This window comes from Actinomadura sp. ATCC 39365, assembly GCF_054392275.1.
In genome coordinates this window covers 7,011,734-7,067,456 of record NZ_CP184335.1, presented here as the reverse complement: position 1 = coordinate 7,067,456, position 55,723 = coordinate 7,011,734, and the positions used below count along the sequence as shown (strand labels likewise).

At 73.6% G+C, this 55,723-nt stretch carries 53 protein-coding genes (2 of these 53 cut by a window edge); 29 read left to right on the top strand and 24 right to left on the bottom strand.

The genetic code is table 11. The features are described from left to right. The 3 genes from ACNF49_RS34540 to ACNF49_RS34530 form a co-directional block, all read left to right on the top strand. Positions 1 to 31: the 3' end of a hypothetical protein gene (locus ACNF49_RS34540; protein WP_482940183.1), read on the top strand. The gene continues 647 nt to the left of window position 1, outside the view; the window shows 31 of its 678 coding nt (coding positions 648-678); its start codon lies off the left edge, out of view; it ends in the stop codon at positions 29 to 31. Between the two features lie 127 nt (positions 32 to 158). Beyond that, a complete protein-coding gene (locus ACNF49_RS34535; protein WP_482940182.1) occupies positions 159 to 923 on the top strand; it encodes a GNAT family N-acetyltransferase in 765 nt (254 codons plus the stop codon). A 30-nt stretch (positions 924 to 953) separates the two neighbouring features. Continuing rightward, positions 954 to 1,181, top strand: a complete 228-nt coding sequence (locus ACNF49_RS34530; protein ID WP_482940181.1) for an agmatine deiminase family protein — start codon at positions 954 to 956, stop codon at positions 1,179 to 1,181. A gap of 73 nt (positions 1,182 to 1,254) precedes the next feature. Here ACNF49_RS34530 and ACNF49_RS34525 read toward each other — a convergent pair whose 3' ends face one another. Both ACNF49_RS34525 and ACNF49_RS34520 read right to left on the bottom strand, forming a co-directional pair. Then, on the bottom strand, positions 1,255 to 2,079 hold the full coding sequence (locus tag ACNF49_RS34525; RefSeq protein WP_482940180.1) for a PIG-L family deacetylase: 825 nt from the start codon (positions 2,077 to 2,079) through the stop codon (positions 1,255 to 1,257). 109 nt (positions 2,080 to 2,188) lie between these two features. Next, positions 2,189 to 3,580 (bottom strand): tetratricopeptide repeat protein, encoded by a 1,392-nt coding sequence (locus tag ACNF49_RS34520; protein ID WP_482940179.1) that lies wholly within the window; start codon positions 3,578 to 3,580, stop codon positions 2,189 to 2,191. 165 nt (positions 3,581 to 3,745) lie between these two features. Between ACNF49_RS34520 and ACNF49_RS34515 the strand changes: the two genes are divergently transcribed. Next, a complete protein-coding gene (locus ACNF49_RS34515; protein WP_482940178.1) occupies positions 3,746 to 4,975 on the top strand; it encodes a cytochrome P450 in 1,230 nt (409 codons plus the stop codon). Here the strand turns inward: ACNF49_RS34515 and ACNF49_RS34510 are convergent. From ACNF49_RS34510 to ACNF49_RS34485, 6 genes are read right to left on the bottom strand one after another with little or no spacing between them, the layout of a single operon-like run. Further along, on the bottom strand, positions 4,950 to 5,447 hold the full coding sequence (locus tag ACNF49_RS34510; RefSeq protein ID WP_357976992.1) for a MarR family winged helix-turn-helix transcriptional regulator: 498 nt from the start codon (positions 5,445 to 5,447) through the stop codon (positions 4,950 to 4,952). The genes ACNF49_RS34515 and ACNF49_RS34510 overlap by 26 nt on opposite strands. 45 nt (positions 5,448 to 5,492) lie before the next feature. Then, positions 5,493 to 7,073 carry an amidohydrolase gene (locus ACNF49_RS34505; protein ID WP_482940177.1) on the bottom strand — a complete coding sequence of 527 codons (1,581 nt, stop codon included), beginning with the start codon at positions 7,071 to 7,073 and terminating at the stop codon, positions 5,493 to 5,495. After that, complete coding sequence (locus ACNF49_RS34500; protein WP_357976986.1) at positions 7,070 to 7,780, bottom strand: ABC transporter ATP-binding protein; 711 nt, start codon at positions 7,778 to 7,780, stop codon at positions 7,070 to 7,072. The genes ACNF49_RS34505 and ACNF49_RS34500 overlap by 4 nt, the downstream gene beginning before the upstream one ends. Continuing rightward, positions 7,777 to 9,534: a branched-chain amino acid ABC transporter ATP-binding protein/permease gene (locus ACNF49_RS34495; protein ID WP_482940176.1), complete on the bottom strand. Its 1,758-nt coding sequence runs from the start codon at positions 9,532 to 9,534 to the stop codon at positions 7,777 to 7,779. Before ACNF49_RS34495 ends, ACNF49_RS34500 begins: the two co-directional genes overlap by 4 nt. Beyond that, positions 9,521 to 10,378 (bottom strand): ABC transporter permease subunit, encoded by an 858-nt coding sequence (locus tag ACNF49_RS34490; protein WP_482940175.1) that lies wholly within the window; start codon positions 10,376 to 10,378, stop codon positions 9,521 to 9,523. The genes ACNF49_RS34495 and ACNF49_RS34490 overlap by 14 nt, the downstream gene beginning before the upstream one ends. Then, positions 10,378 to 11,571 carry an ABC transporter substrate-binding protein gene (locus ACNF49_RS34485; RefSeq protein ID WP_482940174.1) on the bottom strand — a complete coding sequence of 398 codons (1,194 nt, stop codon included), beginning with the start codon at positions 11,569 to 11,571 and terminating at the stop codon, positions 10,378 to 10,380. The genes ACNF49_RS34490 and ACNF49_RS34485 overlap by 1 nt, the downstream gene beginning before the upstream one ends. A gap of 96 nt (positions 11,572 to 11,667) precedes the next feature. Between ACNF49_RS34485 and ACNF49_RS34480 the strand changes: the two genes are divergently transcribed. Next, positions 11,668 to 12,603 carry a TIGR03619 family F420-dependent LLM class oxidoreductase gene (locus ACNF49_RS34480; RefSeq protein WP_357976974.1) on the top strand — a complete coding sequence of 312 codons (936 nt, stop codon included), beginning with the start codon at positions 11,668 to 11,670 and terminating at the stop codon, positions 12,601 to 12,603. A 41-nt stretch (positions 12,604 to 12,644) separates the two neighbouring features. Here the strand turns inward: ACNF49_RS34480 and ACNF49_RS34475 are convergent, their stop codons facing one another. After that, on the bottom strand, positions 12,645 to 13,037 hold the full coding sequence (locus tag ACNF49_RS34475) for a nuclear transport factor 2 family protein (RefSeq protein WP_357976971.1): 393 nt from the start codon (positions 13,035 to 13,037) through the stop codon (positions 12,645 to 12,647). Positions 13,038 to 13,049: 12 nt separating this feature from the next. After that, on the bottom strand, positions 13,050 to 13,820 hold the full coding sequence (locus tag ACNF49_RS34470) for a MoaF C-terminal domain-containing protein (RefSeq protein ID WP_482940173.1): 771 nt from the start codon (positions 13,818 to 13,820) through the stop codon (positions 13,050 to 13,052). Positions 13,821 to 13,886: 66 nt separating this feature from the next. On the opposite strand from ACNF49_RS34470, the gene ACNF49_RS34465 reads away from it, so the two are divergent. Further along, positions 13,887 to 14,675, top strand: coding sequence for an SDR family NAD(P)-dependent oxidoreductase (locus ACNF49_RS34465; protein WP_357976965.1), 789 nt, complete (start codon positions 13,887 to 13,889; stop codon positions 14,673 to 14,675). A gap of 67 nt (positions 14,676 to 14,742) precedes the next feature. Continuing rightward, the gene (locus tag ACNF49_RS34460; RefSeq protein WP_357976962.1) at positions 14,743 to 15,582 is read left to right on the top strand and encodes a DUF1206 domain-containing protein; all 840 of its coding nucleotides are present in this window, start codon (positions 14,743 to 14,745) and stop codon (positions 15,580 to 15,582) included. Positions 15,583 to 15,685: 103 nt separating this feature from the next. Here the strand turns inward: ACNF49_RS34460 and ACNF49_RS34455 are convergent, their stop codons facing one another. Beyond that, positions 15,686 to 16,780 (bottom strand): glycerophosphodiester phosphodiesterase, encoded by a 1,095-nt coding sequence (locus ACNF49_RS34455; RefSeq protein WP_482940172.1) that lies wholly within the window; start codon positions 16,778 to 16,780, stop codon positions 15,686 to 15,688. Positions 16,781 to 16,854: 74 nt separating this feature from the next. Next, a complete protein-coding gene (hpaE, locus tag ACNF49_RS34450) occupies positions 16,855 to 18,321 on the bottom strand; it encodes a 5-carboxymethyl-2-hydroxymuconate semialdehyde dehydrogenase (protein WP_482940171.1) in 1,467 nt (488 codons plus the stop codon). Positions 18,322 to 18,596: 275 nt separating this feature from the next. On the opposite strand from hpaE, the gene ACNF49_RS34445 reads away from it, so the two are divergent. The 8 genes from ACNF49_RS34445 to ACNF49_RS34410 all read left to right on the top strand — a co-directional run bounded on the left by ACNF49_RS34445 (position 18,597) and on the right by ACNF49_RS34410 (position 27,854). Beyond that, positions 18,597 to 19,856 carry an ABC transporter substrate-binding protein gene (locus ACNF49_RS34445; RefSeq protein ID WP_357976953.1) on the top strand — a complete coding sequence of 420 codons (1,260 nt, stop codon included), beginning with the start codon at positions 18,597 to 18,599 and terminating at the stop codon, positions 19,854 to 19,856. After that, entirely contained in the window at positions 19,856 to 21,742 is a 1,887-nt protein-coding gene (locus ACNF49_RS34440) for an ABC transporter permease subunit (protein ID WP_482940170.1), read from the top strand. Before ACNF49_RS34445 ends, ACNF49_RS34440 begins: the two co-directional genes overlap by 1 nt. Continuing rightward, positions 21,739 to 22,428: an ABC transporter ATP-binding protein gene (locus ACNF49_RS34435; protein WP_357976946.1), complete on the top strand. Its 690-nt coding sequence runs from the start codon at positions 21,739 to 21,741 to the stop codon at positions 22,426 to 22,428. The genes ACNF49_RS34440 and ACNF49_RS34435 overlap by 4 nt, the downstream gene beginning before the upstream one ends. Beyond that, complete coding sequence (locus tag ACNF49_RS34430; protein WP_482940169.1) at positions 22,425 to 23,111, top strand: ABC transporter ATP-binding protein; 687 nt, start codon at positions 22,425 to 22,427, stop codon at positions 23,109 to 23,111. The genes ACNF49_RS34435 and ACNF49_RS34430 overlap by 4 nt, the downstream gene beginning before the upstream one ends. Further along, positions 23,098 to 24,585 (top strand): GMC family oxidoreductase, encoded by a 1,488-nt coding sequence (locus ACNF49_RS34425; RefSeq protein WP_482940168.1) that lies wholly within the window; start codon positions 23,098 to 23,100, stop codon positions 24,583 to 24,585. Before ACNF49_RS34430 ends, ACNF49_RS34425 begins: the two co-directional genes overlap by 14 nt. Continuing rightward, a complete protein-coding gene (locus ACNF49_RS34420; protein ID WP_482940167.1) occupies positions 24,582 to 26,018 on the top strand; it encodes an aldehyde dehydrogenase family protein in 1,437 nt (478 codons plus the stop codon). Before ACNF49_RS34425 ends, ACNF49_RS34420 begins: the two co-directional genes overlap by 4 nt. Continuing rightward, positions 26,018 to 26,878, top strand: a complete 861-nt coding sequence (gene hpaD / locus ACNF49_RS34415) for a 3,4-dihydroxyphenylacetate 2,3-dioxygenase (protein ID WP_357976934.1) — start codon at positions 26,018 to 26,020, stop codon at positions 26,876 to 26,878. The genes ACNF49_RS34420 and hpaD overlap by 1 nt, the downstream gene beginning before the upstream one ends. A gap of 286 nt (positions 26,879 to 27,164) precedes the next feature. Then, positions 27,165 to 27,854, top strand: coding sequence for a GntR family transcriptional regulator (locus ACNF49_RS34410; RefSeq protein ID WP_498703276.1), 690 nt, complete (start codon positions 27,165 to 27,167; stop codon positions 27,852 to 27,854). Positions 27,855 to 27,921: 67 nt separating this feature from the next. Here the strand turns inward: ACNF49_RS34410 and ACNF49_RS34405 are convergent, their stop codons facing one another. Continuing rightward, positions 27,922 to 29,088, bottom strand: coding sequence for an acyl-CoA dehydrogenase family protein (locus ACNF49_RS34405; protein ID WP_357976928.1), 1,167 nt, complete (start codon positions 29,086 to 29,088; stop codon positions 27,922 to 27,924). Positions 29,089 to 29,241: 153 nt separating this feature from the next. Between ACNF49_RS34405 and argG the strand changes: the two genes are divergently transcribed. Both argG and ACNF49_RS34395 read left to right on the top strand, forming a co-directional pair. Then, complete coding sequence (gene argG / locus ACNF49_RS34400) at positions 29,242 to 30,690, top strand: argininosuccinate synthase (protein WP_482940166.1); 1,449 nt, start codon at positions 29,242 to 29,244, stop codon at positions 30,688 to 30,690. A 160-nt stretch (positions 30,691 to 30,850) separates the two neighbouring features. Continuing rightward, complete coding sequence (locus ACNF49_RS34395; RefSeq protein WP_482940165.1) at positions 30,851 to 31,903, top strand: cupin domain-containing protein; 1,053 nt, start codon at positions 30,851 to 30,853, stop codon at positions 31,901 to 31,903. 16 nt (positions 31,904 to 31,919) lie between these two features. Here the strand turns inward: ACNF49_RS34395 and ACNF49_RS34390 are convergent, their stop codons facing one another. The 3 genes from ACNF49_RS34390 to ACNF49_RS34380 form a co-directional block, all read right to left on the bottom strand. Next, on the bottom strand, positions 31,920 to 32,393 hold the full coding sequence (locus ACNF49_RS34390; protein ID WP_482940164.1) for a class I SAM-dependent methyltransferase: 474 nt from the start codon (positions 32,391 to 32,393) through the stop codon (positions 31,920 to 31,922). Between the two features lie 7 nt (positions 32,394 to 32,400). Further along, positions 32,401 to 32,817 (bottom strand): hypothetical protein, encoded by a 417-nt coding sequence (locus tag ACNF49_RS34385; RefSeq protein ID WP_482940163.1) that lies wholly within the window; start codon positions 32,815 to 32,817, stop codon positions 32,401 to 32,403. A gap of 100 nt (positions 32,818 to 32,917) precedes the next feature. Beyond that, positions 32,918 to 33,094 carry a hypothetical protein gene (locus ACNF49_RS34380; protein ID WP_482940162.1) on the bottom strand — a complete coding sequence of 59 codons (177 nt, stop codon included), beginning with the start codon at positions 33,092 to 33,094 and terminating at the stop codon, positions 32,918 to 32,920. Between the two features lie 174 nt (positions 33,095 to 33,268). Between ACNF49_RS34380 and ACNF49_RS34375 the strand changes: the two genes are divergently transcribed. The 4 genes from ACNF49_RS34375 to ACNF49_RS34360 are packed head-to-tail and all read left to right on the top strand — an operon-like array spanning position 33,269 to position 36,808. Next, the gene (locus ACNF49_RS34375) at positions 33,269 to 34,183 is read left to right on the top strand and encodes an ATP-binding cassette domain-containing protein (protein ID WP_482940161.1); all 915 of its coding nucleotides are present in this window, start codon (positions 33,269 to 33,271) and stop codon (positions 34,181 to 34,183) included. Further along, positions 34,180 to 34,974, top strand: coding sequence for an ABC transporter permease subunit (locus ACNF49_RS34370; protein ID WP_357976908.1), 795 nt, complete (start codon positions 34,180 to 34,182; stop codon positions 34,972 to 34,974). Before ACNF49_RS34375 ends, ACNF49_RS34370 begins: the two co-directional genes overlap by 4 nt. A gap of 11 nt (positions 34,975 to 34,985) precedes the next feature. Further along, entirely contained in the window at positions 34,986 to 36,173 is a 1,188-nt protein-coding gene (locus ACNF49_RS34365) for a sensor histidine kinase (protein ID WP_482940160.1), read from the top strand. After that, on the top strand, positions 36,164 to 36,808 hold the full coding sequence (locus ACNF49_RS34360; protein ID WP_357976902.1) for a response regulator: 645 nt from the start codon (positions 36,164 to 36,166) through the stop codon (positions 36,806 to 36,808). Before ACNF49_RS34365 ends, ACNF49_RS34360 begins: the two co-directional genes overlap by 10 nt. Before the next feature lie 20 nt (positions 36,809 to 36,828). Here the strand turns inward: ACNF49_RS34360 and ACNF49_RS34355 are convergent, their stop codons facing one another. Beyond that, on the bottom strand, positions 36,829 to 37,656 hold the full coding sequence (locus ACNF49_RS34355) for a metallophosphoesterase family protein (protein WP_482945625.1): 828 nt from the start codon (positions 37,654 to 37,656) through the stop codon (positions 36,829 to 36,831). A 127-nt stretch (positions 37,657 to 37,783) separates the two neighbouring features. Here ACNF49_RS34355 and ACNF49_RS34350 point away from each other — a divergent pair, with 127 nt between their 5' ends. Further along, on the top strand, positions 37,784 to 38,620 hold the full coding sequence (locus ACNF49_RS34350) for an aldo/keto reductase (protein ID WP_482940159.1): 837 nt from the start codon (positions 37,784 to 37,786) through the stop codon (positions 38,618 to 38,620). Between the two features lie 20 nt (positions 38,621 to 38,640). On the opposite strand, the gene ACNF49_RS34345 is transcribed toward ACNF49_RS34350, so the two are convergent. Then, positions 38,641 to 39,990 (bottom strand): amidohydrolase, encoded by a 1,350-nt coding sequence (locus tag ACNF49_RS34345; RefSeq protein WP_482940158.1) that lies wholly within the window; start codon positions 39,988 to 39,990, stop codon positions 38,641 to 38,643. Positions 39,991 to 40,175: 185 nt separating this feature from the next. Here ACNF49_RS34345 and ACNF49_RS34340 point away from each other — a divergent pair, with 185 nt between their 5' ends. From ACNF49_RS34340 to ACNF49_RS34320, 5 genes are read left to right on the top strand one after another with little or no spacing between them, the layout of a single operon-like run. Further along, positions 40,176 to 40,925, top strand: a complete 750-nt coding sequence (locus ACNF49_RS34340; protein ID WP_482940157.1) for an ABC transporter ATP-binding protein — start codon at positions 40,176 to 40,178, stop codon at positions 40,923 to 40,925. Next, positions 40,925 to 42,643 carry a branched-chain amino acid ABC transporter ATP-binding protein/permease gene (locus ACNF49_RS34335; protein WP_482940156.1) on the top strand — a complete coding sequence of 573 codons (1,719 nt, stop codon included), beginning with the start codon at positions 40,925 to 40,927 and terminating at the stop codon, positions 42,641 to 42,643. Before ACNF49_RS34340 ends, ACNF49_RS34335 begins: the two co-directional genes overlap by 1 nt. Beyond that, entirely contained in the window at positions 42,640 to 43,791 is a 1,152-nt protein-coding gene (locus ACNF49_RS34330; protein ID WP_357976886.1) for an ABC transporter substrate-binding protein, read from the top strand. The genes ACNF49_RS34335 and ACNF49_RS34330 overlap by 4 nt, the downstream gene beginning before the upstream one ends. After that, positions 43,791 to 44,663: a branched-chain amino acid ABC transporter permease gene (locus tag ACNF49_RS34325; protein ID WP_357707625.1), complete on the top strand. Its 873-nt coding sequence runs from the start codon at positions 43,791 to 43,793 to the stop codon at positions 44,661 to 44,663. Before ACNF49_RS34330 ends, ACNF49_RS34325 begins: the two co-directional genes overlap by 1 nt. Then, a complete protein-coding gene (locus ACNF49_RS34320; protein WP_357976883.1) occupies positions 44,660 to 45,619 on the top strand; it encodes an aldo/keto reductase in 960 nt (319 codons plus the stop codon). Before ACNF49_RS34325 ends, ACNF49_RS34320 begins: the two co-directional genes overlap by 4 nt. 38 nt (positions 45,620 to 45,657) lie before the next feature. Here the strand turns inward: ACNF49_RS34320 and ACNF49_RS34315 are convergent, their stop codons facing one another. Further along, complete coding sequence (locus tag ACNF49_RS34315) at positions 45,658 to 46,851, bottom strand: S8 family peptidase (RefSeq protein WP_357976881.1); 1,194 nt, start codon at positions 46,849 to 46,851, stop codon at positions 45,658 to 45,660. A gap of 37 nt (positions 46,852 to 46,888) precedes the next feature. Continuing rightward, on the bottom strand, positions 46,889 to 48,085 hold the full coding sequence (locus tag ACNF49_RS34310; RefSeq protein ID WP_482940155.1) for an MFS transporter: 1,197 nt from the start codon (positions 48,083 to 48,085) through the stop codon (positions 46,889 to 46,891). A 67-nt stretch (positions 48,086 to 48,152) separates the two neighbouring features. Here ACNF49_RS34310 and ACNF49_RS34305 point away from each other — a divergent pair, with 67 nt between their 5' ends. Together ACNF49_RS34305 and ACNF49_RS34300 are read left to right on the top strand one after the other, a co-directional pair. Continuing rightward, positions 48,153 to 49,109 carry a LysR family transcriptional regulator gene (locus ACNF49_RS34305; protein WP_357976876.1) on the top strand — a complete coding sequence of 319 codons (957 nt, stop codon included), beginning with the start codon at positions 48,153 to 48,155 and terminating at the stop codon, positions 49,107 to 49,109. 66 nt (positions 49,110 to 49,175) lie between these two features. Beyond that, complete coding sequence (locus tag ACNF49_RS34300; RefSeq protein WP_482940153.1) at positions 49,176 to 50,792, top strand: benzoate-CoA ligase family protein; 1,617 nt, start codon at positions 49,176 to 49,178, stop codon at positions 50,790 to 50,792. A gap of 13 nt (positions 50,793 to 50,805) precedes the next feature. Here the strand turns inward: ACNF49_RS34300 and ACNF49_RS34295 are convergent, their stop codons facing one another. The 4 genes from ACNF49_RS34295 to ACNF49_RS34280 form a co-directional block, all read right to left on the bottom strand. After that, the gene (locus ACNF49_RS34295; RefSeq protein WP_357976870.1) at positions 50,806 to 52,317 is read right to left on the bottom strand and encodes an acyl-CoA synthetase; all 1,512 of its coding nucleotides are present in this window, start codon (positions 52,315 to 52,317) and stop codon (positions 50,806 to 50,808) included. Between the two features lie 87 nt (positions 52,318 to 52,404). Further along, positions 52,405 to 54,561, bottom strand: coding sequence for a choice-of-anchor J domain-containing protein (locus tag ACNF49_RS34290; protein ID WP_482940152.1), 2,157 nt, complete (start codon positions 54,559 to 54,561; stop codon positions 52,405 to 52,407). 119 nt (positions 54,562 to 54,680) lie between these two features. Continuing rightward, positions 54,681 to 55,652, bottom strand: coding sequence for an LLM class flavin-dependent oxidoreductase (locus ACNF49_RS34285; protein WP_482940151.1), 972 nt, complete (start codon positions 55,650 to 55,652; stop codon positions 54,681 to 54,683). 29 nt (positions 55,653 to 55,681) lie between these two features. Further along, positions 55,682 to 55,723 carry the 3' portion of an aminotransferase class IV gene (locus ACNF49_RS34280; protein WP_482940150.1) on the bottom strand. 717 nt of this gene lie beyond the right edge of the window, so 42 of the gene's 759 nt are visible here — the last part of the coding sequence; its start codon lies off the right edge, out of view; its stop codon occupies positions 55,682 to 55,684.

Sequence of the window (55,723 nt, the reverse complement as noted above, 5' to 3'; positions counted from 1 at the left end):
CGACCGGGCGATGGACATCGCGGGCCTTTAGCCCCCGGCCCGTACGTCGAATCCGCCACCGACGGACGACTCGACATCCAGGCAATCCTCACCCGGTCATGCTGGAATCGATCCCTATGAATGATCATTTCCTCGTTGCGGCCGACTTGCTGGACCGGATGGAAAGAAACCTGGCCGAACACGCCTGTCACCTGCACCGGAGCATGGACGGCGCGACCGTCACGGAGACCGGTGACCTCCTGGTCGCCGACAGCGGCCTGGACGACGACACCTTCAACATCGTCGCCGCGGCCCGCTTCACCGCCGCCGACGCCACGGCACGGATCAGCGAGGCCGCTCGGACGCTGGCGCGCACCGGCCGCCGTTTCTCCTGGTGGGTGGGGCCCGCCTCGACCCCGCCGGACCTCGGTGCCCGCCTGACGGCGGCCGGTCTGCCGGCGTCCGAACGCGAGACGGCGATGTGGGCCGAGCTGGACGGCACCCCGCCGCCGCCCGCCGTCCGAGGGCTGGACATCAAGAGGGTCGCCACGCCCGGACAGCTCGCCGATTACGCCACGGTTCTCGCCGCGAACTGGGACCCGCCCGCTGACACCGTCCGCAGCTTCTTCGCCCGGGCCGCCCCGTGGGCACTGGCCGCGCACTGTCCGGCCCGGTATCTGGTCGGCTACGTGGACAGCCGTCCGGTCTGTTCCGCTGAAGTGTTCCGGCACGCGGGGGTCGCCGGCATCTACAACATCTCCACCCTGGCCGCCCACCGCCGACGGGGCTACGGCGGTGCCATCACGCTCGCGGCACTTCGCACGGCCCACGACCGGGACCATCGCATCGCGGTCCTGCAGGCGTCAGCCGACGGAGAGCCCGTCTACCGCCGCCTGGGCTTCCGCCCCTGCGGCCACTTCACCGAACATCCCGTCACCCCCTGAACCCGGAGCACTGATCACAACCACTCGTCGTTGTCCCCTGGCCCGGCACGCTTCCTGGCCACGTACGTGAACTACTACGTGGTCAACGACGGCGTCATCCTGCCCCGCTTCGGCGACAAGAAGGCCGACAAGGACGCCGCCGCCGTCGTCGGCGACCTCTATCCGGGCCGCGAGATCGTCCAGGTGTCCGTCGACACCCTGGGCGAGGGCGGCGGCGGCATCCACTGCGCCACCCAGCAGATGCCCAAGAGGAACTGAACCTCCGCTCCGGCCCGGTCGGGCCGGCTGCCGCGCCAGGCTGAGGAGGGAGGCGGGGTGTGGCGGGGGAGGGTCAGGGGCGGAGGCCGGTGAAGAGGTCTTCCTCGTGGTCGGGGGCGTTGACCTTGTTCAGCTTCCGTTCGAAGGCCTCGTGGGAGAACGCCTGGTGCTGGGCCTCGTCGGGCATGCGGAGGAGGAAGATGTTCTCGCCCTGGCTCTCGTGGGCCTTGAGGGCCTTGAGCTTGCGCTCGACGTAGGGGGTGACGTCGACGACGGCGGTGACCCGCTCGTCGGGGGTGCCGAAGTCGTCGGACGGCTCGAAGCCACCCAGGTCGACGCCGCTGTCGCGCATCAGCTCGAACATGCGCTTGATCGCCGCCCGGGGGATCGCCGTGTAGTAGAACTTGTCGGGGATGCCGGTCGCCTCGACGGCGGCCACCGTGATGCGGTGGGCCTGCACGTGGTCGGGGTGGCCGTAACCGCCGCCGCCGGTCTCGTCGTAGGTGATGACCACCTGCGGGCGGTAGCGCTCCATCAGCTCGCCCAGCCTGGCGGCGGCCACCTCGACCGGCACGTTGGCGAACGCGTCGGGGTGATGGTTGGTGTCCCAGCCGTCCATGCCGGAGTCGCGGTAGCCGAGCAGCTCCAGGTGGTCGAGGCCCAGGTGCGCGACGGACTCGCGCAGCTCGGCCAGCCGCCGCTCGGCCACCCCGGCGGCGTCGTGACCCTCCTCGCCCGGTTTGACGCCGCCCGTGTCGTCACCCTGCTCGCCGTTGGTGCAGGTGACCAGCACGGTGCGGATGCCCTCGTCGGTGTAGCGGGCGAGGACGCCGCCGGTGCTCAGGCACTCGTCGTCGGGGTGGGCGTGGACGACCATCAAGGTGAGTTCCCGATCCATGAAGGGAACCCTACTCGGCGCGTGCGACACTTCCGCCCGCGCGTTCGCGGCGACCGCGGAGGAGCGGCGACCGCGGAGGAGCGGCCGGGTGGGCGGAACGACCGGCGGGTCAGGCGCCGGCGATCAACGTCGTGGCCTTCCCGCGGGCGACGGCGGCGGCCGCGCGGTCGCCCAGCCCGTCGGCCACCGCCGCCTGCTTGAGCCAGTTGAACGGGCTGCACGGCCGCACGCTGATCCGCTCGCTCACCAGCGTCCGCGCCAGCTCGTGCCGCCCGTCCCGCAGCGCCGCCTCCAGCAGCGTCTTCTGCACGGCGTCCCGCTGTGCGTGGCTGCCGCCGAGCTCGTTGACCCGGTGCCTGATCGGGTGCAGCAGGTCGACCACCGCCGCGAAGTCGCCCCGCCCGTACGCCACCAGGGCCCGGCACACCGGCAACCCCACCCGCAGCGTCATCGCGACGTTGGTGACCTCCGGACGGGACTCCCGCGTGTACGCCTCCCGCGAGGCCACCAGCCGCTCCGCCTCCTCGAACCGGCCGGCCCCCACGTACGACATCACCGCGTGCACGTCGTTGAAGGCGTAGAACGGCTCGGCCACCAGCGGCGGCCACGCGTCGGCCAGGGCCTGCCAGCGTTCGTGCCGGCCGGAGCCCTCCAGCAGGAGCCGCCAGAGCAGCGCGGCGGCGTCCAGCAGCTCCATGGACGTGCGCCCGCCGGCCAGCACCGCGTCGTGCACCTCCAGCGCCCGGCGCGTGTCGCCGCTCTCCAGGGCGTAGAGGGCGTAGTGCCACCAGGTGTGGACGTTGAAGAACGTGCCGGTGGACCAGTCGTCCAGGCGGGCGTCGAGGTAGCGCACGCCCTCGCCGAAGCGGCCCTGCATCTCGTAGGTGTGCACGACCGCGTGGATGCCCCACACGTCGCGCGGGTTCAGCTCGACTGCGCGCAGGCCGACCTGCTCCGAGCGGTCGTAGTGGCCGGCCTCCTCCAGGCCGAAGGCGTACATGCCGAGCAGGTGGCCGAAGTGCCGGTCGTCCTCGTGCCAGGCGGTGAGCGCGCCGCCGATCCGGTCGCGCAGCGAGCGGGCGTCGCCGGTGAAGAAGTCGAGCTGGTGCCCGACGGCCAGGGCCAGCGCGTCACGCGGGTGGGCGACGGAGATCTCGGCGAGCAGCGCGCCGCAGGTGGTCAGGTCGCCGTCGAGCAGCGCCCGGACGGCCGCGACGTGGGCGCGCTCGCGCGGCAGCAGCGACGACTCGTCGGCCTGGCGGCGGAAGGACTCGAACCGGGCCCGCGCGGCACGGGCGCCGGCCGCCTCGGTGGTCAGCAGGTCGAGGTAGGCGGCCAGCACGTGGCCCATCGGGAAGCCGGGGGAGTCGGCCAGCGCGGCGGCCGCCTCGGCGTCGACCTCGGCCCGGAAGTGCAGCAGCTCGTCGATCGCCTGGTCGTAGTGGCGCGCGGCGGCGCCGCTCGCGCCGGACATGGCCAGGCCGTGCTGGTCGGTGGTCACCCGGTCACTGTAACCGCGCGACCGGTCGCGGCTCAGGGCGACGGCGCGCCCCGAGCGCCGACGTCGAGGCTCATTCGGTCCCGTACGACCCAAGAAGAACCTTGTCCGGATAAGTCGTCAGACGTAATGTTTGTGACCAAATAAGCCTCCCGGTGAAGGAGAGCCATGCGCCTGGCAGACGTCGACCTCGCCGACCCCGGCAGGTTCACCGACGGAGTGACCCCGTGGCGCATGTTCGACGTGCTGCGCGCGCAGTCACCCGTCCACTGGCAGGACGAGCACGGGCACGGCAGGGGCTTCTGGGCGGTCACCAGGCACGCCGACATCGTGGCCGTCGGCCGCGACCCGGAGACGTTCACCTCGGAAGGCTTCACCAACCTGGAGGAGGTGGACGAGCGGCAGGCCGCGATCCGGCGTTCCCTGCTGGAGACCGACGGCCCCCGCCACCACGCGCTGCGGCGGCTGCTGCTGCGCGACTTCTCGGCCAGGGCGGTGGCCGGCTACGAGGTGTTCCTGCGCGGCCTGACCGCCGCTACCCTGGACGCCGCACTGCCCAAGGGCGAGTTCGACTTCGTCAAGGAGGTCGCCGCCGACTTCCCGATCAACGTGCTGGCCCGCATGCTCGACGTGCCCGACACCCAGCGGCTCATCGACTGGGGCAACCAGATCATCGAGAACACCGATCCGGCACGGCTGCGCGAGAGCGAGGAGTTCAAGGACCTGCCCTTCCGCAGCCCGGCCTCCCTGGAGGTCTTCGAGTACGGCCGCGAGCTGGCCGCCCGCCGCCGCGGCGGCGACGGCACGGACCTGGTCAGCAGGCTGGTCAACCAGGAGCCCGTGGACGGCCTGCCGCTGTCGGAGCGCGACTTCGACAACTACTTCCTGCTGCTGGTCGTGGCCGGGAACGAGACCACCAGGCACGCCGTCTCGCACGCCATGCTGGCCCTCATGGAGCACCCCGCCCAGCTCGACCGGCTGCGCGCCGACCCGGCGCTGATGCCGCGGGCCGTGGACGAGTTCCTGCGCTGGGCCTCACCCGTCTACCACTTCCGCCGCACCGCCACCCGCGACGTCACCCTGCACGGCCGCCGCGTCGCCGCCGGCGACAAGGTCGTCATGTGGTACGCCTCCGGCAACAGGGACGAGCGCGTCTTCCCCGACCCGTACCGGTTCGACGTGGGCAGGGACGCCGACGAGCACCTGACGTTCGGCAGGGGAGGCCCGCACTACTGCCTCGGCGGCGCGCTGGCCAGGCTGGAGATCCGGGTGCTGTTCGAGGAGCTGCTGCCGCGCCTGTCGTCGATCGAGCTCGCCGGCGAGGTGCGCAGGATCCGCTCCAACTTCGTCAACGGCATCAAGGAGCTGCCGGTCAGATGCTCTCCAGGTGCTCCATGACGCGCTTGAGCGAGCCGGCCAGCTCGCGCCGCTGATCGCTGTCGAGCTCCTTGACCACGAACGCCTCCTGCCGGTTGAACTCCGGGAACAGCTCCCGCATCAGCCGCTCGCCGGTCGCGGTGAGCGCCAGCATGACCCGGCGGCCGTCCGTGGGATGCGGGAAGCGCCGCAGGTGACGGTAGGACTCCAGCGTCTTGACCACGCCCGTGAGCGTGCCCTTGGAGATGCCCGCCTCGGCGGCGACGTGGCGGGTCTCGCTCTCGCCCCAGATCCACACCACCCACATCACCACGAATCCCGTCCAGGTCAGGCCGGTGTCGCGCAGGACGGTCTGCTCCAGATGGTTGCGGATGGCCGAGGAGGCGCGGTAGACGTTCGACACCGCCCACATGGCCTCGAAGTCGATGTTGAGGTCGCCCAGCCGCTGGCCGATGGCCTCCTCGGTCTGGCGCAGGGTGTGGTGTCCCGTCATGGCACGAAAGTATATTCGGTACCTAACAATCTTCACGTTCGCCGCTCACGAACGGGACCAAACGACCCGGCCGCCGAACACCGTCAGGTCCACCGGCGCGGTCACGACGTCCTCGTCCGCCGTCGCCGCGCTGACGCACAGGTCGGCGACCTTGCCCGGGGTGAGCGTGCCCTTCCAGCCCTCGGCGAAGTCCTGCCGCGCTCCGGCGATCGTATAGGTGGCCAGCGCCTCGGTGAGCGAGACCCCCTCGCCGTCGCGGGCGACCAGCGCCGCCACGCCCGCCCGCCAGTCCGGCGCGGTCACCGGCGCGTCGGAGCTGCACGCGGTCAGCACGCCCGCGTCGATCGCCGAGCGGGCCGGCCACTCCTGCTCGGCCGCCCGCGCGCCGAACAGCTCGCGCGTGGTGCCCGACTCGACGCGCTGCAGCACCGGCTGGAGGTTGATCCCGTAGCCCAGCTCGCCGAGCGTGGCCAGCGCCTGCTTCGAGGCGAACTGGCCGTGGATCACGTAGTGGCGGGGATCGGCCCTCGGGTGCTCGCGGGAGATGGCGGCCAGCGCGTCCACGACGGCGTCCACGCCCCGGCTGCCCACCACGTGCACGCCCGCCTGCAGGCCGGCCACGTGCACCAGGCGCAGGATCTCGTCCAGCTCGGCGACCCGCTCGGCGTCCGTGCCGCCGTGCGTGCACAACGAGCCGTGCCCGCCCGACGGGTACGCCTCCCGCATCCAGGCCGTCTCCGACGGCGGGATCCCGTCGGCGAACACCTTCACGCCCAGCAGCCGGACCAGCCGCTCGTCCACGCCGTCCAGGTCGTCCGGCAGGCGGTCGAGGTAGGCGGCGGTGTCGGCGACCGAGGCGCCCGACATCGGGCTCGGCAGGCCCAGCACGCTCACCCGCGCGGTCAGCTCACCGGCCCGCGCCAGCTCCGCGTACGCGCCCAGCACCCCCGGCCCCATGCCGCCCGCGAACGCCTCCCCGCCGCCCGGCCCGAGGCCCGGCTCGGTGAAGCTGGTGATCCCGGCCCGGTTCAGCTCGGCCACCACCTCGCGCAGCACCCGCCTCAGCCCGCCGGGCGGCGGCGGCACCAGGCGCTGGACCAGGCCCTGGTCCCCGTGGTGCAGCAGGCCGTCGCCGTCGTCATCGCCGCCACCGGGCAACCCGGCCAGCCGCAGCGCGGCGGAGTTCGCCCACGTCGTGTGGCCGGAGAAGTCCTGGAGGAGGACGGGATGGTGGGGGGCGACGTCGTCCAGGTCCGTCCTCGACGGCGAGCGGCCCTCGGCCAGCCGGCCGGGGTTCCAGCCGATCCCGCGCACCCACTCGCCGGGCCCGGCGGCGCGTACCGCGGCGGCGACCCGCTCCCGCACCTCGGCGATCGACCCCACCGCCACGTCCACGCAGAACGGCGGGCGGGTCAGGCCGTAGCCGCAGGCGTGCAGGTGGGAGTCGTTGATCCCGGGCAGCAGGACGCGGCCCCGCAGGTCCACCACCTCGGCCGCGCTCCAGCCGGCGGCGTCGCCGACGTGCGTGATCACGCCGTCGCGCACCGCCACGCCCGTCGCGTAAGGCCGCGCCGGGTCCATGGTGAGCACCCGCCCGTTGACCAGCAGAAGATCCGCGTTCGTCATGAATCAGCTCCCAAATAGGCGCGCCTGAGCGCGGCATCCGACTCGCGCAGCGGCGCGGGGTCGCCGCCGTAGGTGATCGCGCCGTGGGCCAGCACGTACGCGCTGTCGGCCAGGGCCAGGGCCGCGTGCGCGAACTGCTCGACCAGCAGCACCGCGCAGCCCTCGTCGGCCAGCCGCCGGATCACCGGCAGCAGCCGGCGCACGACGCCCGGGGCCAGGCCGAGCGACATCTCGTCGAGCAGCAGGGCCACGGGACCGGTCCCGATGGCCCTGGCCAGGACCAGCATCTGCTGCTCGCCGCCGGACAGCAGCCCGGCCCGCACGTCCAGCCGCCGTTCCAGCTCGGGGAACAGCTCCAGCGCGCGCCGGGGGTCGCCGGCCAGGGCCAGGTTCTCCCGGGTGGTGAGCGTGGCGAACACGGCCCGGCCCTGCTCCACGTGCGCCAGGCCGTGCCGGGCCCGGTGGGTGCGCGGCCGCCCGGTCAGCGTGGTCCCGCCGAGGACGATCTCGCCCCCGGCGGCGGGCAGCACGCCCGAGACCGCTTCGAGCAGCGTGGTCTTGCCCGCGCCGTTCGGGCCGAGCAGGACGGTGACCTGCCCGCGCGCGGCGGTCAGCGTCACGTCCCTGACCACCGGCTGGCCGCCCCTGGCCACGGTCACGTCCCGCAGCACGAGGTCCATGGGGTCGCCTCCCGTCCGCCCGCTCACGCGGCGGGCTCCTGGCCCAGGTAGGCCCGCAGGACGCCGGGCTCGGCGAACACCTCGGCGGGCGGGCCCTGGGCGATGACGCGGCCGAAGTCCAGCACGGTCACGCCCGTGCACGCCGCCCTGACCAGGTCCAGGTCGTGCTCGATGAGCAGGACGGCGGCGCCGTACCGGGCGGGGACCCGCCGCAGCCAGGCGCCCAGCCGTTCGCTCTCGGCGTGGCCGAGGCCGGCGGCGGGCTCGTCCAGCACCGCGACCGCGGGACGGGCCAGCAGCGTCCCGGCCACCTCCAGCAGCCGCCTGCTGCCCACGTCGAGCGCGGCGATCGGGTCGCCGGGCGCCGCCGCCACCAGCCCGGCCAGGCCCTCCGCCAGCTCGGCGTCGCTGAGGGAGCGGCGCGCGGCGAAGCGCAGGTACTCGCGCACCGACAGGCCCACCGGCACCCGGTCCTGCTGGAACGTGCGGCGCAACCCGGCCCTGGCGCGCCGGTGGACCGCCGTGCCGCCCCGGGCGCCGGCGACGGTCACGCCGCCGACCTCGACCAGGCCGCCGCCGGCGGGCACGAACCCGCTGATCGCGTCGACCAGGGACGACTTGCCCGCGCCGTTCGGGCCGACCAGCCCGTGCACCTCGCCGGCGCGCACGGTGAGGCCGACGCCGTCCACGGCCACGACCTGGCCGTACCGCACGCTGACGCCCTCGATCCGCAACGCCGGCGGCCGTCCGGCCGGACCGGGCGCGGGAAGCTCGGGCGCGGGCGCCGCGGCGGGCACGCCGAGCCCGGCGCCGGACCGGCCGGACCGGCGGGCGCGGCGGGCGCGGCGGGCGCGCAGGGCGGCGCGCAGGCCGTCGCTCATGCCCGAGCCCTGCGTCATCGCCTGCACCGCGCCCACCGCGAACACGACGTTCGCCCACTGCTGCGGCACGCCGAACCGCCGCAGCAGCTCGCTCACCAGCACGCCCAGCGCCCCGCCGATCAGGGCGCCCTCCGCGTGGTGGGCGCCCGCCATCACGGCCACCGCGTAGGCGACCAGCGACTGTCCCGGGTCGAAGTTGCGCGAGACCACCATGGCGAGCTGCCCGGCCAGCAGCGCCCCCGACAGGCCCGCGATGAAGGCGCTCACCGCGAAGGCGCTCAGCTTGGCCCCCGGCACGCTGGTCCCGGCCGCCGCCGTGGCCCGTTCGGACTCCTTGAGCGCCCGCCACGACGCCCCGAGCCGGGTCCGCCGCACCACCGCCAGCGCCACCGCCACCAGCGCGAAGACGCCGCAGCAGAACAGGAAGAACTGGCGGTCGGAGGTCAGCCCCGCCGGACGGCCCACCACCACGCCCTGGCTCACGCCGGGGAAGGAGTTGGCGGCCATCACGACGTCCACGGTCGCGGCGAAGCCCAGCGTGACGATCGCCAGGTGCACGCCGCGCAGCCGCAGCGCAGGCAGGCCGATGAGCAGCCCGAACGGCACGGCGGCCAGGCCCGCGAGGGGCAGCCAGACGTACAGGCCGCCGGGGACGCCCCAGACGTTGAGCTGGGCGGTGGTCCAGGCGCCGATGGCGGCGAAGGCCATCTGGCACAGCGACACCATCCCGGCCTGCCCGGCCACCACGCCGAGGCTCTGCAGCAGCACCCCGGAGATGACCGCCGACATCGCCAGGAACACCCAGTACGCCGGCAGTCCGGCGGCCAGTCCGTAGGCCGCCGCCGCCATCAGGACGCCCGCGACCGCCCACCGCACCACCGGCCGGTCAGCGGGACGCATCCCACACCTCCCGGCGCCGGCTCCACACGAGGATCAGCAGGATGGCCGCGAACGGCACCACGTCCCGGTACTGCTGCACCACCGCAGACCCCGCGAGCACCCCTTCGAGCAGCCCGAGCGCCAGGCCGCCGGCCAGCGCCCCGGCCAGCCGCCGCAGCCCGCCGAGCAGCGCCGCCGCGCAGGCGGGCACGATGAGCATGCTCAACGACAGGATGTCGCTCGACCGGACGGGCGCCACCACCAGCAGCACCAGCGACGACAGCGCGCCGGCCAGGGCCCACACGGTCACGGTGAGCGCCCGGGTGCCGATGCCCAGCAGCTCCGTGGTCACCGGCCGCTCGGCCATGGCGCGCAGGCGCAGGCCCAGCGGCGTCCGGGTGAGCAGCAGCCAGGTGCCCGCGCCGATCACCACGGCCAGGGCGAGCAGCACGGCCGCGCCCTGCGTCACCACGACGCCGGCCAGCGTGGCGACGCGGCCCGCGGCCGGGTTCGGCAGCACCCGCGGCTCGTCGCCGAAGGCGATGTAGGCCAGCGCGATGATCCCGATGAGCTGCGCGATCGACACCGCGGTACGGGTCTGCGGCCCGCTCTCGGCGAACCAGCGCGTCATCACGAACCCGCACCCGGCCGACACCAGCGCCCCCGCCGCCACCCCGGCCAGGGCCGCCGCCCAGTACGGCCATCCCGTCCCGGTGAGCGCGGCCATCACGTACAGCCCGGCCACGCCGGTCGCCGCGACGGCCAGGTTCACCGTCGCGGTCAGCCGGTACATGGCGGTGAGCAGGAGGCCGAGGGCGGCGAACGTGCCGCCCGCGGCCAGCCCCGAGACCAGGCCCTGGAACATCAGCCGAGCGTCCCCGGGTAGCGCACCCACTCGCGGGTGACCACGTGCCACGCGCCGCCCCTGAGCTGGACGATCTTGCCGGCCCGGTTGGAGAAGTGCCTGGCGGCCCGCCCGAACTCGTACGGGGTGCCGGTCAGCGGGGTCTGGACGGGCTTGAGCGCCTGGAACGCCGCCGTCACCGACTCCCGGGTGATCGGCCCCTTGATCGTCTTCAGCGTGTCCACGAAGTACGTGGCGGCCAGGTAGCCGCCCTGCCCGAAGGAGGTCAGCGGCACGTTCTTCGAGGTCATGAGCGTGCGCCAGTCCTTCAGTGCGGGCGAGTCGGCCTCGGTGAACGGCTCGAACTCGGCGTTGGCGTACATGCCGTCCCCGTCGGCGCCCAGGGCCTTGGCGACGGCCTCGGTGTAGGGGGCGGTGGTCATCAGCCAGTCGATGCCGCTGACGCCCTGCTGCTTGACGACCTTCATCCAGGAGATCGCCATCGGCTCGGTGCCGTTGTACAGGACCGCCTGGCAGCCCTCCCGCCGGGCCCGCAGCACGAACGGCGTCGGGTCGGAGTCCGGCTTGACCGTGCGGTCGTCCAGGGTGAGCTTCTTGCCGGTGAGCGCGGTCCAGCTCTTCACGGCCCCGCCGTAGGCGTCGTTGGTGTTGCCGAGGATCGCCAGGAACATGCAGACCTTGTCCCGTTTGAGCACCTCGGAGGCGTAGTAGAGGTTGATCGCCATGTTGAGGTACGGGCCGGTGTTCACCGGGGAGATCGCAGGGGACTCGAAGCAGGTCGGGTCCACCCCGGTGCCCTGGACGGAGACGATCCGCGACTGCTGGTAGAAGGGGGCGTTCACGGCGCAGTCGAGCAGGCTGGCCGAGCCGACCAGCGCCACCACGCCCTGGTTGGTGACGACGTCCCGGGCGGCCTGGACGGCGGCGGCCGGGTCGCCCTTGTCGTCGGCGCTGACGTACTCGATCTTGTGGCCGTTGACGCCGCCCTGCTCGTTGACCCGGTCGAAGACGGCCTTGGCGGCGGCCGAGGAGTCGGGGAAGGTGACCGCGCCGCTCAGCGAGCTGACGCCGCCCACCTTGATGACGTCGCCGGCGGCGCCGGACGAGGCGGCCGGCGGGTCGTCGGACAGGCCGCACCCGGCGACCAGGAGCAGGGCGGCGAGCGGGACGGCGAGTGCCCTCATGGGGATCATGGGCGACCTCTCTGCGGATTTTGGAGGGATCGTAAGGGGCCAAACGAGTTGGTTCAAGAGCTAGCTTGCTGAAGATCGTTCGGGTATGAATGCAAGATGAAGCAACCGCGCATGCAACTCGTGCTGTCCGAGAACTGGACGATGACCTCGGCCCGCGACCTGCCGGTGCTGGTCCGGTGGGCGCGTGAGGCCGAGGACGCCGGGTTCGACTCGGTCATGATCAGCGAACACATGGTGCTCGGCCCCGACGCCGGCGCCCGGGGCCGCATGGCCAACCCCCGCGAGTACGCGCTGCCCGGCAACCAGGACCCGTTCACGCCGTGGCCGTACTCGCTGGGCCTGCTGGCGGCCGTCGCCTCGGTCACCACCCGGCTGCGCCTGGCCGCCGCCGCGGTGCTCGCCCCGCTGCGCCACCCGCTGGCGCTGGCCCGCGAGCTCGGCACGCTCGACCTGCTGTCGCAGGGCCGGCTCGTCGTGCTGCCCACCGTGAGCTGGAGCCGCGACGAGTACGCCGCGCTCGGCGTGCCCTTCGAACGGCGCGGTGAGCTCCTCGACGAGCACCTGGAGATCTGGGAGCTGCTCTGGCGGGACTCGCCGGTCACCTACCACGGCCGGCACTACCGGTTCGACGAGGTGTACTTCGAGCCGAAGGCCTACCGGGAGAGCGGGCCGGCGCTCTGGTTCGGCGGCGCGCGGACGAGCGGCCACCTGCTGCGCCGGATGGCCCGCTGGGGCAGCGGGTTCAACCCGCTCGGCTACCCGCCCGCCGAGGACATGAAGGCACTGGCCGACGGCATGAAGGCGGCCGGCCGTGACATCGGCGAGCTGGAGCTGGCCGGCGGCACGCGGGCCGTCTTCCCCGACGCCGTCTCCTGCGCGCCGCTCGGCCCCGCCCTGGAGCACATCCCGGCCCGGATGGCCGAGGGCTACACCACGTTCTGCATCAAGCCGTCGCAGTTCATCGACGACCCGGACGGCGTGGGCGCCTTCTGCCGCGAGGTCATGCGGCGCGTGGGCGAGCTGACCGGCTGAGGACGTCGCGCGGCCGGCCCTCATCCGGCCGCGCGACGGGATCATGGGACGAGCGCCTCCCGGACCAGGGCCGTGTCGGTGAACTGCTCGAACCTGGTGGCCACGCCGTCCGCCAGGTGCCAGACGTGGGTGAAGCGCACCTTCATCGACTTGCCGGTGGCGCGGTAGGTGCCGCTGTAGTGGCCGATCACGACGACCACGTCGCCGCCGTCCACGAACTCCTCCGGCTCGGCCTGGTAGCCGTCCCACTCGCTGCCCAGCTTGGCGAACACCTCCGACAGCACCTGCTGCGGCCCCACGTACGTGCCCGCGTACGGGAAGCCGGCCATCTCCGTCCACCGGGCCTGCGGGCCCAGCAGGGACACGATGCCGTTCACGTCGCCGGCCGCCGAGGCCGCGTAGGAGGCGCGTACGGCGTCGAGATTGTCGCTCATCTGTGTTTCTCCTCAGACCGGTTCCTCACCGGCCGGATAGGTGACCTGACCCAGCGGCTCGATGTGCGCGCCGCCGGGGGAGTGGTGGATCTCGCCCTCGCCCGACAGACCGAAGAAGGTGCCGACCGTGCGCAGGGCGGTCCAGTCGTAGAGCCAGGTGGCCGCGACCGGGATGCGGAACTCGCGGAAGGTGAACACGTACAGGCCGTCGGCGATCTTCCAGGCGGCGGCGAGATCGACGTCGCCGTGGCCGCGCTGCGCGCCGGCCAGGCACTGCCAGGCGTAGCGCTCGGAGCTGAGGTAGACGTGCTCGTAGAGGTGCTCCGGGCTGTAGCGGTACAGGGCCCGGCGGCCGATCAGCTCGCGGGTCGGCGCGGGCGGCTCGCCGGTGACCTCCCGGCCCTCGATCACGCCGGGCGTGAACGTCTGCGACACCCGCGGCTGCCCCGGCACCGGCTCGGGCGCGATGACCGAGGCCACGCGCAGCGCCCGGCCCGTGCTGGTGTGCAGGACGGTGACCGTGTACTCGCGGGGCCGCTCGGCGTGCGCGCGGCCGACGTAGAACAGGTCCTCGCGCATGGCCACGGCCTCGTACGGCTCGGCGGGGCCGCCGTCGGCGTGCACCTTGTAACGACCGGCGAAGGCCAGGGACGTCTTGCTGCCGTCGTCGAAGGTCAGGTCCACCTCGGTGCCCGCGAGCGCGTAGGTGGCCGGAAGGCGGTTCGTGGCGATCCCGGGCGCGAAATCGTCCATGTTCTTCCAACCGGCAGGGCGATCGGTCATGGCCGCTCCTTCCTCCACGAATTCGTCTATGAAATCATATAGCTTCCCGTTGTAAAGGAGTAGGCGATGAGGCTCAAGGGAAAGGTCGCGCTGATCACCGGGGCGGGCACCGGCATCGGCGCGGCGACCGCCCGCAGGTTCGCCGCCGAGGGCGCCTCGGTCATGCTGACCGGCCGCCGTCCCGGGCCGCTGGCCGAGGTGGCCGCGGATCTCGGCGACGCGGCGGCCGTGGCCTGCGCGGACATGTCCGACACCGTCCAGGCGCGGGCGGCGGTCGAGGCGTGCCTGGGCCGCTTCGGCGGGCTCGACGTGGTGGTGGCCAACGCGGGCGGCCACGGGGGCGGGCCGGTCGGCGAGACCGACGACGCGTCCTGGCGGCTCAGCCTCGACGCCAACCTCAACACCTGCTTCGTGACCTGCCGGGAGGCGCTGCCGGCGCTGGTGCGGTCTAAGGGGGCGATCGTGGTCGTGTCGTCGATCGCGGGCCTGGCCGCCGGTCCGGCCGTGTCCGGATATGTCACTACGAAACACGCGCTCATCGGCCTGACCCGCTCGATCGCCCGCGACTACGGGCCCCAAGGCGTCCGGGCCAACTGCCTGTGCCCCGGCTGGGTGCGCACGCCGATGGCCGACGAGGAGATGGACGTGCTGGTCGGCCGGGACGGCATCACCCGCGACGCGGCGTACGAGCTGGTCACCAAGGACGTGCCGCTGCGCCGCCCGGCCACCGCCGACGAGATCGCCGCGATCTGCCTGTTCCTCGCCTCGCCGGACAGCGCCGTCATGACCGGCAGCGTGGTCGTGGCCGACGGCGGCGCCACCGCCGTTGACCTGCCCACCCTCGCCTTCGACTGATCGGCGACGCCTAGAACGCCGTTTCCCGGGCAAAGGGGAGTTCTTCCGCAAACCCCCAGGAGGAACGGTGAGCACCGCACAGAGCGCGGGCCGCGAAGCCATGGACGCGGGCCGTGAGGCCAAGAACGCGGCCCGCAGAGCAGCTGACAGCCCGGCGATGACCACGCTGGCCCGCATCGGGCTGGCCTGCCGCGGCGTGCTGTACGCGCTGATCGGCGTGCTGGCGTTGCAGATCGCCTTCGGCGACGGCTCGCGCCAGGCCGACAAGTCGGGAGCCATCACCACCATCGCCGGACTGCCCTTCGGCCAGGTGCTGCTGTGGATCATGACGGTCGGCTTCGCCGGGCTGGCGCTGTGGCAGGCGTCGGAGGCGCTGTTCAGTCACCGCAAGGCGAGTGACCGCGTGCAGTCGGCCTTCCGCACCGGCGTGTACGTCCTGATCTGCGTGACCCTGCTGAGCGTGCTGCTGGCCGGTCAGGCCAAGTCCGACGACAAGCAGTCGCAGAACCTGACGAGCAAGCTGCTCGACCTGCCCGGTGGCCAGGTCATCGTCGGCCTGATCGGGCTCGGCATCGTCGCCCTCGGCATCTACTGGATCCACGAGGGCATCACCAAGAAGTTCGAGCGCGAGCTCGACCTCGGCCGCATGTCGCCCAAGGCCCGCAAGGTGATGGAACGGCTCGGCCAGGCCGGCTACATCGCCCGCGGCGTGATCACCGGCGGCGCCGGCGTCTTCGTCGGCTACGCGGCGGTCACCTTCGACCCCGACAAGGCGGGCGGCATCGACGCCACCCTGCGGCGCTTCGCCGACACGCCGGTGGGGCCGTGGCTGCTCGCGCTGGTGGCCCTCGGGCTGCTGCTGTTCGCGGGCTACTGCTTCGGCGAGTCCCGCTGGCGCCGTACCTGAGGCGTCCCCAGCGGCGCACGCGCGGCGGGTCCCCGGCACGGGGGCCCGCTGCTTCGTGCGCGCCCCGGTCAGGAGGGGCCTGCCGTTTCGGGTGCGCGCCCGGTCAGGAGGGGCGCCCGGTGACCACCGCGCGGCCCATCGCCGGGTCGTCGCAGAACGCGCCGTCGATGCCCAGCTCGATGAGCCTGCTCAGCCAGCCGGCCACGTCGCCGGTGGCCCGCCCGTAGACCGGGCTGGCCGGGTCGCCCCTGCGGTGGTCGGCGGGCAGCTGGGAGTTCTCGTTGCGGATCGTCCACACGTGCACCTCCAGCCGCCTGCGGTGGGCGTCCTGGACCAGCGTGGTCGGGGGCAGCGTCGCGCCCGAGGCGTCCACCGGGACCACGCGGCGGGTGTCCACGCCGATCCCGGCGGCGTACCGGGCCACCTCGCGCAGGCCGTCGGGGGTCACCATGTCGTCGTAGGTGCGCGTGCTGCCGGAGGCGACCCAGTCGTAGGGCGCGCCGCCCGAGGTGATGAGCTGGATGAGCGGCAGCCGCGTCCGTCCGCGCAGCTCGCGCAGGTTCGCCGTCTCGAAGGACTGGATGTACGCCTTGCGCACGTGGTACCGGTTCAGCACCTCCAGCAGCGGCTCCTCCAGCGACAGGCCGATCGAGTCGAAGTACGTCGGATGCTTGGTCTCGGGATAGACCCCGACGCCGTGCCGCTGCGCGAGCCGGACGACCTCCTCGAACGTGGGGATCTCGGCCAGCCCGTCGAAGGCGGTGTTGTCCGGCCGCAGGTCGGGCACGCGTTCCTTGGCCCGCAGCGTCTTGAGCTCGGCCAGCGTGAAGTCCTCGGTGAACCAGCCGGTGACCGGCCGGCCGTCCACGGTCCTGGTGGCGCGCCGATCGGCGAACTCGGGGTGGGCGGCCACGTCGGTCGTGCCGGAGATCTCGTTCTCGTGCCGGGCGACCAGCACGTGGTCCTTGGTGGAGACGAGGTCGGGCTCGATGTAGTCGGCGCCCATGGCGATGGCCGCCTCGTAGGACAGCAGCGTGTGCTCGGGCCGGTGGGCGCTGGCGCCCCGGTGACCGATCACGACGGGGGCCTGGCCGCGGCGCTCGGCCGTGGCGGATGGCGTCTGGGTCAGCACGACAGCGACCGTACCGCCGGCCAGGAGGGCGGCCAGCACGCTCGCGAACAACCTGCGCGTCGTCATGCGGGCACGGTAGACCGCCGAGGTGGCCCGGACGTTACGCCTGGGCGCACAGTGCAGGACGCGGCGGAACGGGTTCAGCCGAGGCCGAAGCGGGGGATCGGCAGGTCCTCGGTGGCGACGTGCACGATGTGCGCCTCGGTGTAGACGTCGATGCTGTACCGGCCGCCCTCCCTGCCCAGGCCGCTGGCCTTCACGCCGCCGAAGGGCGTGCGCAGGTCGCGGATGTTCTGGGAGTTGATCCAGAGCATGCCGGCCTCGACGGACTGGGCCAGGCGGTGGGCGCGGCGCAGGTCGCTGGTCCACACGTAGGCGGCCAGGCCGTACCGGGTGGCGTTGGCCAGCTCCAGGGCCTCCTTCTCGGTGGCGAAGGGGGTGACGCAGACGACCGGGCCGAAGATCTCCTCCTGGAAGATGCGCATCGCGGGCGTCACGTCGGCGAAGACCGTGGCGGCCAGGAAGTTGCCCTCGGGCAGGCCGTCCGGGCGGCCGCCGCCGGCCACCAGGCGGGCGCCCTCCGCGACGCCGGCCCGCACGTACGACAGGACCCGCTCGTAGTGCTCGGGGTGGATGAGCGCGCCCAGCTCGGTCGCCAGGTCGTGCGGCGGCCCGACGCGCACCCGCGCGGCGCGCTCGGCGAGCCGGGCCACGAACTCCTCGTAGACGGTGTCCTGGACGAGCACCCGCGAGCTGGCCGTGCAGCGCTCGCCGTTGAGCGAGAAGACGCCGAACACGGCCGCGTCGAGCGCCCGGTCCAGGTCGGCGTCGTCGAAGACGAGCAGCGGGGACTTGCCGCCCAGCTCCATCGACAACGTCTTGAGTCCGGTGGCGGCGTCGCGCATGATCGTCTGGCCGGTGGTGGTCTCGCCGGTGAAGGAGATCACCGGCACGTCGGGGTGGGCCACCAGCGCCGCCCCGGCCCGCTCGCCGATGCCGTGGACGAGGTTGAACACGCCGGTCGGCAGCCCGCCCTCCTCCATGATCTCCGGCAGCAGGCTGGCCGAGAGCGGCGACCACTCGGCCGGCTTGAGCACCACCGGGCAGCCGGCCGCCAGGGCGGGCGCGAGCTTCCAGGTCTCCAGCATGAACGGCGTGTTCCACGGCGTGATCAGCCCGGCCACGCCAACCGGCTTGCGCACGACGTAGTTGAGCTGGGCCGAGCCGACGCGGAAGACGTCCTCGCCCAGGCTGCTGATGACGTCGGCGAAGAAGCGGAAGTTGTGCGCCGCCCGCCGGGCCTGGCCCCTGGCCTGGGTGATCGGCAGCCCGGTGTCGCCGCACTCCAGCTCGGCGATGCGCTCGTCGCGCGCCTCGATGGCCGCCGCGATCCCGCGCAGCACCGCCGCCCGCTCCTCGCCCGGCAGCCGCGGCCACGGCCCGTCGGTGAACGCCCTGTGCGCTGCGCGCACGGCCAGGTCGACGTCCTCGGCGTCCCCGGAGGCGACGGTCAGCGCGGGGCGGTTGGTCGCGGGTTCCAGCGAGGTGAACGTCTGGCCGGACACGCTGGGCACGTGGGCCCCGTCGATGTAGTGCTCCAGGTTCAACGGGCGATCTCCTTGCACTGGAACGGCGGCCCCGGCCACGGGTGCGATCGATCCCCTGTCGGACGTGCGGCCGGACCGCCGTCTCATGGCACTCCTCCTCCGCCCCGCCACGATGATTTCCCAGGTGGAAGGCCCAGCGGTAGGCCCCTCGCAACCCCGTCAAATCGTATAGGACATCGTCGATGATACATGGGGAACCTATGGACAGAAATATCTGATGTCGTACATGATTTGTCCATCGGGGCAGGACGCACGGCGCTTCGAGGAGGATGCGTATGCGATGTCCACGACGCCTGGTGTGGTGGGCCGCGATAGCTCTGGTGGTCTCCGCCTGCGGGACCGGCCAGGACGGCAGCGCCGCCAGGACGGCCTGCGGCACGGGGAAGCCCGCCACCGGGACCCCGATCACCGTGGGCGCGATCGTCACCGCCAGCGGCGGCATCGACTTCAGCTCGGCCACCAAGGCGGCCAAGGCGTACTTCGACTGCGTCAACGCCGGCGGCGGCATCGGCGGCCGTCCGGTCGAGTACCTGGTCGAGGACGACGGCCTCAACCCGCAGAAGGCCTCGGCCCTGGCCACCAAGCTCGCCGGCAACCGGGACCTGGTCGCCCTGGTCGGCGGCTCCAGCTTCGTCGCCTGCGGCGTCTCCGGCCCGATCTGGGAGCAGAACGGGCTGTTCGACGTGCTCGCGGTCGGCGTGCCGAGGGCGTGCTTCGAGTCGCCGCGCATCGCCCCGGTCAACGCCGGCCCCAGGGTCAGCGCCGTGGCCGCCGCCCAGTACGCCGTCGAGGTCAAGGGCGCCAGAAGGGTCGCCCAGATCAGCAACCGGGTGCCCGGCGTCGGCGACTGGACCCAGGACGGCGTGCGCGCCTACCTCAGGACCAAGGGCCTGACCTCGGCCGGCGACGTGCTGCACGACCCCGGCGTCAAGGACGCCACCGCCGTGCTGCTGGAGGCCATGCGGGGCCGCCCGGACGCGATCATCCTCCAGGACCCCGCCCCCGACGACGCCGCCATCCTCAAGGCCGCCCAGGCGCAGGGACTCAAGGACAAGGTCACCTTCGTCTGCCTGACGCCCTGCTACGACACCACCTTCCCCGGCCAGGTCGGCAGCTACTGGGAGGGCTTCGTGTCCAACTCCGAGTTCACCATGCTCGACGCCGGCACCCCGGACAACAAGCTCTGGCGCCGCGTCATGGACGAGTACGCCGACGACAAGGCCCCCCGCGACTCCTTCTCCCAGGGCGGCTTCCTGGCCGCCAAGATCTTCGTCGACACCCTGGCCAGGACCGGCGGGACGATCGACCGCGCCTCGGTGAGCCGGGCCCTGTCACAGGTCAAGGGCTTCCGCAGCGACCTGCTCTGCGCCCCCTGGTACTTCGGCCGCGCCGCCCGCCACAACGCCAACCACGACACCCGCTACGTCACGATGAAGGGCGGCGGCTGGTCGAAGATCAAGGACTGCACGCCGACCCAGGACCCCGACCTCGCGCCGATCCTGCGGGAGGAGAAGCAGTTGGGGCTGACCGGCTGATGCTGCCGTTCGTCATCAGCGGGCTCGCCCTCGGCGCCGTCTACGCGCTGTCGGGCGTGGGCATCGTCGTGCTCTACCGCGCCACGGGCGTGCTCAACCTGGCCTACGGCGCGATCGGCGCGATCGGCGCGCTGCTGTCCTGGCAGTTCCTGCAGGACGGCTGGCCGGTCGCCCTCGCGCTGGCGGCCGCGCCGCTGCTGTCGGCGCTGCTGTCCGGCCTGTACGGCGGCCTGGTCGGCCCGCTCGTCGCCGCCCGCGACCCGCTGGTCAAGGCGGTGTGCACGCTCGGCCTCGCGCTCGTGCTGCTCGGCCTGTGCTACTGGACGTGGAGCGACGACCCGCGCACGCTCACCCTGCCGACCGACACGGCCGGGTTCGACGTGGGCGGCGCGCGGGTCACGCTCACCCAGGCGCTCGCGCTGGCGCTGGCCGTGGCGCTGACCGCCGGGACCGCCGTGCTGCTGCGCCGGACCGGCTTCGGCACCGCCATGCGCGCGCTGGCCGACGACCGCGAGATCAGCGCGCTGCTCGGCGTGCCCATCCGGCGGGTCGAGACCGTCACCTGGGCCGCGGGCGGCGCGGTGGCCGGGCTGACCGGGCTGGTGCTCGGCTCGCTGACCCGGCTGGAGGCGGGCACCCTGACCTTCCTGGTGATCGCCTCGCTGGCGGCGGGCGTGGTCGGCCGCTTCCGGTCGCTGCCGGTCACGCTGGCGGCCGGGCTGGCGATCGGGCTGGCCGAGGCCCTGGGCGGGGCGTGGGAGCAGACCGCGCCGTACCGGTCGGTGGCGCCGTTCGCGGTGGCCGTCGCGGCGATCCTGTGGCTGCAGCGCACAGGGGCGCGGGCCAGGCGCGGCGGCACGGTCGAGGTGCGTCCCGCCGAGCCCGCGCCGTCGGCGCGGACCCGGCCGCTGCCGCCCGGCGACGCGCGCTCGGTTCTGCGCGTGGTGCTCGGGCTGGCCGCCGGGGCGGCGGCGCTGGCGGTGCTCGTGCCCCTGGCCGTGGACGGCTACTGGGTGCGGGTGCTCACCTCCGCGGTCATCTTCGTCATCCCCGCCGCGGGCATCGCCCTGCTGTACGCCCGGCTCGGGCTGGTCTCGCTCGGCCAGGTGGCGCTGCTCGGCGTCGGCGGCTGGGTGGCGCTGCGGCTGGCGTTCGCCACCGGGTGGCCGTTCCCGCTGGTCGTGCTGGCGGCCGGGGCGGTCACCTGCCTGGTCGGCATCGTGTACGGGCTGCCCGCGCTGCGCCTGTCCGGCGTGGACCTGGCCCTGGTGACGCTCATGGCCGGCGGGGCGTTCCAGGTGGCGTTCTCGGCGACCGGGTTCCCCGACGGCGGGCCCGGGTTCCTCGGCCGGGTGGCGGGCAGCGGGACGCAGCAGGCCATGCCACGCCCCTCGATGGCGTCCTCCGACGCCGGGTTCTTCCGGTTCGCCGTCCTGTGCGCGGTGCTCGCGCTCGTCCTCGTCGTGCTGCACCAGCGCGGGCGGCCGGGCCGGGCGTGGGCGGCGATCAGGAGCGGCGAGGCCGGCGCGCTGGCTGTCGGCGTGGCCCTGACCAGGTACAAGGTGTGGGCGTTCGCGCTGGCGGCGTTCGTCACCGGGACCGCCGGGGCGCTGCTGGCCGCCAACACCGGGCGGCTGGACCCGATCTCGTTCCGGGCCTCGGACTCGGTGCTGCTGTTCGCCGTCGTCCTGGTCGGCGGCGCGTACGGGCTGACCGGTGTGGTGCTGTCCGGCGTGGTCGGCCAGGTCGTGCCGGCCGCGCTCGACGCCGCCGGGCTCGACGGCAACCTCATGCTCGTCGTCTTCGGCGCGGGCACCGTGCACGCCCTGGTCACCGCGCCGCGCGGCATCGGCGGGCAGCTAGAGGACCTGCGGCGGCCCGCATGAGGCTGGAGATCGAGGACCTGCGGGTGCGCTTCGGCGGCGTGCGCCCATTGGACGGCGTCACCCTGACCTTCGACTCCGGCCTGTGCGGGCTCATCGGGCCCAACGGCGCGGGCAAGACCACCCTGTTCAACGTGCTGTCCGGCTTCGTGCGGCCGGTCTCCGGGCGGGTCACGGCCGGCGGCGCCGACCTGCTGGCGCTCGCGCCGCACCGGCGGGCCAGGTGGGGGCTGCGCCGCACGTTCCAGCAGGAGCAGGTGGTCGCCGAGCTGAGCGCGGCCGGCAACCTGCGCCTGGCCGCCGACCACCTGGGCGGCCCGGACGAGGGCCTGCTCGCCTTCTGCGGCCTGAGCGACCCCGGACGCCCGGCGGGCGAGCTGACGCTGCCGGAACGGCGGCGGCTCGAACTGGCCCGCGCCCTGGTCGGCACGCCCAGGATCGTGCTGCTCGACGAGCCGGCCGCCGGGCTGTCGGAGGCGGAGTCGCGGTCGCTGGCCGAGGTGGTGACGGCCGTGCCGGACAAGTTCGGGGCGCTCGTGGTGCTCATCGAGCACGACGTGGCCCTGGTCGGCGAGGTCTGCGCGACCACGGCCGTGCTGGACTTCGGCCGCCTGGTCGCCGCCGGACCGACCGCGGCGGTGCTGGCCGACGAGCGGGTGCGCGCCGCCTACCTGGGGGAGGCGCCGTGAGCCTGGAGGTGCGCGACCTGCGCGTGCGCAGGGGCGGGCGCGAGGTGCTGCACGACGTGACGCTCGACGTGCCGCCCGGCGAGATCACCGCGCTGCTCGGCGCGAACGGCGCGGGCAAGAGCACGCTCGTGCTCGCCGTGGCCGGGCTGCTGCCGGTCGAGGCGGGCGCGGTCACCGCCGACGGCGACGCGCTGACCGGGCTGCGCCCCGAACGCGTCCGGGCGCTGGGCGTGGCCGCCGTCCCCGAGGGCCACCGGGTGCTGCGCTCGCTGAGCGTGGCCGACAACCTGCGGGTGGCCGGGCCCGACCCCGGACCGGCCCTGGCCGCCTTCCCGGAGCTGGCCGCGCTGCGCGACCGGCGGGCCGGCACGCTGTCCGGCGGCCAGCAGCAGATGCTCGCCCTGGCCCAGGCCGTCACCGGCGGGCCGCGCTACCTGCTGGTGGACGAGCTGTCCTTCGGCCTGGCCCCCGTCGTGGTGTCCAGGCTCGTCCCCGCCCTGGCCGCGCTGGCCGAGGCCGGCGCCGGGGTGCTGCTCATCGAGCAGTACACCCGGCTCGCCCTGGAGCTGGCCACCCGCGTGCACGTGCTGGACCGGGGCCGGGTCGTCCTGCGCGGCACGCCGGACGAGCTGCGCGGCCGGCTGCGTTCGGCCTATCTGGGAGCGGGCGATGGAGACCTTTGACGTCGTCGTGGTCGGCGCGGGCTCGGCGGGCGCCGCGGTGGCCCGCCGGCTGGCCGACGACCAGGCGCTGCGCGTGCTGCTGCTGGAGGCGGGCGGCCCCGACGTCAACCCCGACATTCACGACCCCGGCGGGGTGTTCCGGCTGTGGGGCGGCCCCGAGGACTACGACTACCGGGTGGCGCCGCAGCGACGGCTGGGCGGGCGGCGTCCGCACTGGCCGCGCGGGAAGGTGCTGGGCGGCTCGTCCTCGCTCAACGGCATGATCTTCGTCAGGGGCGCGCCGGCCGACTACGACGCCTGGGGGCCCGGCTGGTCGTACCCCGAGGTGTTGCCGTACTTCAAGCGGCTGGAGGACTTCGACCGCGGGCCCGGCGACTACCACGGCGTCGGCGGCCCCGTACGGGTGATCGCCGACTACGCGCCGCACCAGGTCAACGCGGCGATCGTGGCCGCCGCCGTGGAGCAGGGCATGCCGTTCAACGCCGACTGCAACGGCGAGCGTCCCGACGGCGCCGGGTTCTGCCAGCTCACGATCCGGCACGGCCGCAGGCACAGCACGGCCGACGCCTACCTGCGCCCGCACTGCGACCGGCCCGTCCTGGAGATCCGCACCGGCGCCCGCGCCCGCCGGCTGCTCCTGCGCGGGCGGCGGTGCGTGGGCGTGGAGTACCGCCAGGACGGCCGCCTGCACCAGGTCGGGGCCGCCCGCCAGGTCGTGCTCAGCGCCGGGACCGTCGAGTCGCCGCGCCTGCTCCTGCTGAGCGGCCTCGGCGACGCGGCCGAGCTGCGCCGGCACGGCATCAAGGCGGTGGAGGACCTGCCCGGCGTCGGACGCAACCTGCACGACCACGCGCTCGTCCCGGTGATCGTGGCCGCCCGCCGGCCCGTGCCGCCCGCGATGCCCGGCCTGCAGCCGATGCACAGCCAGCTCTTCTGGCGCAGCCGCCCCGGCCTGCCCGGCCCCGACGTGCAGCCGCTGTTCTTCCACGTCCCCCTGTACGACGAGGGCATGACCGGCCCGCCGGACGCCTTCACGCTCATGGCCGGGATCGTCCGGCCGGAGAGCAGGGGCCACCTGGCGCTGACCTCGGCCGACCCCGACGCCCCGCTGCACATCGACCCCGCCTACCTGGAGGCGGCCGCCGACCGCGCGTGCATGCGCGCGGCCGTCGAGCTGTGCCGGGAGCTGGCCCACGCCGCCGCCCTGCGGGAATGGGCGGGCGCGGAGCTCTACCCCGGTGACCGTGAACTGTCCGAGCACATAGAGAGGACCTTGGTGACCTACCACCATCAGGTCGGGACCTGCGCCATGGGAACCGTCGTGGACCAGCGGCTCAGAGTCCACGGCATCGACGGGCTGCGCGTCGCCGACGCCTCGGTGATGCCCGCCGTCACGTCAGGGAACACGAACGCGCCCGCCATCATGATCGGCGAGCGGTGCGCGGACATGGTGCGAGAGGAGATCGGCTCATGACCGGCCTGTACATCGGCGGCTCCTGGGGCCCGGCCGCGGACGGCGCGACGTTCGCCACGCTGGACCCGGCCGAGGCCACCGTGATCACCGAGTGCGCCGAGGCGGGCCCCGCCGACGTGGACCGCGCGGTGGCGGCGGCCCGGGCCGCGCTGGACGACCCGGCCTGGGCCGAGATGCCCGCCGCCGCCCGCGCGAGGCTGCTGTGGAAAGTGGCCGACCTGGTGGAGGAGCACGCCGACGAGCTGGCCGAGCTGGAGACCAGGGACAACGGCCAGCCGCTGGCGGTGGCGCGGAACGTGACCGTGCCCGGCACCGCCGAACATTTCCGATATTTCGCAGGATGGTGTACGAAAATTGAGGGTTCGGTGTTGCCCATCTCGTACCCCGACACCCTGCACTACACCCGGCGCGAGCCGGTCGGCGTGTGCGCGCTCATCACCCCGTGGAACTTCCCGCTGATGATCGCCGCCTGGAAGCTCGCCCCCGCCCTGGCCTGCGGCAACACGGTGATCGTCAAGCCCGCCGAGCAGACCCCGCTGACCACGGTCCGGCTGGTGGAGCTGATGGCGCTGGCCGGATTCCCGCCCGGCGTGGTCAACCTGCTGACCGGCGGCCCGGAGACCGGCGCGGCGCTGGCCGGGCACGCGGGCGTGGACAAGATCTCCTTCACCGGCTCGACGTCGGTCGGCCGCTCGCTCGTGCACGCCGGCGCGGACAACCTCAAGCGTCTGACGCTGGAGCTCGGCGGCAAGACGCCGAGCATCATCGCGGCCGACGCCGACATCGACGCCGCGGTGGCGGGCAACGTCCAGGGCGCGCTGTTCAACAGCGGCCAGGTCTGCGCCGCGTACTCGCGCTTCTACGTCGACCGCAAGCGCGTCGACGAGTTCACCTCGAAGATGGCCGCCGCGGCCGACGCGCTCAAGGTCGGACCCGGCCTCGACCCGGCCACCGACCTCGGCCCGCTGATCAGCGAGGACCACCTGATGGCCGTGGACGCCCACGTCCGCAGCGCGCTGTACGATGGCGCGCAACTCGTCACCGGCGGCAGGCGCGCCGACGGCCCCGGCTTCTTCTACCGTCCGACCGTGTTCGCCGAGGTGACCGACACCATGGCCGTGGCCCGCGAGGAGGTGTTCGGGCCCGTCATCCCGGTGCTGGCCTACGACGACCCCGACGAGATCATCGGCCGCGCCAACGGACTGGAGTACGGCCTGGCCGCCTCCATCTGGACCAACGACCTGTCGACCGCCCACCGCCTGGCCGCCCGGATCCGGGCGGGAGCCGTGTTCATCAACATGATCCATGTGCCCGACGCCGCCACCACGTGGGGCGGCTACAAGGCCAGCGGGTGGGGGAGGGAGATGGGCCCGTACGCCATCGACGCCTACACCGAGGTCAAGGGCGTCTGGACGCACCTGGGGAGGGTGTGATGGGAGAGCTCGTCCTGGCAGCCAAGATCACGCATGTGCCGTCGATCTGGCTGTCGATCCAGCCGGGCCGGCACTTCGGCATCCGCCGGCCCGCCGAGCTGGCTCTCACCGAGGTCGGCAGGCGGGCGCGGGAGCTGGGGGTGGACACGTACCTGATCGCCGACACCCACTGGATGAACAGCATCGGCTTCCACCTCAACGGCAAGGAGCGCCACCGCGACTCCTACGCCAGCCACGAGCTGCCGCACTTCATCCACGACCTGGACTACGACTACCCGGGCGACCCCGAGCTGGCCGAGCTGATCCGTGCCGAGATCGCCGCCGGCGGGCAGAAGGCGCTCGTGCACACCTACCGCGACCTGGGCCTGGAGTACGCGACGCTGGTGCCGATGCACTTCATGAACGAGGACTCCGCCGTGCGGGTGTTGCCGATCGGCTGCAACATCTACTCCTCGATCGACGAGAACCGGCGCATCGGCGAGGCGCTGCTGCGCGGCATCCAGCAGAGCGACCGCCGGGTCGCCTTCCTGGCCAGCGGCTCGCTCTCGCACGCCTTCCCCTCGAACGAGACCGCCGAGTCGCTGCTCAACGAGGTCAGCAGCCCGCTCAACCGGAAGATCGACATGGCCGTGCTGGACATGTGGGCCGAAGGGCGCATCGGCGAGTTCCTGGACATGTTGCCCGACTACAACGTGCGCTGCGCGGGGGAGGGCGCGATGGCGGACACGGCGATGTTGTTCGGGCTGCTGGGGTGGCGGTCGTACAAGGGGCGGGGTGAGCAGTTGTGCCCGTACTTCGGCTCGACGGGAACCGGGCAGGTGGTCGTGGACTTCCCCGTGCCCGCGTACGATAAGATCTGAAATCATATGTGAAATAGGACAGACGGAGGTTCTGGATGGCGGGGCTGTTCTCCCGGTGGCCCGGCCCTCGCCCCTCCGGCCCCCTGCGCGGACCGGCCGCCCGCGCGGGGGGCCGGGCGCCGCCCGTGCTCGTGGTCGGGCAAGATGAGGGGATGACAGCGGGCGTCCAGCGTATCGTCGAGGTGACCTCGGGGGCGGAGCCGGTGAGGGCTCCGGGCGGTCGCGTCGAAGCGCCGGCGGGCGCGGGCTTCCGCGACGCCATCATGAAGGTCCTGCAGAGGTGATGGTGAGCAGCACGAGAAAACCGGCCCAGGCCAAGCGGCCCAAGGGCTCCAAGGCCGAGATCAGCTACGACCTGCTGCGGGCCCGCATCCTCGACGGCACGTACGGCCCCGGCTACCGGCTGGTCATGGACCAGCTCGCCCGGGAGACCGGCGTCAGCACGATCCCGCTGCGCGAGGCCGTGCGCAGGCTGCAGTCCGACGGGCTGGTCGAGGTCGTGCGCAACATCGGCGCCCGGGTCGCCGTCTTCGACTCGGTGCAGGTCGAGCACACCCTCAACGTGCTGGCCCGGCTGGAGGGCTACGCCACGGCCATCTGCGCGCCGCACATGGACGCGGCCAAGATCCAGGAGTCGCGCGAGATCAACGAGCGGATGAAGGAGGCGCTGGAGGAGTTCGACCCCACCTCCTTCACCGCGCTCAACCGCGAGTTCCACTTCTCGCTCTACCGCCACTGCCCCGACGAGCACCTCAACGCCCTGCTGGAGTCGGAGTGGGCGCGGCTCGACCACATGCGCCGCTCCAGCTTCACGTACGTGCCGGGGCGGGCGCGCAAGTCGGTGGAGGAGCACGACCACCTGCTGAGCCTGATCGAGGGCGACGCCGAGGCCGAGGTGATCGAGCGGGCGGCCCGCAACCACAAGATCGCCACCGCGGACGCCCTGCACACCGCCCAGGTCTCCCGGCAGCACTGACCTCCGGGAGGCGGCCCCGACGTCCCGCGGCGGGGCTCGGGGCTTCGGGGCAGGGCGGGGCTTCGGGTCAGGGCTCCAGGCTGAAGAGCGTCCATTCCTCGCCCCGGGCCAGCCCCGCCAGCTCGCGTCCGCACTCCCGCAGCGCCTGCGGGCCCGAGGTGATGTGCTGGGCGCCGGCGTGCGCGTCCCGGAACAGGCGCTGGAGCAGGCCGTCGCGCAGCGCCGTCGTGCCGCCCGAGGCGTAGGCGAACCCGGCCACCTCGGTGAGCGTCGAGGTGGCGTGGTTGAGCGCGAGCCGCACCATCGTCTCCTGGCGGGTGGACAGCGGGCCGCCCGCGTCCAGGGTGCGTTCGGCGTCGTCCCACGTCTCGCGGACCAGGGCGCGCGCCGCCCGCAGGGCCGCCTCGGCGCGGGCGAAGCCGGTGTGGAAGGCGTCGCTGACGGCGAGCTGCCCCGGACGTCCGGCGCGGGCCGCGACGTGCCGGCCCAGCTCGTCCAGCAGGCGGCGGCCGAGGCCGAGCGCCCAGCCGGAGTGGGCGATCAGCGCCTGGTCCAGCAGGCCGAGCCGGTAGATCGCGCCGCCGCGCAGCGGCTCCCGCTGGGCGAACAGGTGCGTGCGCGACTCCGGCACGAAGGCGCCGTCGATGGCGTAGTCGAGGCTGCCGGTGGCGCGCAGGCCCAGGACGTCCCAGTTGCCGAGCAGCTTGGCGTCCTCGACCGGGGTGATGAAGATGCGCTCCTCGCCGGTGCCCTCCACGACGCCCAGGCTGTGCACGTACTGGGCGTGCGGCATGGCCGAGGCGAAGCTCCATCGGCCGGTCAGCCGGAAGCCGCCGTCCTCGCGCACGGCGGTGCCCGGCCGGGTGCCCTGGCCCGCGAACAGCGGCGTGCGGGGGCCGCCGAAGATCTGCTCGACGGCGTCGTCGCCCAGGTAGGCGCCCGCCGTGCCGTTCTCCAGGGTGGTGGCCATGATCACCCAGCCGGTCGAGGCGTCGGCGTAGGTCAGCTCCTCGAACAGGGCGAGCAGCTCCGACGGTGACAGCTCCGAGCCGCCCAGCGGGGCGGGCAGCCAGATGCCGAACAGCCCGGCCTCGTGCAGGGCGGCCACGACGGGCTCGGTCAGCCTGCCCAGCGCCTCGGCCTCGGCCGCCTCGCTCTCGATCAGCGGGCGCAGGTCGCGGGCGCGGTCCAGGTGGGTGGGGCCGGCTGAGTGCAGTCGCGGCTTGTCGCTCATGTCCCGGTGCTCCTGTTCGTGATCGTCGGCGGTCCTCACTCCGTCAGATCACGTCCTCGCCCGGTTGTCCACCCTCCGCCGGGAATCCCGGCCCGCACCCGGATGAGGGGGTGGCTTTGCATGTTCATGCGTTGCAATGCATAATCTTCTTCTATGTCCAAGGTTCTCACCTCCCTGCCCACCGGCGAGCGGGTCGGCATCGCCTTCTCCGGCGGTCTCGACACCTCGGTGGCCGTCGCGTGGATGCGCGACAAGGGCGCCGTCCCGTGCACCTACACCGCTGACATCGGCCAGTACGACGAGCCCGACATCGCCTCGGTGCCCAGCCGCGCGCTGGCCTACGGGGCCGAGCTCGCGCGCCTGGTCGACTGCCGCGCCGCGCTGGTCGAGGAGGGCCTGGCCGCGCTCACCTGCGGCGCGTTCCACATCCGCTCGGGCGGCCGGGCCTACTTCAACACCACGCCGCTCGGCCGCGCCGTCACCGGGACCCTGCTGGTGCGGGCCATGCTCGAGGACGAGGTGCAGATCTGGGGCGACGGCTCCACGTTCAAGGGCAACGACATCGAGCGGTTCTACCGCTACGGCCTGCTGGCCAACCCCCACCTGCGCATCTACAAGCCCTGGCTCGACGCCGACTTCGTCTCCGAGCTCGGCGGGCGCAAGGAGATGTCGGAGTGGCTGCTCGCCCACGGGCTGCCCTACCGCGACAGCACCGAGAAGGCGTACTCGACCGACGCCAACATCTGGGGCGCCACCCACGAGGCCAAGACCCTCGAACACCTCGACACCGGCATCGAGACCGTCGAGCCGATCATGGGTGTGCGCTTCTGGGACCCCGAGGTCGAGATCATCACCGAGGACGTCGCCATCGGCTTCGACCAGGGCCGCCCGGTCACGATCAACGGCAAGGAGTTCGGCTCCCCGGTCGACCTGGTCATGGAGGCCAACGCGATCGGCGGCCGGCACGGCCTGGGCATGTCCGACCAGATCGAGAACCGCATCATCGAGGCCAAGAGCCGCGGCATCTACGAGGCCCCCGGCATGGCGCTGCTGCACGCCGCCTACGAGCGCCTGGTCAACGCCATCCACAACGAGGACACCCTGGCCACGTACCACAACGAGGGCCGGCGGCTCGGCCGGCTCATGTACGAGGGCCGCTGGCTCGACCCGCAGGCGCTGATGCTGCGCGAGTCGCTGCAGCGCTGGGTCGGCACGGCGATCACCGGCGAGGTCACCCTGAGGCTGCGCCGCGGCGAGGACTACTCGATCCTCGACACCACCGGCCCGGCCTTCAGCTACCACCCCGACAAGCTGTCGATGGAGCGCACGGAGGACTCCGCGTTCGGTCCGGTCGACCGCATCGGCCAGCTCACCATGCGCAACCTGGACATCGCCGACTCGCGCGCCAAGCTGGAGCAGTACGCCACGCTCGGCATGGTCGGCACCACCCACCCGGCGCTCATCGGCGCCGCCCGGGCGGCCTCGACCGGCCTCATCGGCGCGATGCCGCAGGGCGGCGCGGAGGCCATCGCCTCGCGCGGCGAGGTCTCCGAGGACGACGAGCTGCTCGACCGCGCCGCGATGGAGCTCGGCACCGACTGACCGCGTCCCCGGGCCTCCCGGGCCTCCCGGGCCGCCGCCGGGCCGCCTCTGTGCGGCCCGGGGCGTGGCGCGCGGACGCCACGGGTACGGACCGGAGATGATGATCGACGAGCGGGACGGCGCGGACGTCACGCCCGCCACCGACTGACTGCTCGGCCCGGTGTCCCGCGAGCAGTTCCTGCGGGACCACCAGGGGCGGCGGCATCTCCTGCTGCGCAGGCGGTCACCCGGCCACTACCGCGAGCTGTTCTCGCCGGCCCGCTTCGACGAGCTGCTGTCCGGCTCCGGCCGGCACGCCGGGGCCGTGCGCGTGGTCCGCGACGGCCACGCCGACGGCGGCGCGGCCGGGCTGGAGGACCTCTACGCCCGCTACCGCGACGGCTCGACCCTGATCATGCCCTCGGTGCACGAACGGTGGCCGCCGCTGCGGGAGCTGTGCCGGCGGCTGGCCGGCGAGTTCAGCGCGGAGTGCCGGGTCAACGCCTACCTCACACCGCCGCGGGCGCGCGGCTTCGGCGTCCACCACGACTCCCACGACGTGTTCGTGCTGCAGGTGGCCGGGGCCAAACGCTGGCGGATCCACGAGGACGCCTGCCACGAGCTCGACCTGTGCGAAGGGGACCTGCTCTACCTGCCGCGCGGCCTGCCGCACGAGGCCGCCTCGGCGCAGGGCGCGTCCCTGCACCTGAGCGTCGGCGTCCATCCCCTGACCTGGGCCGACGTGCTGCTGGCCGGGTGCGAGGCGGCCGTCTCCGCCGACCTCGCCTGCCAGGAGCCGCTGCCCTTCGGCTTCGCCCGGACGACCGGCGGCCGGGCCGCCGCACGGGAGCGCATCCGGGAGCTGACCGCCCGCCTGGGAACCGCCCTCACCCCCGAGAGGCTGGCCGACGACGCGGTGGACATGGCGTTGCTCGCCGAGGGCGACCGGCTGGGCGGCCACCTGCTCGACCTCGCGGGCCTGGCCCGCCTCGACGCCGGCACCGCCGTCCGGCGCCGCCCCGGCCTGCGCTGGGAGAGCAGACGGGACGCCGGCACGCTGGTCCTCGCCTTCCACGGCAAACGGCTCAGCCTCCCGGCCCGGCACGAGGCGGCCTTCCAGCGCACGGCGGACGGCGAGCCCTTCACGGCGGCCGGTCTGCCGGGGGAGGACGGCCTTGCCCTGGTACGCCGCCTGGTCGAGGAGGGTTTCCTGACCCTCGCGACGTCAGGCTGACCCGGCGGGCCTGACGTCAGGCTGACCCGGCTGGCCTGCGGAAGACGCAGCGCACCACGTGCCAGTGTTTGGGCTGGTCCCTGGCGTCGGTGCCGTCGTAGCGGTCCTCGCGCAGGACGACCGGCTCCAGCCCGGGGAACAGCGCGCCGGCCTCGGGGGCACGCAGGAACGTGCGCCCCGGCCGCCCCGCCCAGGCGTCCTCCGGACCGAAGAACGTGCAGCACAGCACGCCGCCCGCGACCGGCACGTCACGGACGTCGGCGTGCACGACCCGCAGCCGCGGGTGCCGCCATGCCGCCGCCAGCGCGAGGGTGCAGGGGTCGGTGTCCACGGCCTCGACCGAGAAGCCCAGCTCCAGCAGGAAACGGGTGTCGTTGAGCGGGCCCGCGCCGATGTCCAGCGCCCGCCTGCGCACGCCGCCGAGCACGCCCAGCGCCTCGACGACGAGCGCGTTGGGCCCCCGCCCCGCCCGCAGGGAGGCGTAGGTCACGCCGCCGCTAGCCGCTCAGCTTGAGGATCCGCTGCTCGACCAGCACCTCGGCCAGGGCGACCCGCTCCTCCCCGGTCAGGCCGCCGGGCAGCTCCCGCACGTAGAAGGCGCCGGTGCGGGCCACGAACTCCAGCGCGGGCGAGGCGATCATGTTGGCGCCCACCAGCGGTTCGCCCGACGGGGAGAGCAGCTCGACCTGGTTCCCGTCGCGGCGGGTGGTGAGCAGCCCGGCGCGCTCGTTCACCACGCGGCGGGTCAGCGTGACGGTGCGGTGGTCGTACCAGACGTCGGGGAGCGGGCAGCCGAAGAGCTCCTCGTAGCGGTCGCGGAACTCGGCGAACAGCTCCCCGTCCTCCTCCTCCGTCGCGGCGACGCGCTCCTTGACGAGAGGATGCGCCTCGGGCCCTTGTGCGGCTTTGCTCATGGCGGTACTCCTCGTTCCCGGCGAGCGTGACATCCCGGACCCGGGAGCGGCGGCGCGGCGCGCCGCCGCTTTGTCGAACCCGGGGCCGCGCCGGGCGGGCTCAGCCGAGGTCGGCCTGTGCCGCGCCCTGGGCGTTCGCCTCGGCGAAGACGCCCACCTGCTCGGACGCCGGTGACGGCGGCTGCTCCATGAGCGCCTGGATCGCGGACCTGCGCTTCTCCAGGCCCGCTTCGTCGATGCTGATCCGCCGCCGGTTCCGGCTCTTGTCTTCGGTCATGCTCGGCAACCGTAGTGAGCCGCACGTCAACGCGGGGCAACGGCACCGTCTTGTTTGGGCGCGGCCGCCCCGCCCGGCCGGCGCCGCGACCTGCTCTGTTCCGGTTTTCCGCCATCGAGGTCGGCGGCCGGGCCCCATGGTGGCCCGCCTCCCGGCTGCCTAGCGTTGACCCTCGTGATCAGTCTGAAGGGTTTGACCAAGCGGTACGGCGACCGGACGGCGGTGGACGACCTGTCGCTGGAGCTGAGACCCGGCGCGGTGACCGGGTTCCTCGGGCCCAACGGCGCCGGGAAGTCCACCACGATGCGGCTCGTCCTCGGGCTCGACCGGCCCTCGGCGGGCACGGCGCTCGTCGGCGGCGTGCCGTACCACCGGATCAGGAACCCGCTGCGGACGGTCGGCGCGCTGCTCGACGCGCGGGCGCTGCACCCCGGGCGCAGCGGGCGGGCGCACCTGACCGCGCTGGCCCGCAGCAACGGCATCCCCGTGCGGCGGGTGGCCGAGGTGCTGGAGAGCGTCGGCATGGCCGGCGCGGCGAACCGCCGGGCCGGGGCGCTCTCGCTCGGCATGAGCCAGCGGCTCGGCATCGCCGCCGCGCTGCTCGGCGACCCGCAGGTGCTGCTGTTCGACGAGCCCGTCAACGGGCTCGACCCCGACGGCGTGCGGTGGGTGCGCCGGCTCATGCGGTCGCTGGCCGCCGAGGGCCGCACGGTGTTCGTCTCCAGCCATCTGATGAGCGAGATGCAGCTCACGGCCGACCACCTGGTGGTGATCGGCAAGGGCCGGCTGATCGCCGACGCGCCCCTGGCCGAGGTCATCGGGCGCAGCTCGCTGACGGCCGTGCTGGCCCGCACCCCGCACGCAGGGGAGCTGGCCGGACGCCTGCGTGCCGTCGGGATCGCCGCCGAGCGCGTCGCCGAGAACGAGGTCGTCGCCACCGGCGCGCCCGTCGAGCGGGTGGGCGACCTGGCCTACGAGGCCGGGATCAGGCTGCACGGGCTGCGCACCCGGGAGGCGTCCCTGGAGCAGGCCTATCAGGAGCTGACGGAGAGCAGCGTGGAGTACGGGACGACGGAGGCGGGCGCGTGACGGCGGCGTTGTGGCAGGCGGCACGGGCCGAGTGGGGCAAGTTGTGGTCGGTCCGGTCCACGTGGTGGTGCCTGGCCGGCGCGGCGGCGCTCATGGTGCTGACCGCCGTGGCTCTGGCCGCGGCGGCGGCCACCGACGCGGTGCGCGAGCGGGTGCCCGGCGTGCGGGTGACGGCGAGCGAGTCCGTGGTGTCGGCCACGTCGTTCGTGCAGTTCGCGCTCGTCGCCCTGGCCATGCTGGCGATCACGTCGGAGTACTCCTCGGGCGGCATCAGGGTCACGCTGCAGGCCACGCCGGTGCGCGGGCTCGTGCTGGCCGCCAAGGCGCTGGTGCTGGCGCCGGTGATGTTCGCCGCCGGGGTGCTGTCGGGGGCGCTGGCGACGGCGGCGGTCTACGTGGTGCTGCAGGCCGACGCGTTCGGGGGGCTCGTCGTGCTGCCGTTCGGGGCGGCCGTGCGGGACGTCGCGGGCGCGGGCGCGTTCTTCGCCCTGGTGGCGGTGATGACGCTGGGCGCCGGGGCCGCGATGCGCAGCGCGGCGGGCACGCTGACCGTGGTGTTCATGCTGCTCCTGGGCCTGCCCCTGGTGCTGCTGATGACCGGGAGCCAGGCGGCGCTGGACGCCTCGCTGCGCATGCCGACGTTCGCCGGGCTGGCGTTCATGGACAGCGTGGACAACTTGACCGGCGGGCCCATCCCGTACTCGGCGGGGGAGGGCCTGGCCTGGCTGCTGGCCTGGGCGGCGGCGGCGCTGGCGGCGGGCTACGCCGTGCTGCGCCGCCGCGACGCCTAGACTTCGGGCCCGTGTCAGACAACTTCGGGCCCATGCCGGACAACCGGGAGAACACCGGCAGGCGGGCGGTGAAGGCGCTGGCCGGGGTGCTGGCGGGCATGGCGCTCGGCGCGGTCGAGCTGGCCTTCCTCTGCGTGGCCTGGCCCGCCGCCCTGGTCCCGGCCGCGCGCCCCCTGGCCCGGCGCGGCGCGGCGCGGCTCCTGGCGCTCGAACGCGCCCGGCTGACCCGGTGGTTCGGCCACCCCGCCCCCACCCGCGACGGCGGCTACGCCTACCTCGCCGCCCGCGCCGCCCTGGGCGTGCTCGGCGGGTACGCCTGCGCCACCGCCCTGTTCGTCGGCGGCCTGCTGCTGGGCGGCGGGGCGTGGGACCTGATCACCGGCGGCTCGGACCCCGTCCCCGTCGAGCTGCCGGGCGTCAGGCTCGTCACCACCGGCGGCATGCTCGGCCTGACCGGCGGCGTGGCCCTGCTGACGGTGACCGCGCTGCTCGCCCTGGCCGCCGGCGTGCTCGAACGCCGCCTGGCCGCCCACTTCCTCGGCCCCGGCGGCCGGGAGCTCATGCGCCGCCGCATCGCCGAGCTGACCGCGAGCCGCTCGGGCATCGTCCGGGCCGTGGACGACGAGCGCCGCCGGATCGAACGCGACCTGCACGACGGCGTCCAGCAGCGCGGCGTGGCCCTGGCCATGCTGCTCGGCCGGGCCCGGCACGGCCACGACCACGAACGGACCGCCGAGCTGGTCGACCAGGCCTACGCCGAGTCCCGCCGCCTCCTGGACGAGCTGCGCAGCGTCGCCTGGCGCATCTACCCCACCGCCCTGGACGAGCTGGGGCTCAAGGTCGCGCTGGCCGGCGTCGCCGACCGCGCAGCCGTGCCGGTCACCGTCCACTACGGGCTGTCGGCCCGGCCCGCCACGGAGATCGAGACCGCCCTGTACTTCGTGACCAGGGAGGCGATCACCAACGCGGTCAAGCACGCCCGCGCCCATGACATCCTGGTCGTGGTGGGCGAGGACGAACGGACGGTGAGCGTGGCGATCTCCGACGACGGCGGGGGCGGCGCCGACCCCGCGGGCGGCGGCCTGTCCGGGCTGGCCCGCCGGGTCCTGGCGCTCGACGGCGCGTTCACCGTGGACAGCCCGCGCGGCGGGCCCACGAAGATCGTCGCCACGCTGCCCAAGGAGCCGCCGTGCGGCTGATCCTGGCCGACGACTCCGTGCTGCTGCGCGAGGGGCTGACCCGGCTGCTCGCCGAGGCCGGGCACGAGGTCGTCGCGGCCGTGGGCGACGCGCCCGCGCTGCTGGCCGCCGTCGCCGACCACCGGCCCGACGTGGCGGTGATCGACGTGCGCATGCCGCCCGGCCACAAGGACGAGGGGCTGCGGGCGGCCCTGGAGATCCGCGCGCGCTGGCCCGAGGTGGGCGTGCTCGTCCTGTCCCAGTACGTCGAGCCCCACTACGCCGCCACCCTGCTGGCCGGGCCCGCCGAAGGGCTCGGCTACCTGCTGAAGGACCGGGTCTCGGAGGTGGCCGACTTCCTCGACTCGCTCGACCGCGTACGCGCCGGCGGCACGGCCTTCGACCCCGAGGTCGTGCGGCGGCTGCTGGCCCGCACCAGCCACGCCGACCCGCTGAGCCGGCTCAGCCCGCGCGAGTCCGAGGTGCTGGCCCACCTGGCCCAGGGGCTGGTCAACGCGGCCATCGCCGAGCGCCTGCACGTCTCGGCGTCCACCGTGGAGAAGCACGTCAACGCCATCATGGACAAGCTCGACCTGCCGCGCGACACCGGCTACAGCAGGCGGGTGCTGGCGATCCTGCGCTACCTGGAGGGCTGACCCGCAGACCGGGCCGGCCGTCACACGTCGATCACGCGGGGCAGCGCCGGCGGGTTCGGCCGCGGCCGCCACTCGCGGGGATAGCCGAGCGAGACCTCCATGAACGGCACGCCGTCGTGGTGGGTCAGGCGCGGGATGTGCAGGTGGCCGTACACGACGGCGGCGGCGTCGTAGTCGAGGTGCCAGCGGGCGGTGCGCTCGGTGCCGCACCACTGCGCGAACTCCGGATGGGTGAGCACCCGCGTCGGCTCGCGGACCAGCGGATAGTGGTTGACCAGCACGGTCGGCAGCCCCGGCGGCCGGGCGGCCAGCCGCGCCTCGGTGAACTCGACCCTGGCCGCGCACCAGGCGTCCCTGCCGGGGTGGGGGTCGGGGTGGAGCATGACCTCGTCGGTGCAGACGATCCCCGCGTCGTAGGCCGTGCGCAGGGACTCCTCCTTGGTCGTCGCGCCCTCCGGCCGCCAGGTGTAGTCGTACAGGACGAACAGCGGCGCCACCGTGACCGGGCCGCGCGCCCCCTCCCACACCGGGTACGGGTCCTCCGGCGTGAGCACGCCGAGATCGCGGCAGAGCTCCACCAGGTACCGGTAGCGCTCCTCGCCGCGCAGCCGCACCGGGTCGCGGGCCGGCGTCCACAGCTCGTGGTTGCCGGGCGCCCAGACCACCCTCGCGAACCGGTCGGCCAGCAGTTGCAGCGCCCAGGCGATGTCCGTCGTCAGCTCGCCGACGTCGCCCGCGACGAGCAGCCAGTCGCCGTCCGACCCGGGGCGCAGCTCCTCCACGAGCTTGCGGTTGTCGGGATGGTGCACGTGCAGGTCGCTGACGGCGAGCAGGCGGGGAGCGGTGATCACGTCTCGGATCGTACGCCGCCCGCGCCGCGACGTGGCGCGGGGCCGGCCGCCGGGCCGGCCGCCGGGTTGGTCATCACGGCGGCGGGTAGGTACGTCACCTGCCCGCACCCGGAAGAGGACCGCCATGACGACCGCGCCGACCCTCGTGCTCTCCGACGGCCGCTCCATGCCGTGCCTGGGCCTCGGCACCTGGCCGATGGACGACCGCCAGGCCCACCAGGCCGTCGGCCACGCGCTCTCGCTCGGCTACCGGCTGATCGACACCGCCGCCAGCTACGGCAACGAGCGCGGCGTGGGCGCGGCGGTCGCCGAGTCGGGCGTGCCGCGCGAGCAGCTGTTCGTCACCACGAAGCTGCGCGGCGCCCAGCACGGCTACGACCTGGCGCTGCGCGGGTTCGAGGAGAGCCGGTCCCGCCTCGGCCTCGACTACGTCGACCTCTACCTCATCCACTGGCCGCTGCCCGGCCACGGCCTGTTCGTCGACACCTGGAAGGCGTTCGTCCGGCTGCGCGAGGAGGGGCTGGCCCGCTCGATCGGCGTCTCCAACTTCACCCCGGAGCAGATCGAGCGGGTGGTCGACGCGAGCGGCGTGTGGCCCGCGGTCAACCAGGTCGAGCTGCACCCCGGCTTCCCCCAGCCGGGCCTGCTCGCCTGGCTCACCGGGCACGGCGTGACGACCGAGTCGTGGAGCCCGCTCGGCGCCGGCGGCAAGCTGCTCGACGACCCGGCCGTCACCGAGGTCGCCGCCGCGCACGACCGCACCCCCGCGCAGGTCGTGCTCCGCTGGCACGTGCAGCTCGGCGCCGTGCCGATCCCCAAGTCGGCCGACCCGGGGCGGATGCGCCACAACCTGGAGGTCTTCGACTTCGAGCTGTCGCCCGAGGAGATGGCGCGGATCTCGGCCCTGGGCGGCGGCGGCAGCCGCCTCGGCGGCGATCCCGACCACCACGTGGAGCTGTAGGCCCCGGCGGGCGGCCCCCGTCAGCGTTCGTAGACGATCCTGCCGTCCACCATCGTCATCGCGACCGGCACCTCGGGCAGGTCGGCCGGGTGCGCGTCCAGCAGGCTGTCGTCGAGCACGCACAGGTCGGCGACCTTGCCCGGCTCCAGCGAGCCCTTCCACGACTCCGCGCCCTCCTGCCAGGCCGGGGTGATCGTGTAGGCGCGCAGCGCCTGGTCCAGCGCGAGCCGCTGGTCGCGCGCGCCCTCCACGGCCCACCGGGTGGCGGCCGCGGCCACGCCGTGCCGCCAGTCGGGGGTGAGCATGGGGGCGTCGGAGCTGAGGCTGAGCCGTACGCCGGCGGCCAGCGCGTCCCGCACCGGCCAGGCGTGCCCGAGCGCGGCCTGGCCCAGGGCGTCGCGCAGCATGGGGGAGGCGGCGGCGGCGATGCCCGGCTGGGTGGTCAGGCCGATGCCGGCCGCGGCCATCGTCTTGAGGGTGTCCGGATGCAGGACGTCGCCGTGGACGAGGTAGTGGCGCCGCCCCGGGGCCCCGGCCAGGGCGCGGGTGACCGTCCTGGTCGCGCGGCTGCCGGTGGCGTGCACCGCGACCTGGTGCCCGGCCGCGGCGGCGGTCTCGATCATGGTCGTCAGAGCGGTCTCGCGTTCGTCCTCGGAGCCGCCCTCGACCAGCGGGGCGCCGTGCGTGCCGTCCTCGTACGGCTCGTCGCTCCAGGCCGTGCGCATCGGCGGGATGCCGTCGGCGAAGATCTTCACCCCGGCCACCTTGAACCAGCCAGGCACCTCGGCGGGCGGCGTCAGGTCGCGCAGCCCGGCGACCAGGTCGGGCAGTGAGCTGCGCCCGTCCACCTCGGCGAACAGCAGCAACGCGCTCACCCGCGCCTTCAGCTCGCCCCGCGCGGCCATCCCGGCGTACTCGCGCAGGACCTCGATGCCGAAGCGCCCGCCGCCGTCGTGCTCGCAGGGGCCGAGACCGGGCTCGGTGTAGCTCGTGATGCCCAGGGAGGCCAGCAGGTCGCCGGCGCGCAGGATCGCCGCCCGCCGCTCCTCCTGCTTGCCCAGCCGGGAGTCGGGGACGAGGTCGCCGGTGCCGGTCAGGCGGTCCAGCAGCAGGTCGGGCCAGCGCAGGCCGAGCCACGCGCCGTGCAGGTGGCTGTCGTTGATGCCGGGCAGCACCGATCTGCCGCGCAGGCGCACGACCCGCGTACCCGGGCCGACCATGGCCTGGACCTGCAGTGGAGTGCCGACCCTGACGATGCGTCCGTCCTTGATCGCGATGCCGGACGCAAGATGGCCGGCCGGGTTCATCGTGTGGACGACGCCGCCGGTCATGACCAGATCCGCCGACCTGTTGTCAGCCGCAGATTTCATATCCGCTCCGCTCTGGACACTCTCATTTCCATCCGCATAACGTACATGGAATCAGATACGATTTCGTGCCGGGAGGTGACGATGCCTCTACCCTTCGAGGCACGGCGCATCATCGATCGGGCCCCTCGCGGACCGGCGCACGCGCCGCCGGCCGCCGCGGCCGACGACCGCCGCCGGAGCCGCTGATGGGCGCTCCCGCTGACGACGTCCTCGACGTACGGGGCCTCAGCGTCTCCAGGGGAGAGGTGCCCGTCGTGCACGAGGTGAGCCTCGGCGTCGCGCCCGGCACGGTCACCGTGCTGCTCGGCGCGAACGGCGCGGGCAAGACCACCCTGCTCGACGGCATCGCGGGCCTGGCCCCCGCCGCCGCAGGCACGGTCACCCTCGCCGGCGCGCCGCTGACCGGCCTGCTCACCTACCGCCGCGCCCAGGCCGGACTCGGGTACGCCGAGCAGGCCCGCACGGTCTTCCGCACGCTCACGCTTGAGCAGAACCTGCTGGTCTCCGGCGACGGCGACCCGGCCATGGTCTACGACATCTTCCCCGAGCTGGACCGCAGGCGCACCCTGCCGGCCGCCAACCTGTCCGGCGGCGAGCAGCAGATGCTCGTCATCGGACGGGCGCTGATCGCCGGGCCCAAGGTCGTCCTCATCGACGAGATGTCGCTCGGGCTCGCGCCGGTCGTGGTCCGCCGCCTGATGGGCTCGGTGCGGGAGCTGGCCGAGCGGGGCATCGGGGTGCTGCTCGTCGAGCAGTTCGCCAACCTGGCGCTGGAGATCGGCGCCCGCGCGTACGTGCTGCGCAAGGGCCGGGTGGTCTTCGAGGGCCCGTGCGAGGAGCTGCGCGGGGCGCAGGACCGGCTGCACGAGTTCTACTTCGGCGCCGTCACCGACGACGGCCTCGCCCGGGCGGCCGGCACGGAAGGCGGGAGCTGATGAACGCGCTGCTGAAAACCTGGGGTCCCGGGCTGGGGCTGGCCGTCGCGGCGTGCGCGGTGCTGCCCTGGGCGCTGCCGCCGTACTGGATCTACCTGGCGATCGCGGCCGTGGTCAGCGGTGTGCTCATGCAGAGCTACGGCGTGATCGTCGGGCGGGCCGGGGTCATGTCGTTGTGCCAGATGTCGTTCGCGGCGATCGGGGCCTGGGTGGTGCTGCGGCTGAACCTGGCCGACGCGCCCGGCGGCTTCCTGCTGTGGCTGGTGCTCGGCGGCCTGGCGGCCGTGCCGGTGGGCGTCGCGATCGGGCTGCCCGCGCTGCGCATCCGGGGTGTCAACCTCGCCGTCGTCACGCTCGGCTTCGCCGTCTCCACCGACATCGTGCTGAACGCCAACCAGTTCCCCGGCACGACCGAGCTGAAGACCCTCGTCCGGCCGGAGCCCTTCTCCTCCGACGCGGCGTACTTCGTGCTGGCCATGGCCGTGTTCGTGCTGATCGCGATCGGTCTGGCGCTGGTCAACCGGACCAGGATCGGGCGGTCCTGGCTGGAGCTGCGGCACTCCGAGCGGGCGGCGGCGGCGCACGGCATCTCCGTGGCGCGCAGCAAGCTCACGGCCTTCGCCATCAGCGCGTTCATCGCCGGCATCGGGGGCGGGCTGATGGCGGGGCAGCTCGGCCTCGTCGTATCCGGAAATTTCGCGATGATGCAGTCGCTGGCGCTGTTCGCGGTCGCCGTGCTCATCGGGCCGCACAACACCGAGGGCGCCGTCCTGGGCGGCATCTTCGGCGCGGTCATGGCCACGGTCCTGGAGAAGCTGCGCCTGCCGCAGGACCTCGGCGGCATCCTGTTCGGCGTCATGGCGATCTTCGCCCTGCGCAGCGGGGTCAGTCAGACCGACTTCACCCGCGCCCGCCGGCGCGAACGGGCCGCGCGCCCCCTGCTGGAGGCCGTGACCGCCGTGCCCGCCGAGGAGCCCGCCCCGGTCCCTCCGGCGGCGGGCGAGGGGAACGTGCTGGAGATCCGCGGGCTGAGCGTGCGGTTCGGCCAGGTCGTCGCCCTGGACGGCGTGGACCTGACCGTGCCCGCCCTCGGCGTCTCCGGCCTGATCGGCCCGAACGGCGCCGGCAAGTCCACGCTGATCTCGGCGGTCACCGGCTTCGCCGCCCGCTACGAGGGCTCGGTCGTGCTCGCCGGGCAGCCCCTCGACCGGCTCAGCCCGAGCGTCAGGGCCCGGCGCGGGCTGCGCCGCACGTTCCAGACCACCGCCATCGCCCCGGAGCTGACGCAGGAGGAGTACCTGGCGATCGTCGCCGGGCGGCGCCTGCCCAGCCAGGAGGCGGAGGAGGTGCTGCGCTTCTTCGGCTGCCCGCCCGGCGAGGTGCCGGTGTCGATCCTCGACGCGGGCACCAGGAGACTGCTCGACGTCGCCGCCGCGATCGCCGCCAGGCCGAAGATCGCGCTGCTCGACGAGCCGGCCGCCGGCCAGTCCGCCGCCGAGTCGCTGCGGCTCGGCCGCCGCCTGGCCCAGGTCCCGGCCCGCTTCGGCGTGTCGATCCTGCTGGTGGAGCACGACATGGATCTCGTACGAGCCGCCTGCGGCCAGGTCACGGTGCTGGACTTCGGGCACGTGATCGCCTCGGGGCCGACGCTCGACGTGTTGGACGCACCGGCCGTCAGGGCCGCCTACCTCGGCACCGTCTTGGAGGAGACATCGTGAAACGCGTACTCATGGCCCTGCCCGTCCTCGGCCTGCTGACCGCTCTGACGGCCTGCTCCGGCGGCTCGGGCACCGACGGGCCCATCAAGGTCGGCGCCGTCAACGGCGTCACCGGCCTGTTCCAGACCCCCGAGGTGCCGCAGGCGGTCAAGGCCGTCTTCGAGGAGGTCAACAAGGCCGGCGGGATCAACGGCCGCAAGATCGAGCTGATCAGCAAGGACGACGCGATGAACCCGCAGCGCTCCACGGAGGCGGCGCGCGAGCTGATCGACTCCGAGGAGGTCGTCGCGTTCGTCGGCTCCTCCAGCGCCGTGGACTGCGGGCTCAACCGGGCCACCTACAGCAAGGCGCAGATCGTCTCGATCCCGGCCGTGGGCGTGGACCCGGCCTGCTTCACCAGCCCGAACATCGCCCCGGTCAACCCCGGCCCGTTCAAGCTGCTGACCGCGATGCTCTACTACGCCTCCGAGACGCTCAAGCACGACAAGGTGTGCCTGGCCTTCACCGTGCTGCCCGGCAGCGGCGGCGGCATCGACGCGGCCATCAAGGAGTGGAGCGACATCACCGGCAAGACGCTGGCGGTCAAGGACACCTCGGTCGGGCAGGGCGACCCGACGCCGTACCTGGTCAAGCTCAAGAGCGGCGGCTGCCAGGCGGTCGTCTACAACGCCCAGGTCGGGCCGTGGTTCGCCCAGGCCAAGACCCAGGGCATGCAGGACGTCGACTTCATCCTCATGGCCAACGCCTACACCGACGCCAACGCCGCCCTCATCCCGGCCGGCATGAAGGCCCAGGCGGGCACCGAGTGGCAGCCGTACACCGACGAGACGCTGCCGGGCAACGAGCGGTGGGCGAAGATCGTCAACGACAACAAGATCCAGAAGACCGCGTTCAGCCAGGGTGGGGTGATGGCGGCCGACGTGTTCGTCCAGGTCCTCAAGACGATCAAGGGGGACATCACCCGGGAGTCGGTGACCAAGGCGTTCAAGTCGATGCAGCCCATCACCTACCCCATGGTCGGCACGCCCTGGGTGTTCGGCCCCGGCCAGACGCACAACCCCATCGAGGGCAGCCGCTTCGTCAAGGCCGAGAACGGCAAGTGGACGGTGCTGCCCGAGGGCTTCATCGTCCCGAAGCGGAACGGCTGATGCTCGACTCCGTGGTCGCGGGCCTGACCAGCGGCGGCGTGTACGCGCTGCTCGGGCTCTGCGTCGTCCTGACCTACCGGCTCGTCGCGGTGGTGAACTTCGCGATGGCGGCCGTGGGCGCCATGGGCGCCTTCGTCATGGTCACCCTCACCGACGCCGGCCTGAACGTCTGGCTCGCGCTCCCGCTCGGGGCGCTGGCCGGCGGGCTGGTCTCGGCGCTGCTCGGCCTCGGCCTGGTGCGCTGGTTCGGCGAGCACGACCTGCGCACGAAGGCGGCCGTCACCGTGGCGGTGTTCGTCGCGCTGATGTCGGTCGGGCTGCGGCTGTTCGGCAACAACACCAGCGGCGCGCGGCGCTTCCCGCAGCCGTTCGACGCGCCCGCCTTCACCGTGGGCGAGGTGGTCGTGCCGCAGGCGGTGCTGGTGTCGCTGTCGTTCGCGGTGCTCATCACGGTCGGCGTGGGGCTGCTGCTCGGGCGCACCCGGGTGGGGCTGCGGCTCCAGGCTCTGTCGGAACGACCGGCCACCGCGCAGGTCGTCGGCATCCCCGCGCCCCGGCTCGCGCTGGCCGTCTGGGTGGCGATCGGCGCGGTCAGCACGCTCGTCATCGTCCTGGTCGCGCCCCGGCTCGGCGGCGACTTCTCCACGCTGGGCAACCTGGTCACGACCGCGCTGGCGGTGGCCATGGTGGGGGCGTTCAGCAGCCTGTGGCTGACGCTGGCGGGCGGGCTGCTGCTGGGCTGCCTGGAAGGGGTGACGGCCTCGCTGGAGGCGGTCCAGCAGTACCGCGGGGTGCTGCCGTTCCTGGTGATGGTGGCGTTGTTGTGGTGGCGCAGCCGCCACCAGGTCTGGGACTCGGAGGCGAACGTATGACGGTCAAGGTCCCCCAGCGCCAGATCGGCGCGCACGGCCCCGAGGCGTCGGTGCTGTCGCTGGGGTCCTGGCACACCTACGACCGGATGGACTTCGGCGCGGCCGTCGCGCTGCTGCGGCACGCCGTGGAGATCGGCGTCAACCTGTTCGACGTGGGCGTCTACGGCCTGCCCGGCCAGCGGCCGGTCTTCACCGACGTGCTCTTCTCGGCCATGGTCAGGGCCGCCGGCCTGGCCCGCGAGGACTACCTGCTGTCGGTCAAGCTCTGGCTCGACGACCACCCCGGGCGTCCGCTGCGCGACCAGCTCGAACGCGCGCTGCTGCGGGCCGGCACCGACCACGCCGACCTGGCCGTGGTCGGCGACGTCCACCGGGACGACCTCGACCTGCGCCGCCTGGCCCGCGAGCTGGCCGCGCTGGAGGCGGAGGGGCTGCTCGGCTGCTGGGGCGTCAACAACTGGTCGGCCACCTCCATCCTGACCATCCGCAACCACGCCCGCGACCTCGGCTCGCCGGGCCCGCAACTGGCCCAGCTCAAGTACAACCCGTGCCGCCGCTCGATCCCGGAAGGGGTGCCGTTCTCCGAGGTGTTCGACGCCGGCGTGTCGCTGCAGGCCAGCGACGTGCTCGAAGGCGGGCTGCTGGCCGGCAAGGAGAGGCCCGCCCGGCCGGTCTTCCCCGACCCCGGCGGCGTGCGCGCGCGGGCCGCGGCGGCCGCCGCCGGGCTGGCCGAGGTGGCGGCCGGGCTGGAGGCGACGCCCGCGCAGGTGTGCGTGGCGTTCTGCCTCACCCATCCGGCGGTGGCCAGCGTGCTGTTCGGCGTCACGAGCACGGCCCAGCTCGCCGACAACGCGGGCGCGCTCGCCCTGCTCGACCGGGTCGGCGCGGCGCGGCTGCGCGAGCTGGCCGCGCCGTTCTGGGCCGACGCCGACACGGTGGACCCCGAAGGTCCCTGACGGTCTCCCGGCCACCCCGGCCGGGAGACCGCGCCGGCTCAGCGGGGCGCCTGGACCAGCCCCGCCCCCAGGTCCTCGACGTCGGCGTCCGGGACGAACACGTCCGTCGCGGCGGTCAGCAGCAACCGGCCGGTGACCGCCGCGGCCCGCGCGCCGTCGCTGCTCGCCCGCAGCTCCTGCCACCACAGCGCCGCCGCCCCGGCCACGTGCGGCGCGGCCATGCTGGTGCCGCTCTTGCTGGTCAGCCCGCCTCCGGTACGGGCCGAGACCACCTCCACGCCCGGCGCGCACACCTGCGGGAAGGTGTTGGAGAACCGCGCGACCGCCAGCCGCCCGGACGGCAGCCGCTGCACCGCGCCCACGGCCATCATGCCCTCGGCGGCCGACGGCAGCTCCGGCCCGACCTCGAAGTCCGGCCGCAGCTCCCGGTGGCTGGCGTTCCCCGTGGCCGCGACGACGATCGTGCCGGCGCCGAACGCCGCCCTGGCCGCGATCATCCGCATCAGCGAGTCGTAGAGCCGCAACGTGGCCCGGTACGACTCCAGCGCGATCGACGTGGCCAGGAACTGCGGCAGCCCGCGCTCCTCGAGCTGGCGCATGGCGGCCGGGAAGTCGATGCCGAGCGACATGGTGATGACGTCGGCGTCGTTCCCGAGCGCCCAGAGCAGGCCCTTGACCGTCTCGGCGGTCGAGCCCTTGCCGTCGTCGCCGAGCACCTTGCCGATCAGCGCCCGTTCGACGCCGGGCGCGACGCCGATGCGCATGCCGTCGACCGGGCGGCCGAAGACGGTGCCGGCGCAGTGGGTGCCGTGGCCGACCTTGTCGCCGCGGCCCGACCCGGTGAAGTCCTCCTCCACCAGCGTCATCCCGGTGAAGGCCGGGTGCGTGGCGTCGATGCCGGTGTCGAGGACGGCGACCACCGTCCCCGCCCCCGTACGGGTGGAGGCGTCGGCGCCCAGCGCCCGCACCCCCCACGTGACCTGCGCGCCCGCCTCCGCCTCCGGCGGCGGCGCCTCGACGTCCTCGGGGGCGCCCGGGACGGTGGTCGGCATCGGCCGGGCGACCGCGGCCACCGACGGGTCCCGCGCGAGGTCGGCCACCTCGCGCTTGCCGAGCCCGGTGACCTCGACGTGCGGCTCGCTCGGCGTCTCGGCCACGGCGGCGCCCCGCTCGAACGGCGCGGCCATGCGGGTCCTGCTCAGATCGCGCAACACGATGAACTGGTCGGCCATCGTCTTCCCCTCCTGGAAGTAGCCCACCCCTGTGATGTCAGGCGTACTCCTGCCGGGGCCGCCTGGCAACAGCCCGCGAGGGCCGGCCCGCGATGAGCACGGCCACGATCGCCAGCAGCAGCCAGGCGGAGGTCAGGACGATCAGCCAGGCCCATCCGGCGTGGCCGTAGACGGCGCTGCCGGCCGTGCCGCCGGCGCCGCTGCCCAGGTAGTAGCACAGGGTGTAGATCCCGGCGGCGCGCCCGCGGGCGGCCGGTGGGGCCTGCGCGGCGACCCAGGCGTTGGCCACGGCGTGCGCGGCGAAGAACCCGGCGGTCAGCACGGCGAACCCGGTCACGACCGCGGCCAGTGGGCCGAGCGCGGTCAGTGCCGAGCCGGCGGCCGTCACGGCCAGGGCGGCGACCAGGGCCGCCCGGCGTCCCAGGCGGTCCGCCAGCCGGCCGGCGGCGGCCGAGGAGGCGGTGCCGAGGGCGTAGGAGAGGAAGACCAGGGAGGCCACGGCGGGGGAGAGCGACAGCGGCGGCGCGGACAGGCGGAAGGAGGCGGCGTTGTACAGGGCGACGAACGCGCCGACGCCCAGCGCCCCCACCGTGTACGGCGCCAGCAGGGCCGTCCCGATCCGGCCGCCGTCCCTGGTGTGTGCGGCACGTACGACGGGCGGCGGGGCGGGCAGCGTGCGGGCCGCGTACGCCGAGCAGAGCAGCGACACGCCGGCCACCACCAGCATCGCGCCGCGCCACCCCCACGGCCCGGCGGCGAACCCGGCGCCCAGCCGGCCCAGCATCCCGCCCACCGAGTTCCCGGCGATCATCACGCCCACCGCCCCGGCCAGCCTCGTCGCCCCCACCAGATCGGCCAGGTACGCCGCCCCGACCCCGGCGAACCCGGCGACCGCCACCCCTTGCGCCGCCCGCATCGCCACCAGCGCGGGGAACGTCGGCGCCAGCGGCAGCGCCAGCCCGATCAGCGCCGAGGCCAGCACGGACCACACGATCATCCGCCGCCGCCCGACGACCTCCGCCAGCGCGGCCAGCGGCAGCACCGCCACCGCCAGCGCCGCCGTGGCCACGCCGACGGCCAGCGACGCGCCGCCGGGGTCGAGCCTGAAGTCGGTGGCGAGCTGCGGCAGGACGGGCTGCGGCGCGTACAGCAGGGCGAAGGAGGAGACGCCGGCCGCCGCCACGGCGGGGCCGGCCCGCCGGGTGCCGACTTGTCGAGCTTCGATGACCGCCACGCCAGGAAACGCTAAGCAAGGCTAATAAATACGTCCAATGCGGGAATAGGCGATAATTCATGCTGTGGTGGATGAATACGATCTCGTGGACGAGCGGCTGGCCGCCGGGCTGGCTCCCACGCTCGCCCTGCTGGCCGCCGTGGGGGAGACCGGGCACGTCACGCGGGCGGCCGAACTGCTCGGCATGCCGCAGCCCACCGCCAGCCGCCGCCTGGCCGCGCTGGCCGACCTGGTCGGAGCGCCCCTCGTGGTCCCGTACGGGCGGGGCATCCGCCTGACCAGGGCCGGGCGCGTCCTGGCCGCCGCCTCCGGCCGGGCGCTGGCCACCATGGAGTCGGCCGCCCGCGAGGTGCGCGAGGAGATCGACCCCGGCAGCGGCCGGATCGTGCTCGGGTTCCTGCACCTGCTGGGCCGCACGCTCGTCCCCTCGCTCATCCGGGGCTTCCGCGAGCGCCACCCGGGCGTGCGGTTCAGCCTGGCGCAGGGCTCGCGCCAGGACATGCTGCGCGCGCTCGCCGAGGGCGAGATCGACCTGGTGTTCGTCGCGCCTCTGCCCGACGGCGACCCGGGCCTGGCCGGGCACCCGCTCGCCGACCAGGAGCTGGTGCTGTCCGTGCCGCCCGGCCACCGGTTCGCCGGACGCGCCCGGGTGCGGCCCGCCGAGCTGGCCGGGGAGGAGCTGGTGACGCTCGAACACGGCTACGGCGTCCGCCAGATCACCGACGACCTGTGCGCGGCGGCCGGGTTCACGCCCAGGATCGCCTTCGAGGGGCAGGAGTCGGAGACCGTTCGCGGCCTGGTGGCGGCCGGGCTCGGCGTGGCCGTGCTGCCCCGTCTGGCGCCCGCCGAGGGCGTCGTGCAGATCCCGCTGTCGCCCCCGGTGTTCCGGACGATCGGGGCGTGCTGGCCCGCCGGGGCCCGGCTCACGCCCGCCGTGCGCGCCTTCCTGGACCACGTGCGCTCCGGCGCCGCGGACGTCGGCCCGGGGTTGCGGCCCTGCCGACACCCGTCCTCGCAGAAGTAGTTGACGGCTCATCGATTCTGTATGGAGGATTCAGCTGCACACGCCCTCCTGCGGATGGGGACGACCATGCCTGCCGAGTCGTTCAACGCCGGCGTCCATCTCACCGACCGCCTGGTCGAGGCCGGGCACGGCGACCGCGTCGCCGTCACCGGGCCGATGGGCGCCATGACGTACGCCGAGCTCGCCACGCACGTCGCCGAGCTGGCCGGCGGGCTGCGGGTGATGGGCGTACGGCCGGAGGAGCGGGTGCTGCTCGTCCTGCCCGACCGGCCCGAGACGCTGATCACGATCCTGGCCGTGCTGCGGATGGGCGCGGTCGCCGTCCCGGTGCCGGCCCTGTACGACGGGGCCGAGCTGGGCGCGCTGATCCGGGACTCCAGGGCGCGGGTCGTGGTCTCCGCGCCCGAGTTCGAGCCGGCCGTGCAGGAGGCGCTGCTGTCGGCGCCCGAGGTCGTCGCGCTCGTGCTCACCGACGCGAGCCGCCAGGCCCCCGGCCACGTCTCGCGCATCGCCACCGCGACCGGAGCTGGCCCGTCGGCGGCGATCGAGCCCGGCGTGCCGGTCTGCCTGTGGTCGGACGTGCTGGAGGCCGGCCGCGGCGCGACCGGCTGGTACGACACCTGGCCCGACTCGCCCGCGCTGTGGCTCTACACCGCCGGCACCACCGGCGCGCCCAAGGCGGCCATGCACCGCCACGGCGCGCTGCGCGACGTCCACGAGGCGTACGGGCGGCAGGTGCTCGGCGTACGCCCCGAGGACCGGTGCTTCTCTGCGGCCCGGCTGTTCTCCGCCTACGGGCTCGGCAACTCGCTGATCTTCCCGCTCGCCGCGGGCGCGACCACGATCCTCGACCCCGCCGGGCCCACCCCGGGCGGCGTCGTCGAACGCCTGCTGGCCGAGCGCCCGACCCTGTTCTTCGCCGGCCCGTCGTTCTACGCCGCGCTGCTGGCCGCCGAGGCCCCCGAGGACGCCTTCGCGTCGGTACGCCTGGCCGTCTCGGCGGGCGAGGCGCTGCCCGCCGAGCTCCACCGCCGCTTCACCGGCCGCTTCGGCGTGGACGTCATCGACGGCCCGGGCTCCGCCGAGGCGCTGCACATCTTCCTCTCCGGCCGTCCGGGCCAGGCGGGCCCCGCCGGCCGCGGCACCGTGGTGCCCGGCTACGAGGTGCGCCTGCTGGACGACTCCGGCGCGCCCGTCCCCGACGGGCAGCCCGGCCACCTGTACGTGCGCGGCGACTCGATCGCCACCGGCTACTGGTGCCGCACCGCCGGCACCCGCCAGGCGTTCCAGGGCGAGTGGCTGCGCACCGGCGACACCTGCGCCCGCGCCGCCGACGGCTCCTACCGCTTCCTGGGCCGCTCCGACGACCTGATCAGGGCGGGCGGCGCCTGGGTGTCGCCCATGGAGGTCGAGGCCCGGCTGCTGGAGCACCCCTCGGTCGCCGAGTGCGCGGTGGTCGCCCACCCCGGCGCCGACGGGCCGGCCCGGCCGGTCGCCTGCGTGGTGCCCAGGCCGGGCCGCCCGATCGACGCCGGCGAGCTCATCGCGTTCTGCCGCGAGGGCCTGGCCGCCGGCCGGCGCCCGCACGAGGTGCTGGTCCTGGACGAGCTGCCGAGGACGGCGACGGGGACGACCCAGCGCGCGGTGCTCCGGCAACTGGCCGCCGACCTGCTCGGCAAGTGACCGGCGCCGGGGTTCAGAAGGCGTCGCGCAGTTCGCGCTTGAGCACCTTGCCGGAGGCGTTCTTCGGCAGCGCGTCCACGAACACCACGTTCTTGGGCGTCTTGAAGGAGGCCAGCCGCTCGCGCAGGAACGCGTTCAGCTCGGCGGCGGTCAGCCCCGCGCCCTCGCGCAGCACCACGGCGGCCGTCACCGCCTCGATCCACCGCTCGTCCGGGACGCCGAACACGGCCGCCTCGGCGACCGCCGGATGCTGGTAGATGGCCTCCTCCACCTCGCGGCTCGCCACGTTCTCGCCGCCGGACTTGATCATGTCCTTCTTCCGGTCGACCACCGACAGGTAGCCGTCGGCGTCCATGACGCCGAGGTCGCCGCTGTGGAACCAGCCGCCGCGGAACGCCTCGGCGGTCTTGTCGGGGTCGTTCCAGTAGCCGAGCATGGCGTGCGGGCTGCGGTGGACGATCTCGCCGACCACGCCCGGCGCCACCGGCCGGTCCTCGTCGTCGACGATCCTGGTCTCGACGTTGAGCGCGGGCCGCCCGGCCGAGCCCAGCCGGGTCAGCTGCTCCTCGGGGCGCAGGATGGTGGCCAGCGGCGCCATCTCGGTCTGGCCGTAGAAGTTGAACAGGCGCACGTCCGGCAGCCGGGCCGCGATCTCCTTCAGCACCTCGACCGGCATGATCGAGGCGCCGTAGTAGCCCTTGCGCAGCGAGGACAGGTCACGGCGGTCGAAGTCGGGGTGGCGCAGCAGGGCGATCCACACGGTGGGCGGGCAGAACAGCTTGGTCGCGCGCTCGCCCTCGATGGTGGCCAGGATCGAGGCCGGGTCGGCGCCCGGCAGGACGAGGTTGGTGGCGCCCAGGTAGATGCCGGGGGTCAGGAAGCAGTGGAGCTGGGCGCAATGGTAGAGGGGCAGCGCGTGCACCTCGACGTCGTCGGAGCTCATCTCGCCGTCGACGACGCAGCTCACGTACTGGGCCAGCAGGCTCCCGCTGGACAGCGTGGCGCCCTTGGGCCGGGACTCGGTGCCGCTGGTGTACATCAGCTGGATCGGGTCGTCGGCGGCGATCTCCACCTGCGGCTCGGCGTCGTCGCCGCGCCAGGTGGAGAAGGACTCCCAGCCCTCGGCCGCGCCGATCACACCGCGCACCCGCACGGCGGGCCCGGCCGCGGCCTCGGCCACCGGCAGCAGCGCCTCCTCCGCCAGCATCCCCGTCGCGCCGGAGTGCTCCAGGATGTAGGCCACCTCGCGCGGCCCGAGCATGAAGTTGATCGGCACGGAGATCGCGCCCAGCCGGGCCAGCGCGAAGTAGGCCACCACGAACGCGTGGTTGTTATGGCTGAACAGGGCGAACCGGTCGCCCTTGGCCACGCCGCGCGCCGCCAGCGCGTTGGCCGTGCGGTTGACCTCCAGGTCGAGATCGGCGTAGCTCTGGCGGACGTTGCCGTAGATCACGGCGGTCTTGGCGGGGAACCTGGCGGCCGAGCGCCGCAGGAGGTCGCCGATCGTGTGCTGGCGCGTGGTCATGCTGGGCACCCCCATGCCGAATGATGTTCGGCGATCGTACCCGACGAAGGAGGCGCCCGCCGACCCCCGGCGGACGCCTCCTCGGGCTCACCCAGGCTGGGTGACGCCGTTGACCTTCAGCGTGTACGGCGCGTACTGCTGCACCTGCTCGGTCGGCTCGTCATAGGCCACGATCGCGACCACCGACGGGAAGACCGCGAACGGCGCGAGCTGCAGCCGGTTGAGGCTGATCGAGCCCTTGCCGTCGAACTGGGCCTGCAGCACCACCGAGTGCCGCTCGTCCAGGCCGACCAGACGCACGTTCCAGTTGCTGACCGGCGTCGGGGAGATCTCGGTCGGGGAGTCGAACGGCTCCAGGCTGGCCCCGTCGCTCACCGCCGTCGCGCCCACCGTGACGTCGTCGATCTTCCAGCCGCCCTCGTTGACCCCGCCGTCGCTGACGTACTGGAAGCCGACGAGGATCTCCTTGCCCGCGTAGGCGGACAGGCTGTAGGTGTGCGGCTGGAACCCGGTGGTGGTGCCGTTGACCGCCGGGCCGAGCGGACCGGCCACCGTCCTGTCACCGGGGATCGCGGTGTAGGTCTTGCCGCCGTCCGCGGAGACGATCACGTAGCCGTAGTCGAAGCCGGACTCCGCGCCGTACTTGGCGAGGAAGCGCAGCGTCGGGTCGGCGGCCGGGACCGTCACCTTGGTCACCGCGGCGACGTTGAGGTTGCTGGCGTTGCCGGACCACAGCACCGGGTTGCCCGCGCGGTCGGGGTCGTCGGAGACGACGGTCCAGGCCAGCGGGATCGGCGGCAGCGTCTTGGCGCCCTGGAACGACAGCGAGGTCGGCGCCGCGCCGCCCGGCTTGCGGATCTGCACGTAGTCGGCGCCGTTCGGGGCCGCCCCCGGAGTGTTGTACGTGGCCGGGTTGGCGAGGTTGACCGTGGAGTTCAGGCTCGCGGTCGTCACCCGCTTCTTCGGCACGCCCAGCACCACGCCGCGGCTGCCCACGACCTTGTCCACCAGCACCATCGTCTGGTAGTCGTGCAGCACCTGGTACAGGCTCGTGCTGCCGAGCGCCGCCTTGACGCTGGCCAGGCCCTGGAGGGCGCCGTCACGGTGCAGCTTGGACAGGAAGTCCGCGCCGTACCGGTCGTACAGGAACAGCATGAACGAATACGCGTTGCCGTAGTCGGCCAGCACCGCGTCCGGGTTGCCGCCGTCGCCCCACAGGTTGAGCGAGTTCTGCGGGCCGCCGCAGTTGCGCGGGTTCGGGTTGTACGGCGTCTGGACGATGCCGAAGCCCTGGAAGCAGTTGATGTGGTTGTCGAAGCCCTTCTCGAACACCGTCGCCTTGGGGTTGCCGTAACCCGTCACCGAGATGGCGAAGTCCGACAGGCCCTCGTTGACCCAGGTCGTCTCCAGCGGGTCGGTGTAGTAGTGCAGCAGGTGCTGCCACTCGTGGGCGAAGACGCCCTCGTACTGGAAGGGCCGGGCCGAGCGCGAGGTGCACACGTCGGAGGTCGGGTTGTCCGGCGGGTTCGCGCCGGTCCTGTGCAGCCAGTCGAACGCGTCGATCGTCATCACGTTGCGGTCGAGCAGCTCGTTGTACTGGGAGGAGAAGAAGCCCGCGATGTACGTGGTCGCGGCCGGGAAGGTGTAGTAGTTGTCGTCCCGGACGTTGTCGATCAGCGTCACCGTGCGGTCGCCGGCGCCGGTGTAGACGCCGCCGTTGCCGTTGGCGTCGGGGCCGAGCACGGCGTTCGTGCCGTCCCGGTCCGGCGGCGTGCTGAAGGTCGCGGTCTCCTTCGGGAACATGTTCGTGTCGAACTGCTGCACCAGGTTCGTGACCTGCGCGTCGGTGATCTCCGTGGTCCCGGGGACCTGCATCCGGCAGTCGCCGGCCGGGAAGGCCAGGTCGTTGGCGACCCAGACCTCGATCTTGTCGCCGACGCCGCGCAGCGTGTAGTCCTTGCGGTAGAGGCGGCCGTTGTAGTCGTCCGTGGCCAGCCACTGCCGAACGGTGCCGACCGGCGGCGTCTCGGCGGCGGCCTTGGCCGTGGCGCGGGCCTCGTACTTCGCGGGGACCTTGACGGGCTTGCCGTCGAGGGTGAAGTCCTTGCGGGTGAGCTCCTTGACGTCGCTCGGCGGCGCGGCCGTGGCGGCCGCCTGCGGGGACTCGGCCGACGCGGGTATCGCGGTCAGCGTGGGCAGTAAGAGAAGTGCGGCAGCGATTCCGATGATTCGGGTGCGCGCCATTGAACCCCCTAGGTATGGGTGTTGCCCGGATGGAACAGGGGTGACATCCGGTAATTACCGGAGCCCAATTGGCGCGCGCAATATGGGCATTTGCCAACAAAACACGACTGAATTGGCGATCACATCAGAACGGCCAGCCGCCGGTACGACTCCAGCCGCCGCTCCAGGTCGTAGGTGTTCATCGTGACCAGCACCTCGTCGGCGCCGGTGGCCTCCACCAACGAGCCCAGCGCGACCGCCACCTCCGGCGCGGTGCCGTGGATCTGGCCCTTCAGCGCCTCCTCCAGCAGCGCCCGCTCCCGCCCGGCCATCTCCAGCCGGGCGACCTCCTCGGCCGGCACCAGCGGCGGGAACGCGCCGCTGGTGCGCGAGCGCGCCGTGGACCACGCCTCGGGCAGCTGGAGCAGCGCCGCCTCCTCGCTCGTCGCCCCCACCGCGACGCTGACCGCCGTCATCACGTACGGCCGCGCCGCCCACTCCGAGGGCCGGAACCCCGCCCGGTAGCGCGCCGCCGCCTCCACCGCCCGCGGCCCGGCCCCGATCACCATGGGCAGCCCGAGCTCCGCCGCGAGATCCGCCCCCGACCCCATGGCCAGCACGAACACCTGCGGACGCAGCCCCTCGGCCGGGACGGCGTGCACGCCCGGATGCGCCCGCTGCCCGCCGGTGAAGTATCCCAGCAACTCGCCGACCTGGTCGCCGAACCCGTCCGCGGCCTCCTTGCCGTGCCCGAGCGCCCGCCGGACGCCGCCGGTGAACCCCACCGAACGCCCGAGCCCCATGTCGATCCGCCCGGGGTGGAGCGACTCCAGCACCCCGAACTGCTCGGCCACCACCAGCGGCCGGTGGTTGGGCAGCATCACGCCGCCGGTGCCCACCCGGATGCGCCCGGTCGCCGCCGCGACGGCCGCGGCCAGCACGGTCGGCGCCGCCCCGGCCACGCCGGGCACGCTGTGGTGCTCGGCCGCCCAGAACCGGTGGTAGCCCAGCTCCTCGGCCTGCCGGGCGAACGCGACGGTGTCCCGCAGCGCGGTGGCCGCGTCGGAGCCCCGGCGCAGGAGCGAACGGTCGAGAATCGAGTACAGGGTCACGCCTGCGTGCAACGCCGCACGGCCCGGGATCAATCCAGCGGGTCCCACGGGACGGCGTCGTAGCAGGAGAG

Bases quoted from the DNA above. Each gene is read 5' to 3' on its own strand.
- ACNF49_RS34535 (WP_482940182.1), top strand. From the start codon at position 159: ATGGAAAGAAACCTGGCCGAACACGCCTGTCACCTGCACCGGAGCATG.
- ACNF49_RS34525 (WP_482940180.1), bottom strand. From the start codon at position 2,079: ATGGATCGGGAACTCACCTTGATGGTCGTCCACGCCCACCCCGACGAC.
- ACNF49_RS34515 (WP_482940178.1), top strand. From the start codon at position 3,746: ATGCGCCTGGCAGACGTCGACCTCGCCGACCCCGGCAGGTTCACCGAC.
- ACNF49_RS34510 (WP_357976992.1), bottom strand. From the start codon at position 5,447: ATGACGGGACACCACACCCTGCGCCAGACCGAGGAGGCCATCGGCCAG.
- ACNF49_RS34505 (WP_482940177.1), bottom strand. From the start codon at position 7,073: ATGACGAACGCGGATCTTCTGCTGGTCAACGGGCGGGTGCTCACCATG.
- ACNF49_RS34495 (WP_482940176.1), bottom strand. From the start codon at position 9,534: ATGCGTCCCGCTGACCGGCCGGTGGTGCGGTGGGCGGTCGCGGGCGTC.
- ACNF49_RS34490 (WP_482940175.1), bottom strand. From the start codon at position 10,378: ATGTTCCAGGGCCTGGTCTCGGGGCTGGCCGCGGGCGGCACGTTCGCC.
- ACNF49_RS34485 (WP_482940174.1), bottom strand. From the start codon at position 11,571: ATGATCCCCATGAGGGCACTCGCCGTCCCGCTCGCCGCCCTGCTCCTG.
- ACNF49_RS34480 (WP_357976974.1), top strand. From the start codon at position 11,668: ATGAAGCAACCGCGCATGCAACTCGTGCTGTCCGAGAACTGGACGATG.
- ACNF49_RS34475 (WP_357976971.1), bottom strand. From the start codon at position 13,037: ATGAGCGACAATCTCGACGCCGTACGCGCCTCCTACGCGGCCTCGGCG.
- ACNF49_RS34470 (WP_482940173.1), bottom strand. From the start codon at position 13,820: ATGACCGATCGCCCTGCCGGTTGGAAGAACATGGACGATTTCGCGCCC.
- ACNF49_RS34465 (WP_357976965.1), top strand. From the start codon at position 13,887: ATGAGGCTCAAGGGAAAGGTCGCGCTGATCACCGGGGCGGGCACCGGC.
- ACNF49_RS34455 (WP_482940172.1), bottom strand. From the start codon at position 16,780: ATGACGACGCGCAGGTTGTTCGCGAGCGTGCTGGCCGCCCTCCTGGCC.
- ACNF49_RS34445 (WP_357976953.1), top strand. From the start codon at position 18,597: ATGCGATGTCCACGACGCCTGGTGTGGTGGGCCGCGATAGCTCTGGTG.
- ACNF49_RS34440 (WP_482940170.1), top strand. From the start codon at position 19,856: ATGCTGCCGTTCGTCATCAGCGGGCTCGCCCTCGGCGCCGTCTACGCG.
- ACNF49_RS34435 (WP_357976946.1), top strand. From the start codon at position 21,739: ATGAGGCTGGAGATCGAGGACCTGCGGGTGCGCTTCGGCGGCGTGCGC.
- ACNF49_RS34425 (WP_482940168.1), top strand. From the start codon at position 23,098: ATGGAGACCTTTGACGTCGTCGTGGTCGGCGCGGGCTCGGCGGGCGCC.
- ACNF49_RS34420 (WP_482940167.1), top strand. From the start codon at position 24,582: ATGACCGGCCTGTACATCGGCGGCTCCTGGGGCCCGGCCGCGGACGGC.
- hpaD (WP_357976934.1), top strand. From the start codon at position 26,018: ATGGGAGAGCTCGTCCTGGCAGCCAAGATCACGCATGTGCCGTCGATC.
- ACNF49_RS34405 (WP_357976928.1), bottom strand. From the start codon at position 29,088: ATGAGCGACAAGCCGCGACTGCACTCAGCCGGCCCCACCCACCTGGAC.
- argG (WP_482940166.1), top strand. From the start codon at position 29,242: ATGTCCAAGGTTCTCACCTCCCTGCCCACCGGCGAGCGGGTCGGCATC.
- ACNF49_RS34385 (WP_482940163.1), bottom strand. From the start codon at position 32,817: ATGAGCAAAGCCGCACAAGGGCCCGAGGCGCATCCTCTCGTCAAGGAG.
- ACNF49_RS34380 (WP_482940162.1), bottom strand. From the start codon at position 33,094: ATGACCGAAGACAAGAGCCGGAACCGGCGGCGGATCAGCATCGACGAA.
- ACNF49_RS34350 (WP_482940159.1), top strand. From the start codon at position 37,784: ATGACGACCGCGCCGACCCTCGTGCTCTCCGACGGCCGCTCCATGCCG.
- ACNF49_RS34345 (WP_482940158.1), bottom strand. From the start codon at position 39,990: ATGAAATCTGCGGCTGACAACAGGTCGGCGGATCTGGTCATGACCGGC.
- ACNF49_RS34340 (WP_482940157.1), top strand. From the start codon at position 40,176: ATGGGCGCTCCCGCTGACGACGTCCTCGACGTACGGGGCCTCAGCGTC.
- ACNF49_RS34335 (WP_482940156.1), top strand. From the start codon at position 40,925: ATGAACGCGCTGCTGAAAACCTGGGGTCCCGGGCTGGGGCTGGCCGTC.
- ACNF49_RS34325 (WP_357707625.1), top strand. From the start codon at position 43,791: ATGCTCGACTCCGTGGTCGCGGGCCTGACCAGCGGCGGCGTGTACGCG.
- ACNF49_RS34320 (WP_357976883.1), top strand. From the start codon at position 44,660: ATGACGGTCAAGGTCCCCCAGCGCCAGATCGGCGCGCACGGCCCCGAG.
- ACNF49_RS34315 (WP_357976881.1), bottom strand. From the start codon at position 46,851: ATGGCCGACCAGTTCATCGTGTTGCGCGATCTGAGCAGGACCCGCATG.
- ACNF49_RS34300 (WP_482940153.1), top strand. From the start codon at position 49,176: ATGCCTGCCGAGTCGTTCAACGCCGGCGTCCATCTCACCGACCGCCTG.
- ACNF49_RS34295 (WP_357976870.1), bottom strand. From the start codon at position 52,317: ATGACCACGCGCCAGCACACGATCGGCGACCTCCTGCGGCGCTCGGCC.
- ACNF49_RS34290 (WP_482940152.1), bottom strand. From the start codon at position 54,561: ATGGCGCGCACCCGAATCATCGGAATCGCTGCCGCACTTCTCTTACTG.